52 protein-coding genes, 1 tRNA gene and 1 pseudogene (1 of these 54 running past the window's edge) are annotated in these 55,886 nt (G+C 72.3%); 37 read left to right on the top strand and 17 right to left on the bottom strand.

Annotation, left to right across the window (positions count from 1 at the left end; genetic code table 11):
* A protein-coding gene (locus ACFO0B_RS09485; protein WP_378611978.1) for an FAD-dependent oxidoreductase crosses the window boundary here: on the bottom strand, positions 1–164 show its 5' portion. The gene continues 1,792 nt to the left of window position 1, outside the view; only the first 164 of its 1,956 coding nucleotides appear in the window; its start codon is at positions 162–164; its stop codon lies beyond the left edge, outside the window.
* 119 nt (positions 165–283) lie between these two features.
* Entirely contained in the window at positions 284–1,015 is a 732-nt protein-coding gene (locus ACFO0B_RS09480; RefSeq protein ID WP_378611977.1) for a hypothetical protein, read from the bottom strand.
* A gap of 116 nt (positions 1,016–1,131) precedes the next feature.
* On the opposite strand from ACFO0B_RS09480, the gene ACFO0B_RS09475 reads away from it, so the two are divergent.
* Together ACFO0B_RS09475 and ACFO0B_RS09470 are read left to right on the top strand one after the other, a co-directional pair.
* On the top strand, positions 1,132–1,848 hold the full coding sequence (locus tag ACFO0B_RS09475) for a FadR/GntR family transcriptional regulator (RefSeq protein ID WP_378611976.1): 717 nt from the start codon (positions 1,132–1,134) through the stop codon (positions 1,846–1,848).
* A gap of 2 nt (positions 1,849–1,850) precedes the next feature.
* Positions 1,851–2,684, top strand: coding sequence for a sterol desaturase family protein (locus ACFO0B_RS09470; RefSeq protein WP_378611975.1), 834 nt, complete (start codon positions 1,851–1,853; stop codon positions 2,682–2,684).
* On the opposite strand, the gene pip is transcribed toward ACFO0B_RS09470, so the two are convergent.
* Together pip and ACFO0B_RS09460 are read right to left on the bottom strand one after the other, a co-directional pair.
* Positions 2,678–3,640, bottom strand: a complete 963-nt coding sequence (pip, locus tag ACFO0B_RS09465; protein WP_378611974.1) for a prolyl aminopeptidase — start codon at positions 3,638–3,640, stop codon at positions 2,678–2,680. The two genes, ACFO0B_RS09470 and pip, sit on opposite strands and share 7 nt — an antisense overlap.
* Before the next feature lie 43 nt (positions 3,641–3,683).
* Positions 3,684–5,303: a S8 family serine peptidase gene (locus ACFO0B_RS09460; RefSeq protein WP_378611973.1), complete on the bottom strand. Its 1,620-nt coding sequence runs from the start codon at positions 5,301–5,303 to the stop codon at positions 3,684–3,686.
* 162 nt (positions 5,304–5,465) lie between these two features.
* On the opposite strand from ACFO0B_RS09460, the gene ACFO0B_RS09455 reads away from it, so the two are divergent.
* A complete protein-coding gene (locus ACFO0B_RS09455) occupies positions 5,466–6,623 on the top strand; it encodes a nucleotide disphospho-sugar-binding domain-containing protein (RefSeq protein ID WP_378611972.1) in 1,158 nt (385 codons plus the stop codon).
* Here the strand turns inward: ACFO0B_RS09455 and ACFO0B_RS09450 are convergent.
* The 3 genes from ACFO0B_RS09450 to ACFO0B_RS09440 all read right to left on the bottom strand — a co-directional run bounded on the left by ACFO0B_RS09450 (position 6,610) and on the right by ACFO0B_RS09440 (position 8,663).
* Positions 6,610–6,864 (bottom strand): hypothetical protein, encoded by a 255-nt coding sequence (locus ACFO0B_RS09450; protein WP_378611970.1) that lies wholly within the window; start codon positions 6,862–6,864, stop codon positions 6,610–6,612. The genes ACFO0B_RS09455 and ACFO0B_RS09450 overlap by 14 nt on opposite strands.
* 453 nt (positions 6,865–7,317) lie before the next feature.
* Complete coding sequence (locus ACFO0B_RS09445) at positions 7,318–8,220, bottom strand: pyridoxamine 5'-phosphate oxidase family protein (RefSeq protein ID WP_378611969.1); 903 nt, start codon at positions 8,218–8,220, stop codon at positions 7,318–7,320.
* On the bottom strand, positions 8,220–8,663 hold the full coding sequence (locus tag ACFO0B_RS09440; protein WP_378611968.1) for a VOC family protein: 444 nt from the start codon (positions 8,661–8,663) through the stop codon (positions 8,220–8,222). Before ACFO0B_RS09440 ends, ACFO0B_RS09445 begins: the two co-directional genes overlap by 1 nt.
* 110 nt (positions 8,664–8,773) lie before the next feature.
* Between ACFO0B_RS09440 and ACFO0B_RS09435 the strand changes: the two genes are divergently transcribed.
* The 9 genes from ACFO0B_RS09435 (at position 8,774) to ACFO0B_RS09395 (ending at position 16,172) form a co-directional block, all read left to right on the top strand.
* The gene (locus tag ACFO0B_RS09435) at positions 8,774–9,292 is read left to right on the top strand and encodes a CGNR zinc finger domain-containing protein (RefSeq protein ID WP_378611967.1); all 519 of its coding nucleotides are present in this window, start codon (positions 8,774–8,776) and stop codon (positions 9,290–9,292) included.
* A 50-nt stretch (positions 9,293–9,342) separates the two neighbouring features.
* Positions 9,343–9,927, top strand: a complete 585-nt coding sequence (locus ACFO0B_RS09430; RefSeq protein WP_378611966.1) for a biotin transporter BioY — start codon at positions 9,343–9,345, stop codon at positions 9,925–9,927.
* A 145-nt stretch (positions 9,928–10,072) separates the two neighbouring features.
* Positions 10,073–11,287, top strand: a complete 1,215-nt coding sequence (locus ACFO0B_RS09425) for a class I adenylate-forming enzyme family protein (protein WP_378611965.1) — start codon at positions 10,073–10,075, stop codon at positions 11,285–11,287.
* Positions 11,284–12,396, top strand: a complete 1,113-nt coding sequence (locus ACFO0B_RS09420) for a thiolase family protein (RefSeq protein ID WP_378611964.1) — start codon at positions 11,284–11,286, stop codon at positions 12,394–12,396. The genes ACFO0B_RS09425 and ACFO0B_RS09420 overlap by 4 nt, the downstream gene beginning before the upstream one ends.
* Before the next feature lie 223 nt (positions 12,397–12,619).
* On the top strand, positions 12,620–13,300 hold the full coding sequence (locus tag ACFO0B_RS09415) for an energy-coupling factor ABC transporter ATP-binding protein (RefSeq protein ID WP_378611963.1): 681 nt from the start codon (positions 12,620–12,622) through the stop codon (positions 13,298–13,300).
* A complete protein-coding gene (locus ACFO0B_RS09410; protein WP_378611962.1) occupies positions 13,297–13,899 on the top strand; it encodes an energy-coupling factor transporter transmembrane component T family protein in 603 nt (200 codons plus the stop codon). The genes ACFO0B_RS09415 and ACFO0B_RS09410 overlap by 4 nt, the downstream gene beginning before the upstream one ends.
* Complete coding sequence (locus ACFO0B_RS09405) at positions 13,892–15,343, top strand: AMP-binding protein (protein ID WP_378611961.1); 1,452 nt, start codon at positions 13,892–13,894, stop codon at positions 15,341–15,343. Before ACFO0B_RS09410 ends, ACFO0B_RS09405 begins: the two co-directional genes overlap by 8 nt.
* A 53-nt stretch (positions 15,344–15,396) precedes the next feature.
* Positions 15,397–15,543 (top strand): DUF1059 domain-containing protein, encoded by a 147-nt coding sequence (locus tag ACFO0B_RS09400; protein WP_233017430.1) that lies wholly within the window; start codon positions 15,397–15,399, stop codon positions 15,541–15,543.
* 122 nt (positions 15,544–15,665) lie between these two features.
* Positions 15,666–16,172: a hypothetical protein gene (locus ACFO0B_RS09395; RefSeq protein ID WP_378611959.1), complete on the top strand. Its 507-nt coding sequence runs from the start codon at positions 15,666–15,668 to the stop codon at positions 16,170–16,172.
* Positions 16,173–16,178: 6 nt separating this feature from the next.
* On the opposite strand, the gene ACFO0B_RS09390 is transcribed toward ACFO0B_RS09395, so the two are convergent.
* The 4 genes from ACFO0B_RS09390 to ACFO0B_RS09375 all read right to left on the bottom strand — a co-directional run bounded on the left by ACFO0B_RS09390 (position 16,179) and on the right by ACFO0B_RS09375 (position 20,151).
* Positions 16,179–17,768, bottom strand: a complete 1,590-nt coding sequence (locus ACFO0B_RS09390; protein ID WP_378611958.1) for a GMC oxidoreductase — start codon at positions 17,766–17,768, stop codon at positions 16,179–16,181.
* 242 nt (positions 17,769–18,010) lie between these two features.
* Positions 18,011–19,198, bottom strand: coding sequence for a phospholipase D-like domain-containing protein (locus tag ACFO0B_RS09385; protein ID WP_378611957.1), 1,188 nt, complete (start codon positions 19,196–19,198; stop codon positions 18,011–18,013).
* A gap of 91 nt (positions 19,199–19,289) precedes the next feature.
* A complete protein-coding gene (locus ACFO0B_RS09380; protein ID WP_378611956.1) occupies positions 19,290–19,709 on the bottom strand; it encodes a roadblock/LC7 domain-containing protein in 420 nt (139 codons plus the stop codon).
* Between the two features lie 73 nt (positions 19,710–19,782).
* Positions 19,783–20,151 (bottom strand): hypothetical protein, encoded by a 369-nt coding sequence (locus tag ACFO0B_RS09375; protein WP_378611955.1) that lies wholly within the window; start codon positions 20,149–20,151, stop codon positions 19,783–19,785.
* Positions 20,152–20,687: 536 nt separating this feature from the next.
* Here ACFO0B_RS09375 and ACFO0B_RS09370 point away from each other — a divergent pair.
* A complete protein-coding gene (locus ACFO0B_RS09370) occupies positions 20,688–21,788 on the top strand; it encodes a hypothetical protein (RefSeq protein ID WP_378611954.1) in 1,101 nt (366 codons plus the stop codon).
* Here the strand turns inward: ACFO0B_RS09370 and ACFO0B_RS09365 are convergent.
* A complete protein-coding gene (locus ACFO0B_RS09365; protein WP_378611953.1) occupies positions 21,748–22,758 on the bottom strand; it encodes an alpha/beta hydrolase family esterase in 1,011 nt (336 codons plus the stop codon). The genes ACFO0B_RS09370 and ACFO0B_RS09365 overlap by 41 nt on opposite strands.
* A 95-nt stretch (positions 22,759–22,853) precedes the next feature.
* On the opposite strand from ACFO0B_RS09365, the gene ACFO0B_RS09360 reads away from it, so the two are divergent.
* The 8 genes from ACFO0B_RS09360 to ACFO0B_RS09325 all read left to right on the top strand — a co-directional run bounded on the left by ACFO0B_RS09360 (position 22,854) and on the right by ACFO0B_RS09325 (position 32,438).
* Positions 22,854–23,624, top strand: coding sequence for a PaaI family thioesterase (locus ACFO0B_RS09360; RefSeq protein ID WP_378611952.1), 771 nt, complete (start codon positions 22,854–22,856; stop codon positions 23,622–23,624).
* Positions 23,625–23,740: 116 nt separating this feature from the next.
* Entirely contained in the window at positions 23,741–24,079 is a 339-nt protein-coding gene (locus ACFO0B_RS09355; RefSeq protein WP_378611950.1) for an L-rhamnose mutarotase, read from the top strand.
* Between the two features lie 52 nt (positions 24,080–24,131).
* The gene (locus ACFO0B_RS09350) at positions 24,132–25,448 is read left to right on the top strand and encodes an MFS transporter (RefSeq protein WP_378611949.1); all 1,317 of its coding nucleotides are present in this window, start codon (positions 24,132–24,134) and stop codon (positions 25,446–25,448) included.
* A gap of 19 nt (positions 25,449–25,467) precedes the next feature.
* Positions 25,468–26,619, top strand: coding sequence for an L-rhamnose isomerase (gene rhaI, locus ACFO0B_RS09345; protein ID WP_378611948.1), 1,152 nt, complete (start codon positions 25,468–25,470; stop codon positions 26,617–26,619).
* Positions 26,620–26,652: 33 nt separating this feature from the next.
* Positions 26,653–28,689, top strand: coding sequence for a bifunctional aldolase/short-chain dehydrogenase (locus tag ACFO0B_RS09340; protein ID WP_378611947.1), 2,037 nt, complete (start codon positions 26,653–26,655; stop codon positions 28,687–28,689).
* Positions 28,686–30,131, top strand: a complete 1,446-nt coding sequence (locus ACFO0B_RS09335; RefSeq protein WP_378611946.1) for a rhamnulokinase — start codon at positions 28,686–28,688, stop codon at positions 30,129–30,131. The genes ACFO0B_RS09340 and ACFO0B_RS09335 overlap by 4 nt, the downstream gene beginning before the upstream one ends.
* The gene (locus tag ACFO0B_RS09330; protein WP_378611945.1) at positions 30,131–31,378 is read left to right on the top strand and encodes an alpha-hydroxy acid oxidase; all 1,248 of its coding nucleotides are present in this window, start codon (positions 30,131–30,133) and stop codon (positions 31,376–31,378) included. Before ACFO0B_RS09335 ends, ACFO0B_RS09330 begins: the two co-directional genes overlap by 1 nt.
* A 58-nt stretch (positions 31,379–31,436) precedes the next feature.
* The gene (locus ACFO0B_RS09325) at positions 31,437–32,438 is read left to right on the top strand and encodes a LacI family DNA-binding transcriptional regulator (protein WP_378612272.1); all 1,002 of its coding nucleotides are present in this window, start codon (positions 31,437–31,439) and stop codon (positions 32,436–32,438) included.
* 120 nt (positions 32,439–32,558) lie between these two features.
* Here the strand turns inward: ACFO0B_RS09325 and ACFO0B_RS09320 are convergent, their stop codons facing one another.
* Positions 32,559–33,326 carry an alpha/beta fold hydrolase gene (locus tag ACFO0B_RS09320; RefSeq protein WP_378611944.1) on the bottom strand — a complete coding sequence of 256 codons (768 nt, stop codon included), beginning with the start codon at positions 33,324–33,326 and terminating at the stop codon, positions 32,559–32,561.
* 136 nt (positions 33,327–33,462) lie between these two features.
* Here ACFO0B_RS09320 and ACFO0B_RS09315 point away from each other — a divergent pair, with 136 nt between their 5' ends.
* Positions 33,463–37,485 carry an outer membrane protein assembly factor BamB family protein gene (locus ACFO0B_RS09315; RefSeq protein WP_378611943.1) on the top strand — a complete coding sequence of 1,341 codons (4,023 nt, stop codon included), beginning with the start codon at positions 33,463–33,465 and terminating at the stop codon, positions 37,483–37,485.
* A gap of 10 nt (positions 37,486–37,495) precedes the next feature.
* Here ACFO0B_RS09315 and ACFO0B_RS09310 read toward each other — a convergent pair whose 3' ends face one another.
* Complete coding sequence (locus tag ACFO0B_RS09310) at positions 37,496–38,716, bottom strand: oxygenase MpaB family protein (RefSeq protein WP_378611941.1); 1,221 nt, start codon at positions 38,714–38,716, stop codon at positions 37,496–37,498.
* Positions 38,667–39,329 carry a TetR/AcrR family transcriptional regulator gene (locus tag ACFO0B_RS09305; RefSeq protein ID WP_378611939.1) on the bottom strand — a complete coding sequence of 221 codons (663 nt, stop codon included), beginning with the start codon at positions 39,327–39,329 and terminating at the stop codon, positions 38,667–38,669. Before ACFO0B_RS09305 ends, ACFO0B_RS09310 begins: the two co-directional genes overlap by 50 nt.
* Before the next feature lie 297 nt (positions 39,330–39,626).
* Between ACFO0B_RS09305 and ACFO0B_RS09300 the strand changes: the two genes are divergently transcribed.
* The 7 genes from ACFO0B_RS09300 to ACFO0B_RS09270 all read left to right on the top strand — a co-directional run bounded on the left by ACFO0B_RS09300 (position 39,627) and on the right by ACFO0B_RS09270 (position 46,312).
* Positions 39,627–40,868, top strand: coding sequence for an oxygenase MpaB family protein (locus ACFO0B_RS09300; RefSeq protein WP_378611938.1), 1,242 nt, complete (start codon positions 39,627–39,629; stop codon positions 40,866–40,868).
* Between the two features lie 53 nt (positions 40,869–40,921).
* Positions 40,922–41,833, top strand: coding sequence for a cutinase family protein (locus tag ACFO0B_RS09295; protein ID WP_378611937.1), 912 nt, complete (start codon positions 40,922–40,924; stop codon positions 41,831–41,833).
* 200 nt (positions 41,834–42,033) lie between these two features.
* On the top strand, positions 42,034–42,642 hold the full coding sequence (locus ACFO0B_RS09290) for a hypothetical protein (protein WP_378611936.1): 609 nt from the start codon (positions 42,034–42,036) through the stop codon (positions 42,640–42,642).
* Between the two features lie 206 nt (positions 42,643–42,848).
* Positions 42,849–44,318 (top strand): MDR family MFS transporter, encoded by a 1,470-nt coding sequence (locus ACFO0B_RS09285; protein ID WP_378611935.1) that lies wholly within the window; start codon positions 42,849–42,851, stop codon positions 44,316–44,318.
* 149 nt (positions 44,319–44,467) lie between these two features.
* On the top strand, positions 44,468–45,199 hold the full coding sequence (locus ACFO0B_RS09280; RefSeq protein WP_378611934.1) for a polysaccharide deacetylase family protein: 732 nt from the start codon (positions 44,468–44,470) through the stop codon (positions 45,197–45,199).
* Positions 45,200–45,227: 28 nt separating this feature from the next.
* Positions 45,228–45,659 carry a cupin domain-containing protein gene (locus ACFO0B_RS09275; protein ID WP_378611933.1) on the top strand — a complete coding sequence of 144 codons (432 nt, stop codon included), beginning with the start codon at positions 45,228–45,230 and terminating at the stop codon, positions 45,657–45,659.
* A 107-nt stretch (positions 45,660–45,766) separates the two neighbouring features.
* Positions 45,767–46,312, top strand: a complete 546-nt coding sequence (locus ACFO0B_RS09270) for a DUF4232 domain-containing protein (RefSeq protein ID WP_378611932.1) — start codon at positions 45,767–45,769, stop codon at positions 46,310–46,312.
* 234 nt (positions 46,313–46,546) lie between these two features.
* Here the strand turns inward: ACFO0B_RS09270 and ACFO0B_RS09265 are convergent.
* Positions 46,547–46,620: transfer RNA gene (locus ACFO0B_RS09265), tRNA-Pro, on the bottom strand.
* A gap of 249 nt (positions 46,621–46,869) precedes the next feature.
* Between ACFO0B_RS09265 and ACFO0B_RS09260 the strand changes: the two genes are divergently transcribed.
* The 4 genes from ACFO0B_RS09260 (at position 46,870) to ACFO0B_RS09245 (ending at position 52,302) form a co-directional block, all read left to right on the top strand.
* On the top strand, positions 46,870–47,694 hold the full coding sequence (locus ACFO0B_RS09260; RefSeq protein ID WP_378611930.1) for a DUF1206 domain-containing protein: 825 nt from the start codon (positions 46,870–46,872) through the stop codon (positions 47,692–47,694).
* Between the two features lie 40 nt (positions 47,695–47,734).
* Positions 47,735–48,796 (top strand): ADP-ribosylglycohydrolase family protein, encoded by a 1,062-nt coding sequence (locus ACFO0B_RS09255; protein WP_378611929.1) that lies wholly within the window; start codon positions 47,735–47,737, stop codon positions 48,794–48,796.
* A gap of 50 nt (positions 48,797–48,846) precedes the next feature.
* Positions 48,847–50,637: an exonuclease domain-containing protein gene (locus ACFO0B_RS09250; RefSeq protein ID WP_378611927.1), complete on the top strand. Its 1,791-nt coding sequence runs from the start codon at positions 48,847–48,849 to the stop codon at positions 50,635–50,637.
* 129 nt (positions 50,638–50,766) lie between these two features.
* Entirely contained in the window at positions 50,767–52,302 is a 1,536-nt protein-coding gene (locus ACFO0B_RS09245; protein ID WP_378611926.1) for a DHA2 family efflux MFS transporter permease subunit, read from the top strand.
* A 50-nt stretch (positions 52,303–52,352) separates the two neighbouring features.
* On the opposite strand, the gene ACFO0B_RS09240 is transcribed toward ACFO0B_RS09245, so the two are convergent.
* The gene (locus ACFO0B_RS09240; RefSeq protein WP_378611925.1) at positions 52,353–52,784 is read right to left on the bottom strand and encodes a type II toxin-antitoxin system Rv0910 family toxin; all 432 of its coding nucleotides are present in this window, start codon (positions 52,782–52,784) and stop codon (positions 52,353–52,355) included.
* A gap of 88 nt (positions 52,785–52,872) precedes the next feature.
* Between ACFO0B_RS09240 and ACFO0B_RS09235 the strand changes: the two genes are divergently transcribed.
* The 4 genes and pseudogenes from ACFO0B_RS09235 to ACFO0B_RS09220 form a co-directional block, all read left to right on the top strand.
* Positions 52,873–53,247 (top strand): VOC family protein, encoded by a 375-nt coding sequence (locus ACFO0B_RS09235; protein ID WP_378611924.1) that lies wholly within the window; start codon positions 52,873–52,875, stop codon positions 53,245–53,247.
* Between the two features lie 84 nt (positions 53,248–53,331).
* Positions 53,332–54,435 carry an LLM class flavin-dependent oxidoreductase gene (locus tag ACFO0B_RS09230; protein WP_378611923.1) on the top strand — a complete coding sequence of 368 codons (1,104 nt, stop codon included), beginning with the start codon at positions 53,332–53,334 and terminating at the stop codon, positions 54,433–54,435.
* 31 nt (positions 54,436–54,466) lie between these two features.
* Positions 54,467–55,018, top strand: a complete 552-nt coding sequence (locus ACFO0B_RS09225; RefSeq protein ID WP_378611922.1) for a YceI family protein — start codon at positions 54,467–54,469, stop codon at positions 55,016–55,018.
* A 428-nt stretch (positions 55,019–55,446) separates the two neighbouring features.
* A pseudogene (locus tag ACFO0B_RS09220) lies at positions 55,447–55,886 on the top strand (sensor histidine kinase); the annotation flags it as partial.

Genomic DNA, 55,886 nt, shown 5'->3' with positions numbered 1-55,886 from the left:
GCGAGCTGCCTGCCCTCCGCGGCGCGCGGATTGCGGGCCAGCAGCCGCAGCACGACGTCGGGAACGCCGAGCTCGGCGGCGGAGGGCAGGGCGTTGCCGTCACCCGGTGCGAACGTGTCGCAGATCAGCGTGAGGGCTGCGCGCTGACGTGCGGTGAGATCCATGCGAACTCCCGGCGGTATGTGAATCGTGACTCACATGAATGGGCTGTCGCGGAACCATAGCCTGCGCGGCAGCCGGGAGTAAAGCGACGTCGACCAGGATGTTCGTCCGGAATCGTGGATTACTTCGGTGCGTCGCCCTGGGTCGCGCGGTCGCGCCAGACGTCCAGGATCTCGGTGGCGAAGGTGCTGGTCGGCAGCGGCGGGCGCTGGCCGGTGGAGACGTGCGCGGCGAGCGCGGCCAGCCGGGTCGCCGCGCGCGCGGGCCAGCCGTTGGCCAGGGTCCAGGCGTAGACGTCGTCGCCGGTGAAGGAGTGGCCGTTCTCGTGCGCGATGCTCAGCACCGCGGCGGCGTCCCTGCGGTCCTGTGCGGCAGTGAGATTCGAGGCCGGGTCGACCAGCCCGGAGAGCGTCGTCAGCGCCTCGGCCACCACCGGGTCCAGCCGGGCCGCACCCGGCGGCGGCACCGCGGGGCCGAGCAGCCGGGGCTGCGCGGCCTGCGCCCAGGCGGCGACCTCGTCCAGGCTGTTCGGCACCACGCAGAGCGCGGTGGTGCGGCGGTCGTCGGCGATCCGGGTGAGCTCCTCCGGGGTGGGCCAGGCCGCGAGCACCGGGCCGCCGCGCCAGGTCGTGGCCGGCCTGCGCCAGGTCGCCACCAGTGCCCTGGCCTCGTCGACGAACTCGCGCAGCCACGGGTTGTCGTCGACATTCGACCTACCGGGTGCGTAGACCAGCGGCGTCCCGCCGAAACGGCGGGATCTGCGGGCGACCCAGGCGATTCCGTCGGACAGCCCGGGGTCGTCACCGACAGCCGTCAGTGCAGTCGGGTAACGCCATCGGCCCGCGGCAGACATGGGGACCATCCTCGCATTACTGCGAGCGTCGGGTGGCGAGTGTCCGGTTCGAATGTCTCGGCGGCTAACTGGTCCAACCAGTTGACCAGAGCCTCGGCCTGCGGGATGGTGGAGGAGTGGACATCACCCCGGTCACCCGCGCCTCGGTCTCCGACGAGGTCTTCGGGCAGCTCGTCACCGAGATCCTCGCCGGACGGCTGGCGCCCGGCGACGCGCTGCCCGGCGAGCGGGAGCTGGCCGAGCGCTTCGGGGTGAACCGGCACGCGGTGCGCGAGGCGCTCAAGGGCGTCAGGCAGGCCGGGCTGGTGCGGATCGCGCAGGGCGGCAAGACCAGGGTGCTGGACTGGCGGGTCAGCGCCGGGCTGGACGCGCTCTCCGCGCTGGCCGAGACCGGTGCGGTGCCGCCGGTGCGGATGCTGCGCGACATCGCGGAGATGCGCCGCAGCGTCGCCGCGGACGCCGCCCGGCTCTGCGCCGAGCGCGCCACCCCCGAGCAGCGGGCCGCCGTGACGGCGGCCGCCGAGCGCTACCCGGCCGCCACCGACCGGCCGGTCGACGCCACCGCGGCCGACCTGGACTTCTGGACCGCCGTGATCGACGGCTCCGGCAACATCGCCTACCGGCTCGGGCTGAACACCCTGGTCGCCGGGTTCGGCGCGATCGGCTGGCCGGTGATCGCCGACCTCGGGCTCTTCATCGAGTACGTGGACCGCGATTCGCACGCCGAGCTGGCCCGCCGGATCGCCGCCGCCGACCCGGACGGCGCGCACGCGCTCGCCACCGAGCTGCTCGGCCGGATGGTGGCGCTGCTCGCGGGCGGGGTCGAGGAGTAGCGATGTTCGACCTGATCCTGCACGCCATCCCGGTCTTCGTGCTCTGCCTCGCCCTGGAGGCCGCCTCGTTCCGCCTCCTGCCGGACGAGGACGAACTCGGCTACGAATTCCGCGACGCCAGAACCAGTATCGGCATGGGTCTCGGCAGCGTGGTGGTGAACGCGGGCTGGAAGCTGGCGCTGGTCGCTGTCCTCGCCGCCGCGTACGCGGTGTCGCCGCTGCACCTGCCCGCCGACACCTGGTGGTTCTGGGCGCTGCTCTTCCTCGCCGACGACCTCGCCTTCTACTGGTACCACCGCACGCACCACACCGTCCGGGTGCTCTGGGCCAGCCACGTGGTGCACCACTCCAGCCGGTTCTTCAACCTGTCGACCGCGCTGCGCCAGCCGTGGACGCCGTTCACCGCCCTGCCGTTCTGGCTGCCGCTCGCGCTGCTCGGATTCCCGCCATCGGCCATCCTGCTGCAGCAGTCGGTGAGCCTGCTCTACCAGTTCTTCCTGCACACCGAGCGGGTCGGGAAGCTGTGGGCGCCGGTCGAGTTCGTCTGCAACACTCCCTCGCACCACCGGGTGCACCACGGTGCGAACCCGGAGTACCTGGATCGCAACTACGGCGGCATCCTCATCGTCTGGGACCGGATCTTCGGCACCTTCGAGCCGGAGCTGGCCCGGGTGCGGTACGGGCTCACCACGAATATCGCCACCTTCAACCCGGTGCGGGTCGCCACCCACGAGTTCGCCGCCATCTGGCGGGATGTGCGCGGGGCGGCTCGCCGGCGGGATCGGTGGGGATTCGTGGTGCGCGGGCCGGGGTGGCGGCCCGAGATCGGTCAGTAGCCGGGTTCGGCGAAGCGGGCGACGGCGCGCAGCAGCGCCGCGCCCATGGCGGGGCTGCCGGTGTGGCCGGAGTCGTCGATGATGCGCAGGCGGGCCTCGGGCCAGGCTTTCGCGAGGTCCCAGGCGGTCTCCAGCGGGGTGGAGATATCGAGGCGGCCGTGGATCAGTTCGCCGGGGATGCCCGCGAGCCGGTGCGCGTCGCGCAGCAGCGCGCCCTCCTCGAGCCAGGCGGCGTGCGCGAAGTAGTGCGTGCAGATGCGGACGAAGGCGAGCAGGGCGGTCTCCGCCTTCGCGCTGTACTGGCCGGGGCTGCCGAGGGATTCGTGGGCGATGGCGGCGTCCTCCCAGCGGCACCACTCGACGGCGGCGTCGCGGCGGACCTCCGGGTCCGGGTGCTCCAGCAGGAGCCGGTAGCCGTCGACGAGATCGTCCGTTTCGGGGACGACGGCGCGGAAGCGTTCCCACTCGGCGGGGAGCAGGCGGCCCAGGCCGCGGTACAGCCACTCGGTCTCGCGGCGGCTGGTGGTGGTGACGCCGACCAGCACGATGCCGGTAACCCGCTCCGGGTGGCGCTCGGCATAGGCGAGGACGAGGGTGCAGCCCCAGGAGCCGCCGAACAGCAGCCAGCGCTCGATGCCGAGGTGCTCGCGGAGCCGCTCCATGTCGGCGATCAGGTGCTCGGTGGTGTTCACCGACATGTCGGTGGCCGGGTCGGCCGCGCTCGGTGTGCTGCGGCCGCAGCCGCGCTGGTCGAACTGGACGATGCGGAAGATGCCCGGGTCGAACGTCTTTCGCGGTCCGGGGCTGCTGCCGCTGCCGGGGCCGCCGTGTACGACCAGTGCCGCGCGGCCGTCCGGGTTGCCGCTGGCGCACCAGTAGACGTGGTTGCCGTCGCCGACCTCGAGCAGGCCGTCGGCGTAGGGGTCGATCGGGGGAAAGGGGGCGGTGGCCGTCACGGTGCTCGACGGTAGTCACCGGCCGGATGGATGGTGCCCGGCTTCAGCCGCGCGCGGCGTCCACGGCGGCGCGGGCGTTCACCCGGCCGTGGCCGTACCAGGGGCTGTGGCCGGAGGCGTCGTAGTTCCCGTTCGCCTCGTCTATGCGGTCGGCGGTGCGCTGCAGGATCTCGCGCACCCGGGCGCGGGTGAGGCCGGGGTTCGCGGCCAGGACGAGGGCGGCGGTGCCCGCGACGCCGGGGGCGGCGCTGGAGGTGCCGCCGAACTCGGCGGTGTAGTCGCCCGCGGCGTCGCCGAGCGCCGGATCGCCCGGGTTGTAGCCGCGGCGGCCGCGGCGGTCGACGGTCCAGATGCCGGGGGTGAGCGGCGCCGGGTGCCGGAACGGGGCGTGCTCGAAGTCGTTGCTGGGGAAGGCGACGGCCACCGCGGCGCCGGTGTCGCTGTACACGCTGCGGGTGCCGGTGTCGTTGCAGGCGGCCACCGCGAGCACCGCGGGATGGCCGGCGTAGCCGTCGTTGTCGGCGGGCTCGTTGCCGTTGCCCGCGGCGAACACGATCACGCAGCCCCTGCCGCCGCGGCCGCTGTTCGCCGCGTACTCCAGGGCCAGCCCGGTGCTCGCCGGGATCGGGACGACCCGCTGGTGCGCCGGGTCGCTGGGGCGGTACCAGGCCCCGTCCGCCGGACCCCAGCTGCACGAGATCACGTCGGCGCCGTGGTCGGCGGCCCACTGGAAGGCGCGGGCCTCCGCCTGCGAACCGAGCCCGGAGGCGAGCCGGATCGGCAGCAGCGCGGCCTCCGGCGCCACCCCCGACGCGCCCGCGCTGCCCGCCGCGACGGCGACCCCGGCGCAGGCGGTGCCGTGGTTGTCGCCGTAGTCGGGGCCGGTGCCGCCCTGGTCCTTCGGGCGCGGATCATCGGTGTCCGCGGTGACATCGCGCGGGGCGACCACCCGGCCCGCGAACTCCGGGTGATCGATGTCGATGCCGTCGTCGATCACCGCGACGGTGATCCCCGCGCCGCGCGTGACCGCGTGCGCCGCCTCGACATTCGCGTGCGCGTTCACCGGCGTCCCGTCGACCGTCGTGGCGCGCAGGTGCCACTGCTGCGGGGCGATGGTCTTGCGGGCGCGGCGCCGGATCAGCTCCGGGTGGCTGTACTCGACGTCGGGGCGGGCGAGGAGTTCGGCGGCGATCGTGAAGACGCGCTGGCCGGTGCGCTCCGGTGCGGCGGTGAAGTAGGCGTTGGCGGCGTAGCCGACCTGCTCGCGAATGCGCAGCCCGGCCCCGGCGAGCACCGCGCGGCAGTGCGCGGGGTCGGCGTCGTCGGTGAACTTGACGAAGAGGTTCTCGGTGTAGAGGACCGGTTCGCCGGTGGCCGGATCGGCCAGCACCCGTCCGGCGAAACGGATCTCGGGCGCGGCGTCCAGCGCCCGGATCCGCTCGGCGATCGGTTGCCCGGGTGGTAGCCGGTACACCTCGACGCCCACCTCGGGATGGGCCTGCACGAGGACGGCGCCGGCGAGCAGGTCGCGCAGCGGCAGCGGGACCGAACCGCGCTGCCGTGGCACCGCCGGCCCGGTGGCCGCGCGCACTACGAGCAGGTCGTCACTCGGCTCGAATGTGCTGCCCGGCTCGTCGGCCCGGCCGAAATACGCAGTGGGCACCGTCTTCTCCTCCGTTCGGGGAACAGGATCTCGACGGTAGTGCCCGCGTTCGTTTTCCCCCACTGGAATGTATAGCGGGAGGTGGGGCTTGCGGCAAGGCCCCGGTGCGGGGTCAGAATCGCTCTCCCGGCCGCCGGACGGCGGCCGGGAGAGGAGGGCACGATGCGGGTTCTGATCTCGACGATCGGGTCGCGGGGCGAGGTGCAGCCGGTGGTGGCGCTGGCGCGGGAGCTGGCGGCGGGCGGGCACGAGGCGGTGCTGGTCGGGCCGCCCGATTTCCGCGGGTGGGCCGAGGGGCTCGGGGTCGGCTACCGGCCGGTCGGGCCGGAGTTGCGCGGGACCGCGCGGCAGGGCGCGGGGCCGCCGCCGAGCGAGGAGCAGCGGCGGGCCATGATCGCGGGCACCGTCGACGCGCAGTTCGAGGCGCTGCTGCCGGTGGCGGCGGGGTGCGGGGCCGTCGTCGGTGGCGGGGCGCTGGCCATCGCGGCGGGGTCGGTGGCGGAGTTCGTGGGGGCTCGCTACTCGTACGCGGCGTTCGCCCCGGTGACCCTGCCGTCCGCCCGGCATGCGCCGCCGGCGTTCCGCGGGGTGGCGGCGGGGACCTGGGAGCAGGATGCCGCGCGCTGGAACCTGCTCTGGGCCGCGCCGCTGAACGCGCGGCGGGCAGCGCTCGGACTCGCCCCGGTCGCGGATGTCCGCGAGCATCTGTTCACCGCGAGGCCGCTGCTCGCCGCCGACCCGGTGCTGGCGCCGTGGCCGGAGCCGGGCGGTGCGGTGCGGCAGACCGGGGCCTGGCTGCTCGCGGATCCGCGGCCCCTGCCCGCCGAGGTGCTCGCCTTCCTCGATGCCGGGGAGCCGCCGGTCTTCGCGGGGTTCGGCAGCATGCCCGAGCCGGGCGGTGCCGCCGCGGCCCTGCTCGGCGCCGCCCGCGCCATCGGCAGGCGGCTGATCGTCTCGTCCGGCTGGTCCGGCTTCATCGTCGACGCACCGGACTGCCTGGTCGTCGGCGAACTCGACCTCCGGCAGTTGTTCCCCCGCGTGGCCGCCGTCGTGCACCACGGTGGCGCGGGCACCACGACCACCGCCGCCGCGGCCGGGGTTCCGCAGGTGGTGCTCCCACAGATGTTCGACCAGTTCTACTTCGCCGACCGCGTCGCGGCGCTCGGGCTCGGGTCGTCGTATCGCGAACCGCCACAGCGTGACTCGCTCACCGCCGCCCTGGCCGCCGCCCTCGACGCCACCACCCGCGCAGGGGACGTCGCCCGCGAGATCCGCCCCGACGGCACCCGGCTCGCGGCCGAACTGATCACCGCGAGCTGAACCGGCCCAACTGCCCGTAGGGCACCAGGTATTCCCGATCGACCCGGCTCCGCCACCGGGCGTCGGTCGGCTCCAGCGCTCCACCCGCGGGATCCTTCGGCCACGGCTCCCGCAGGTGGATCTGGATGTCTTGCTGCAGAATCCGCACCAGCTCCATCGCGAACTCCGCGGCCGTGTCGCTGCCCGGCTCGGTCGGGTCGAGCGCCGCGCTCGTACCCACCTCCCGCACGGTGATGCTCACCCAGCCCTCGGGCTCCGGCCGCCCCGTCTGCTCCCCGAAACTGCGCCACTCCGCGTCGTACGCAGAGCCGACCTCGGTCGGAAACCCCGTCGGGTGCCCGACATCGGCGGCAACCAGCCGCGCCCCGCGAACGGCTTCGTCTAGATCGTGCCGTCCGGTGCCGTGTGCAAGGCGGTAGTCGATGCATGGTGGCGGTGCCGCGGTCGCTGGTGCTGCTACGGCAAAATGTCCCATTGTGCCGAGTGCCGTGACGGCTATCGTCGAAGATCATGCGCTTGCCGTACGTGAGTGACCTCTGATACGTGGTCATACCGTTTCCCTCCCCTGGGATCACCCGATCGATGCAACTCCCCCCGGTGCCACTGAGCATCCCGGTCATTGCCGATCATTTGGTTGGACGCACTCATCCGAGGTTCGGTTCCCGTCATCGAGCGGTGTACGAACGGCGCTGCTTCACTGTGTGTTTGCGGTGGCGGTCGGCGGGTTGGCGGGGGAGGGTTCGGGGGGACCCCACCGGAGGGGGCCTTCGGGGCGGGTGACGACCTCGGTGACGGTGAAGTCCAGGGAGGACTGGGCGCCGGGGGCGAAGGTGGCGGGGTCGGTGTTGATGGTGGCGGTGCCGGTGAGCTGGAGGGTGCCTCCGGTGGTCCAGTCGGGGATGAGGAGGCCGCAGCGGGGCTGGGTGACCAGGTTGCCGAGGGTCATGAACATGGAGTTGCCGCTGTAGTCGGGCCAGCGCAGCAGGGTGGGGGAGATGGCCTGCAGGAAGCCGGGGTTGCCGCCGCGGTGGGAGGCGTCGGCGCGGCCGGCGGGGTCGGTGCTGGCGATGAAGAAGGTGTCGGCGGCGGTGATGGTGGCGAGCATGGCGGAGTCGAGGTCCGGGCGGCGGTGGGCCGGAGGCGGCGGGGTGGCGTGGTGGGCGACCGGGTCGCGGCGGGCGATGTATTTGGGGCAGTTGCTGTAGACCTGCTCGGTCGTGATCCGCAGGCCGGGGCCGTGCGGCTCGGCGATGCCGTTGACGCGCATGCGCCTACGGCGCTGCGGTTGCAGGGCGATCAGCCCGATCGGGGCCGCGGTGGTGAGCGCGGCCCCGATCGGGTCGTCCGGGTCCGGGCGGGTGTCGATCAGGAGGGTGCGCTCGTCGGCGGCGTGCGCGAAGCCGGGCGGGCCGGTGAGCATGCTCGCCCACACGGCGCCGTCCGGGGCGGTGGCGGCGAGGACGAGGAAGCGCTGCGCCGCCAGGAAATCGGCGGCTACGGCAGGGAGGTCGGGGCGGATGGAGCGGCCGACGTGCTCGGCCGTCTCCGCCTGACCCATGGCCCGCTGGACGGCCAGCTCGCCGGGGTGGAAGGGCATCAGAAGAAGCCGCAGGTGGGGGCGGAACCGGAGGGCGCGGGGGCGTTTTCGGCGCCGGTGGGCGCGTACACCTCCAACCGGATGCCGTCGGGGTCGGTGAAGAACAGCCCGCCCGAGGCGGCGCCCTCCCCGTGCGCGACGACCCCGTCGTGCACCCAGCGGACCCCGAGCTCGCGCAGCGCCGACTCCACCGAGCGCACCTCGTCGATATCGGCGACCTGGAAGGAGAGGTGGTGCAGCCCCGGTGTCGCCGTGGAGAACTCGCCGTCCGACTGCTGCCACAGGGTCAGCACCAGTTTTCCGTCGGCGCCGAGGAAGGCCCAGCGCTCGGCGCCGTCGGTCTCGGCCGAGAGCTGCTCGAAACCGAGTGCGCGCCGGTAGAAGTCGAGCGAGCGGGGCAGGTCCGAGACGTTCAGGCCGATGTGGCCGGTGGCGAGCTGCATGAGTCCTCCTGCGGTGTGTAACCGTCTATTGCGATGACAACGGTAGACCGGGCGGCGTCCGTCAGTCAACCGTTGAAACTGGTTTAGAAGGTTAGGAGATACCATCGGGTGTGCCCGATCCGCGCCCGCACCTCGGCGAACCCCTCGCGCTCGACCTGCTGAACACCAGGTGGAACGGTGCGGGCGGCCCGCAGGACCTGCTCGCCGACGTCGACGGGCTGGCCATCTGGCTCGGCACCGCCGGGCTGGCCGAGCGGGTCGCCGCCGACCCGGCGACGCTCGCCGCGCTGCGCCGCGCTCGGGACGCCGTCCACGACACCGTCGCCGCCGGTGGCCGGGACGCGCTCAATGCCGTGCTCGCGCACGGGCGGATCCGGCGTTCGCTCACCGCCGCGGGGCCGGTGGCCGAACCCGACGTCGCCGACCCGGCCGAACTCCCCGGCTGGCTCGCCGCCGCCGACCTGCTCGACCTGCTCGACCGCGACGCCGACCGCATCCGGCAGTGCGCGCACCCGGACTGCGTCCTGTTCTTCTACGACACCTCGCGCAACGGCACCAGGCGCTGGCACTCCATGGCCGCCTGCGGCAACCGCACCAAGGCGGCCCGGCACTACGCCCGCCGCAGCTGAACTGCTACCTTGAACGTCGTTCAAGTCGGGGTGTGAAGGGTGTGTGCGCCGTGGAGGGTGTCGAGGAATCCCGCAGGCCGAGGTCTCGGGTGCCCGCGCGGGACATGGCGCGGATCGCGGTGTTCGCGGCGCTGATCGCCGCGCTCGGGCTGCCCGGCGCCATCACGGTCGGCTTCAGCGGGGTGCCGATCACGCTGCAGACGCTCGGCGTGATCCTGGCGGGCGCGGTGCTCGGGTGGCGCAACGGCACCGCGGCGGTGCTGGTGTTCCTCGCGCTGACGATGATCGGGTTGCCGCTGCTCTCCGGCGGGCGCACCGGGCTCACCGCGCTGGCCGGGCCGAGCGCGGGGTACTTGATCGGGTGGGTGCCGGGGGTGTTCGTGATCGGGCTGCTCACCGCGCGGATCCTGCCCAGGTACCCGATCGCGCTCGGGTTGCTGATCAACGCGCTCGGCGGGATCGGGGTCATCTACCTGTTCGGCACGCTCGGGCTGCTGGTGCGGACCGATCTCGGCGTGTGGGCGGCGATCACCAGCAACGGGCCGTTCCTGCCGGGTGACACCGCCAAGGTCGTGGTGGCGGCGGTGGTGGCGAAGGGTGTGCATCGGGCTTATCCCGGGTTGATCCGTGAGTGAGGTCGTCGCGGGTGTGGGCCGAGGTGCCCTTCGCGGTCCTGCCGGTGCGGTCGCCGAGCGTCTCGAGCGCGTACCGCCTACCGCGGGTTCCGGTGATGCGACGGCGCCGGACAGCACGCGGTCGGGCGCCACGGGCACGCGGGGTGTGCTCGGCGGGGCTCCGGACGACCCGGCTGTGCGGGTCGGCGGGCAGCGCTGGAGTTACCGCGATCTGGAGCGCGCGATCGGCGAGTGGAACGCGCGGCATCGCGATCCGGACTGCTACGACGCTTCGGAGCTCGGCCTGGCGGAAGCGCTGATCGCGGTCTGCGCGGCGGCGCGGCGCGGGATTCCGGTGCGGGTGGAGAATCCGGAGGCCCGTCCCGAGCGTGCGGAGATCCCGCCGGGTGCCTTCCTGCTGGTCGCCACCTCCGGCTCGACCGGACGCCCGCGTCCGCTGGCCCGGACCGCCGCCTCCTGGTACGACAGCTTCCCCGACTTCTCGGCGCGCACCGGGATCACCGCGGCCGACCGGGTGCTGGTCACCGGGCCGCCGCACGCAACCATGCACCTCTTCGGCGCGTTGCACGCGCTGTGGACGGGAGCCTGTGTCACCGACGAGCCGGGCGAGGCGACCGTGGTGCACGCGGTGCCCGCGGTGCTGCGCGAGGTCGTGCGCGCGGCGCCGATGCTTCGCACGGCGGTGATCGCCGGGATCGCGCCCGACTCCGGTGCGCTGGCGGTGGCCGCGCATCTCACCGTCGTCGAGTACTACGGCTCCGCCGAGGTCTCGCTCGTCGCGGCGCGGCGAATCGACGCCGGTGCCGCCGAGGCGCCGCCGACCATCGGGTGCCGTGCCGGGGCGGCGCCGGACCGAGCGGGGCGACGTGACGACGCGGCCGGGGGGCCAGCGGGGCGAGTCGAACCCCTGCGGTTGTTCCCCGGGGTGGAGGCGGAGATCAGGGACGGGCTGCTGTTCGTCCGGACCCCGTACGCGGTGCTCGGGGCGCCGGAGTGGTCCGGCGTCGGCGACCTGGCCGAGCTGGGCGAGGAGGGTCACCTGCGGGTGCGCGGGCGCGGGGACTGCGCGATCAATGTGGGCGGAACGCTCGTGGTGGCCGAAGACGTGGAGCAGGCGCTCGCCGCGGTGCCGGGGGTGCGGGCGGTGGCGGTCGTCGGCGCGCCGCATTCGGTGTTCGGCTCCATCGTGACCGCGGCGGTCGAGCTGCACCCGGACACCGAGCTGGCCGCGGTGCGGGCGCGCGCCCGCCTGGTGCTGAGCCGGGAGGCGGTCCCGCGCCGCTGGGTGCCGATGCCGCGGCTGCCGCGCACGGCCGCGGGCAAGGTGGCACGGGGTGCGCTGAGAGACTTGCTGGTATGAGCGCTGTCCTGGTCGCGCCGCGGCGCACCCCGATCGGCAATGCCGGTCACGGGTTCGCCGGGCACACCGTCACCGAGCTGGCCGCGCCGGTGCTGCGCGAGGTCGCGGCGGCGGTGCGCGGGGCGGGGATCACCGCCGAGATCGACGACGTGGTGCTCGGCAACTGCCTCGGCCCCGGCGGCGACCCGGCGCGGATCGCCGCACTCGCGGCCGGGCTCGGCACCGCGATCCCCGGCGTCACCGTCGACCGGCAGTGCGGCTCCGGGCTGGACGCCGTCATGCAGGCCGCGCTGCGCGTCGAGTCCGGTGCGGACACGCTGATCCTGGCGGGTGGCGTCGAGTCCGCGAGCACCGCGCCGATGCGGTTCTGGCCGGGGGCCGAGCCGGTCCGCTACACCCGCGCCCCGTTCGCCCCGCCCGGCTTCCCCGACCCCGACATGGGCCCGGCCGCCGACGCGCTCGCCGCGGCCCGCGGCATCTCCCGCGACCGGCAGGACGCCTACGCCCTGCGCTCGCACACCCGCGCCGCCGCCACCGACTTCACCGCCGAGATCGTGCCGGTGCACGGCGTCGAGCGGGACGAGCGCATACGCGCCGGGCTCACCGCGGCCAGGCTGGCCCGGCTCCGGCCCAGTTTCGGCGCCGACGGCACCGCGACGGCGGGCAACTCCTGCGGCATCTCCGACGGCGCCGCCGCGCTCGCCGTGCTGGACGAGGCGCACGCCGCGGGGCTGCCCGCGCTCCGGGTGCGCGGCGCCGCGGTCGCCGGCTCGGACCCGGCGCTGCCCGGGCTCGGCCCGGTCCCGGCGATCAGGAAACTGCTGCGCCGCACCGGCGTCGGGGTCGGAGAGATCGGCATCGTGGAGATCACCGAGGCATTCGCGTCGGTGGTGCTCGCGGTCGCCGACGAACTCGGGCTGGACGAGGAGCGGATCTGTCCGGAGGGCGGCGCCATCGCCATGGGTCACCCGTGGGGCGCCTCCGGCGCGGTGCTGCTGGTCCGGCTGGCGAGCCAGATGCTGCGGCCGGGCGGCCCCGCGCTCGGCCTCGCCGCCTGCGCCATCGGCGGCGGGCAGGGGATCGCGCTGCTGGTGGAGCGGGTGGCATGAGCGAGTCAGGCCCGGAGGCGGTAGCGGAGCGTCACCACGGAGGGCTCTCGCTCGTGCCGGGAGGACACAGCATGAGCGAGTCAGGCCCGGAGGCGGTAGCGGAGCGTCACCACGGAGGGCTCTCGCTCGTGCCGGGAGGACACAGCATGAGCGAGTCGGGCCCGGTGGCGGTAGCGGAGCGTCACCACGGAGGGCTCTCGCTCGTGCCGGGGGCGGGCACCGCATGAGCGAGATCGTCTTCACCGGGGTGCGGCACGGTTACGGCGAGCGCACCGTGCTGCGCGGCATCGACCTGCGGCTCACCGAGCGCCGGATCGGTGTGATCGGCGCGAACGGGTCGGGCAAGTCGACGCTGGCCAGGATGATCAACGGGCTGCTCACCCCGGACGCGGGCACGGTCACCGTCGACGGGCTGGACGTGGCGCGCAAGGGCGGGCAGGTGCGGCGCCGGGTCGGCTTCGTCTTCACCGACCCGGACACCCAGATCGTCATGCCGACGGTCGCCGAGGACCTCGCTTTCTCGCTGCGCCGCAGCGGGCTCGGCAAGGCGGAGATCGCCGAGCGGGTGCGCGAGATCCTGGTCCGCTTCGGGCTGCACGAGCACGGCGACCACCCCTCGCACCTGCTCTCCGGCGGGCAGAAGCAGCTGCTCGCGCTCGGCGCGGTGCTCATCCGCCGCCCGGAGGTGATCGTCGCCGACGAGCCGACCACCCTGCTCGACCTGCGCAACACCGGGATCGTCGCCGCCGCGCTGGACTCGGTGGACCAGCAGGTCATCGTGGTGACCCACCAGCTCTCGCTGCTCACCGGCTTCGACCGGGTGGTGGTGATCGACGAGGGCGCGGTGGCGTTCGACGGCTCGCCGGAGAACGCGATCCCGGCCTATCGGGCGCTGATCGGATGATCGGGCTCTACCGGCCGGGCACCTCGCCGCTGCACCGGCTGCCCGCCGGGGTGAAGCTGGTGCTGCTGCTGGTGAGCATCGTCGCGGCCACCGTTCTCGTGCGGACGCCGGTGCAGGTCGCCGTGGCCGGTGCGGTGGTGGCGGCGCTGTACGCGGTGGCCGGGATCCCGGTGCGGGTGGCGCTGGCGCAGCTGCGGCCGGTGCTCTGGGTGCTGCTGCTGATCGCGGTGTTCCAGGTGCTCATCACCTCGCCGGCGCGGGCCGCCGTGGTCTGCGGGGTGCTGCTGGTCTCGGTGGCGCTGGCCGCGCTGGTCACGCTGACCACGCGGGTGACAGCCGTGCTGGACGCGGTGACCCGCGGGCTCGCCCCGCTGCACCGGGTCGGGGTGGACACCGAGCGGCTGGGGCTGCTGCTCGCGCTCGCCATCCGGTGCGTGCCGCTGCTCGCCGGGATCGTGCACGACGTCGCCGAGGCGCGGCGGGCGCGCGGGCTGCAGTGGTCGATGACCGCGCTGGTGACGCCGGTGCTGGTGCGCGCGCTGCGCACCGCCGACGCCATGGGGGAGGCGCTGGTCGCGCGCGGGGTCGACGATGACTGAGCTGCTCGCCGCGCGGATCTTCCTGGCGGGGGCGGTGCGGCCGGGCGCGGTGGCGGTGCGGGGCGCGGGGGAGGAGGTGGTGTTCGGCGAATTCCTGCACCGGGTGCGAAGGTTCTCGACAGCGGTCGCCGGGATGCGGCGGGTGGCGGTGCTGCCCACCTCGGATGTGGACTCGCTGGTCGCCGTCGTCGGCGCGATGCACGCGGGCGTGAGCGTCGTCCTGCTGCACCGCCACCTCCCTCCGGCCCACCTCACCCACGCCCTCGCCCTCACTCGGCCCGGCGCCCTCGTCGCCGCGACCTCCCAGCACCGCCGCCTCCGGCGCATGGGCTACGAGGGAGAAATCCACACCGCAACCTCCCTGGCGGAACAGACCCCGCTACTCGACGGCGCCGAGACGGCCGGGGCACTCGGCACGGCCACCTCGCCGCGCCACCCAGCACCCCTCGGCAGCCGGGTCACCCCGGAGACCGAACTCCTCGTCGGCCTCACCTCCGGCACCACCGGCACCCCCAAACTCTTCGTCCGCGACCAGCGCTCCTGGTCCACCACCCTCGACCGCTCCGACAGCACCTTCCCCATCGCCCCCGGCGACACCGTCGCCACCCCGGGCACCCTCGACCACACCCACTTCCTCTACGGGGCCCTGCACGCGCTCACCCGCGGCGCCACCGCCGACCTGCGCCAGGCGCTCACCGCGCTGGAAGCGGGCGCGACCCACCTGTACACCGTCCCCGCCATCGCCGTGGACATCGTGCGCTCGGGCAGCGGCCCCTTCCCTGCCGTCCGCCAGGTCCTCTCCTCGGCCGCCCGCTGGCCCCGCACCGCCCGCGCGGCCCTGCGCGGGGTCCTCCCGAACGCCGAGATCACGCACTTCTACGGCGCCTCCGAACTCAGCTTCGTCGCCGCCGACCACGGCCTCGGCGCCCCGGACGACACCGCCGCGGGCGAACTCTTCGACGGCGTCGACGCCGAGATCCGCGACGGCCTCGTGCACATCCGCAGCGACATGCTCTTCACCGGCTACCTCACCGAGCACGGCATCACCGGCGGCCCGGACAACGGCTGGTGCACCGTCGGCGACCGCGGCGTTCTGCACGGCCGCCACCTGCACCTGCACGGCCGCGCGAGCGAGATGCTGATCCGCGGCGGCCTCAATGTCGAACCGGCCGAGGTGGAGTCGGCGCTCACCGCGCTGCCCGGCGTCCTCGAGGCCGCCTGCGTCGCCCTGCCCGATCCGCGCATGGGCGAGGTCCCCGCCGCCGCCATCGTGGTCACCGCGGAGGCCCCCGCCGCGGCCGAACTCCGCGCCCGCCTCCGCGAAACCCTCCCCGCCCCCGCCGTACCGGTCCGCGTCCTGCGCCTGCCCGCCCTCCCGCGCACCCCGCGCGGCAAGGTCGACCGCGCCGCCATCGGGGTCCTGCTGGCCGCCGCGCTCGAATGAACGCGGCACGCGGTAGTTTCGTTCTCGGGAACCGTCACGAGAAGGAGACGACAGTGAAAACCAGACTCAACTGCCCCTGCGGCGAGACCATCGCGGGAACCGACGAGGACGAGCTGGTGACCAAGACCCAGGTGCACCTGAAGGAGAACCACCCCGGCCACGAGTACTCGAGGGAAGAGATCCTCTTCATCGCGTACTGACCGGGGCCGCCGCGTGCCCCGCTCCGCCGCGCATTCCGCCGCACCGAAAGGTGGTACCGCCGTACTATGACGCGGCACCCGGCCGTGGTCCGGCGGGGTGCGCGGCGGAGAGGGGTAAGTGCGTGAGGTCGAGACTGTTGGCGATCGCGGCGGGCGCGGCCGTTCTGCTGACCGGCTGCGGCAGCCCCGCATCCGACCCGGCGCTGGTGAGTTCGCCGACCCCCGCGCTCGGCGGCGGCTTCGGCGGGATCCCGGCCGCGGGCACGCACGACCCCCGCGACGTGGTCACCGACCCGGCGTCCGGGATGCGCATCGCCATCACCAGGGTGGAGGCGGTGTCGAGCATCTCCGGCACCGTCACCGTGCTGCACTTCCGCTTCGAGAATCCGGGGCGCGACCCGCTGCCCGCGCGCGGCTGGACCGCCCCGGTGCTCACCTACGGCCCGTCGGACATGCCCGCCGCGCACGTGGTCTCGGTCTCCGAGGGGTACGGCGCCGAGGTGCCCGGCGCGCTTGCGCCGGGCACCGGTCAGGAACTGAAACACGCCTACCGGGTGAACCGAGGCGACCTGACCTCGGCGCGGGTGAGCGCGGGCGCCGTGATCTGGGACGGCGACTTCACCCGCTGACGGCGGTCAGATGACGCTGCCGACGTCCTGCGCGACCAGGTTGTCCAGCGCCCGCTCGGCGACGGCCGCGATGGTCATCGACGGGTTGCAGGCGGCGGTGTTGCCCGGCATGAGCGCGCCGTCGAGCACGTAGAGCCCGCGCTGGCCGAGCACCCGGCCGTCCAGGTCGCAGACCGACCCCATGCTCGCGCCGCCGAGCGGGTGCCAGGTGGACGGGAAGACCAGGTTGGTATCGATCAGCAGGCCGTCCGGCCCGGCGATCTTCTGCGCGGCCGGGCCGATGTGGCCGGTCTGCACGACGCTGTCGCCCTCGTGCGGCCAGCGCAGCACCGCGTCGTCCTTGGCGCTGTCGTAGACGAACCGGCCGCGCCCGGCGCTCGCGCCGTAGCCGACCATCACGGTGCTCTGCGCGTTCAGCGAGAGCGGCGGGATGGAGGCCTGGATGAGGGTGTGCGCGTGCTGCGGGTCGGCCCAGTTCTTGCTGCCGAAGACCACCGGGCCGCCCTGCGGCGCACCGAATTCCGCGGAGGGGTCGGTCCACAGGTAGATGCGGTCGGCATTGCTGCCCCAGTTGCCGCCGAGCTCGTCCGGCAGATCCGGGATCAGCCCCTTGGCGCCCGCCCGCATGAGCAGCCGGGTGGTGTTCATGGTGCCCGCCGCCATGATCAGCGTGGTGGTGGTGAGGATCTTGTGCTCCTGCACCGCGCCGGTGCTGTCCAGGCGCTGCACGTGCACGGTCCAGCGGCCGTCGCTCGCCCGCTCGACCTCGGTGACCTCGTGCAGCGTCCGCACGTCCACCAGGCCGGTGGCCTCGGCCTGGGCGATGTAGGTGACGTCGACGGTGTGCTTGCCGCCGTTGTTCACGCCCATCGCGCCGTCGCCGTTGGTGTAGGAGGGCTTCATCTCGCCGCGGTGCTCGGCCATCGCGAAGTCCCAGTCGATCGGCATCGGGATCTTCGACACCGGCAGCCCGGCGCGCGCGGCCCGCTCGGCGAAGACCCGGGCGGCGCGGTAGTTCTCGGTGGCGACGAGTTCGTCCGGAGCCACGGCGAGCCCGAGCATCTTCGCGACCCGCGGGTAGTGCACCCGGTCCATCCGCGCCCAGTCCAGCTCCTGTGGGAACCAGGTGTTGAAGACCGCCTCGTCCGGCTGCAGCGACATGCCCTGGTAGACCAGCGAGCCGCCGCCGAGCCCGGCCGCGCAGAGCGCCGTCATGTTCTCGCCGACCACCGCCTCCACCAGGCCGGTGTACGGCTCGAAGATCAGCGGGGTGCCGAAGAGATTCGGGCTGGAGCGGTACCAGAGCACCCGCTTGTCCAGGTTCGACGCGCGCGGGAAGGTCTCCGCGTTCGGGCCGGTCGGCCAGCGCAGGCCGCGCTCGAGCACGGTGACCGGCACCCCGGCCTGCGCGAGCCGCAGGGCGCTCACCCCGCCACCGAACCCGGAGCCGACCACGACCACCCGGTGCTCTTCACGCGTGAGCGGTACACCGTTGACCCGGGCGGCGATCGGGGCGGCGATCGACCCGGCACCGGCGAGCACGGCGCCCGCGGCGACGGCCCCGGTCAACAGCGACCGGCGCGAGATTGCTGACATGTCCCACCTTCGGGATGTGGAGTTGAACCGGACAGTATTGTCCGGTAGCCGAAGTCTGGGCGAGCGCCCCTACCGCGTCAATCGGACCGGCCGGACGCCGATCGGCGGAGCCGCGCGGCACCCGCGCGCCCGGCGATCACCGGCGGTGCTTCTGCGCAGGGCGGAACCCTCCGGAAAGCGTGCACGCGGGAATGATAACCCGGTTATCGAGAGGTTGACCGAAAAGGTGCAGAAACGTCTCGCTACAGAAAGCGGCGGATCGGCTGCACCGCGAACTCCCTGGCCCGCTGCGCCGCGGAGCGCCGCTTCCAGCGCCCCTCGCGGATCCGCGCGGACTTCGCGACGTCCTCGTCGAAGTGTCCGTCCAGGGTGGCGCAGAACTCCGGGTCGAGCACCGCGAGCATGACCTCTTCGTCGTGGTCCAGCGAGCGCCGGTTGAAGTTGGTCGAGCCGACCAGGCTCGCGATCCCGTCCACCGTGATGATCTTGGCGTGCATCATGGTCGGCTGGTACTGGTGGATGACGACGCCGCACTCCAGCAGGTCCTCGTAGAAGTGCTGGCCGGCCAGCTGGCAGACGCGCTTGTCGGTGTGCGGGCCGGGCAGCAGGATCTCCACCTCGACCCCGCGCCGCGCCGCCGCGCAGAGCAGCTCGATGAAGTAGGCGTCCGGCGCGAAGTAGGCCGTCGCGAGCCGGAACCGGATCTCGGCGGATTCGATCATCACCCGGAGCAGCGTCTGCATGTCCTGCCAGCCGACGCTGGCCGAGCCGCGCACCACCTGGACGACGGCGTCGCCCCGCGGCTCCAGCTCGACGAAGCGGTCGTGCTCGTCGAAGAGCTCGTCGTGGCACTCGGCCCAGCCCTGCGCGAAGGCGGCCGCCATGCCGTCCACCGCCGGGCCGCGCACCTCGACGTGGGTGTCCCGCCACTCGTGCTCGGTGCGGGCGTCGCCGCACCACTCCTCGGCGATCCCGACGCCGCCGGTGAAGCCGATCTCCTCGTCCACCACCAGCACCTTCCGGTGGCAGCGGTGGTTCTGCTTGAAGGGCGAGATGTAGACCGGCTTGCGGAACCAGGCGATCCGCACCCCGGCGTCGGTCATCAGGTCGAGCAGGTCCTTCTCGATCAGCCTGCTGCCGAAGCCGTCCAGCAGCAGCCGCACCCGCACGCCCGCGCGCGCCCGCTCGGCCAGCGCGTGTGCGAACTGGCTCGCGATGTCGCCCTTCCAGTACACGAAGGTCATCATGTCGACGGTGTGCTCGGCGGCGCCGATGCGCTCCAGCATGGCCGGGAAGATCTCGTCGCCGTTGCGTAGCGCGGTCAGCGCGTTGCCCTCGGAGGCGGCGATGCCGATCAGCCGCTCCAGCCTCCGCCGCAGCGCGACGGTGCGCTCGGTGGTGCCTGCGGGGTTCTTGGTGGCCTCGGACATGTTCGCTCCTTCGCCGGCACGCGCACGACCGGTACCCGCCCTGTCCGGCTCGGGCGGGTACCGATCGGTAACTGTAGTATCCCCGTGCCGGTCAGGCGTCGGGAGCCTGCAGAAGTGCCAGCACCCGCTTGGCCGCGGCGTTGAACCGGCCCATCGTCACCGCGGGCCCGCCCGCCACGACCAGCAGCAGCGTGGCGGAGATCGGGAACACCCCGACGCAGCCCCGCTCGCCCTCGAAGACCGAGGCGTGCAGCCTGCCCTGCCGCACCAGCGTGGTGAAGTGGTCGCCGATCCCGGAGGCGGCGGCCGCCATGGCCGAGCCGCGCGCGGCCAGGGTGTCGGTGCCCGGCGGGCCGTCCGCGTCCCGGTTCGCCGCGATCACCAGGCCGTCCCGCGTCGTCATGATCGCGTGCGCGACGTCGTCGATCTCCTCGACCGCGCGCTGCAGCAGCTCGCCCGCCACCGCCGGGTCGCGGAGCGCGACCTCCACCCGTTCGCCGGGTCGGCTCATACCGAGTCCTCCGCGGGTATGAGCGAGGGCCCTCCGTGGCTACCCTTCGCTACCGCCTCCGGGCCCGACTCGCTCATACCCGGACCGCTTGCTCGATGCGCCGCAGCTGATGCCTGGCCAGCGCCAGGTTCGCGCGGCCGCGGTCCAGCGCCAGGTAGAGGAAGAGCTCCTCGCCGTCGGCATCGCGCAGCGGCATGATGATGTGGAACTGCTGGCCCAGCGTGACCAGGATGTCCTGCACCTCGTCGCCGAGCTGCAGCGCCTCGACCGCCCGCAGCTTGGCCCGCAGCACCTCGGTGTTCAGCGCGCCGGCCATGTCCAGGTCGAACATGTTGTGCCCGCCCTGCTTGGCCAGCAGCATGCCGCTCCGGAGATCGACGAGCGCGATGCCGATCGCGCCGTCCACGCTCATTCCGTCGCGCAGCGCTTCTTCCAGCTTCATGTCGCACTTTCCCGCCCCGCGGCAACCCCGCCCCGACGGAGGGTGCGCACCCGCACTCGCGGAACTACCTGTCTCGAATCGAATATTCAACCGTGCCAACAGAACAGCCGGTCCGCCCGCCGTTCGGCAGCGACAGTCTAGCAACGCCTTTCGGCGGCAACCACCGGGCGGGAACCGCCCGTGCGCGAGGTTGCGAAGCCGCCCGTGAAAGCCGCGCGGGCCTGGCCGGGGGCGCGCGATTCTGTCAGCGCGGTGCGGGAGGCACGAGTCCCAATTCCGGGTTTCCGGCGGGTTGGCGCGGAGGCTGGCGAATTCGGGCAACATTGGGCCGGGTCGCGCGCACAATTGCGAATGCGAATTCGAGATCGCATCGTCGGGAAGTATTCGCTCCGGTGCGAACCGCAGCGAATCGATAGCCCGGGATGTTCCGTCCGGAATTCCGGGCAGCGGTGGGCGCCCCGGGCGGTGTGTCCGCCCGGATTCCGGCGGCGGCTGCGGGAGGCTGGGAGCGGCCGGGGCAGGTGGAAGGAGTGCCGATGGCGACGAGCTCCCGGGTGTTGCGCAGCGCGTGGGGCAACTCCAGCGCCGAGGCGTTCCTCATCGTGGCGATCGCGACCATCCTGATCACCAGGCTCTACCTGGAGCTGACCGGATATCCGCAGGTCGGCGGCAAGAGCCTGCACATCGCGCACGCGCTCTACGGCGGCGCGGCGATGGCGGTGGCGCTGCTGCTCGGCTGGCTCTTCCTCGGCTCCGGCGTGCGCGGCTTCTCGGTGCTGCTCGGCGGCATCGGTTTCGGGCTCTTCCTCGACGAGGTCGGCAAGTTCGTCACCAAGGACAACGACTACTTCTACGGCCCCGCGGCGGAGATCATGTACGTCTCGGTGGTCGTACTGCTGGTGGCGAGCAGGCTGACCAGGGAGGTGCGCACCCCGACCCGCGACGAGTACCTCGGCAACGCCGCCGCGGTCGCCGCCGACGGCCTGGTCCGCGGGCTGCCCCCGCACCGCCGCACCGCCGCGCTGCTCGCGCTGGACAGCGCCGCCGAGCTCGGCGCCGACCCGGCCGACGTCACCGGGGTCCGCGCGCTGCTGGAGCGCGCCGCGCACCGCGACGACCGGCTGCGCGCGCTGCGGTTGCGCGCCGCCGCATTCATCCCCGGCTGGGCGGGCGGGCCGTGGCCGGTGTGGATCCTCGGCTGGCTGCTGGTCTTCTCCGCCTTCGTCACCGTCGGCTTCGGCATCGTCCAGCTCGCCACCGGCGGGCTGGAGCTCCAGGACCGCTCCTACGAGCTCGAGCTGGACCGGATGACCGTCTCCGGCGGCATCCTCTTCGTCAGCGCGCTGGTCACGCTGGCGCTGGCGCTGCCCGCCATGCTGCGCGCCCGCCGCGACGGCCCGCTCTGGCCGCTGCGGCTGCTGCGGATCGCGGCCCTGGTCTACACCATGCTGAACGCGCTCGTCGACTTCGCCACCGAGGGGTTCGGCGCGCTCACCAATGTCGCGCTCGGGCTGCTCACCATGGCGTTCATCTCACGCCGGATCGCGGTGCGGTACGCCGAGATCGTCCGAGCGGCGGACGATCTCGGCGAGCCGGTCAGGCGGGCAGTGGATGCGCCTGGAAGAAATCCCAGATGATCGGGGTCGCCGCGATCGACGGCGTGTCCTTCCCGACGAACGGCTCGGGGAACGGCACCTTGCTGCCCGGCCAGACGTGCCCGCCACCGGTGATCGACCAGAACTCCACCGAGCCGTCGGCCGGGCAGCTGTACCGGTAGCGCACCACGTCCGGCGCGACCTGCTCGACGGCGGGCCCGGCGGCGCAGCCGTTGCGCGCGGCCCAGGCCGCGGCATTGTCCGGGATGCTCCGCGGCGCCGGGCCGTTCGGCCCCCGGTCCAGGTTCTGCTGATTCGCCGAGCCGGTGCCGTCGGTGCGCGGGAGCAGCCTGGCGTTCGGGCCCGCGCCGCCGCCGTAGGCCACGATCGGGTCGTCGGTGCCGTGGAAGGCGATCACCGGCACCGGCCGCGTGGTGTCGCACCACTCGAAGTCCTGCAGGCCGGCCACCGGCGCCACCGCGGCGATCCGGCCGGAGAGCCTGCAGGCCAGCGCGGAGCTGGTGAAAGCGCCCATGGAGAGCCCGGTGACGTAGACCCGCCTCGTGTCGACGCAGAGCGCAGCCTCGGCGTCGTCGAGCACGCCGGTGAGCCAGTCGATGTCGGCGCCGCCCGGCTGGAAGTTCCAGCGCGGCGGCCCCGGCTCGTCGATCTGCGGGGTGACGGTGGCGTACCCGCGCTGCAGCCCGTACTCGCCGACCCCGCTGCTCCTGGTCTGGATCTCGGCCGGCTCCAGGTAGCCGTGCAGGTCGACGACGAGCGGGTACGGCCCCGGCGCGGCGGGGACGTCACGGAGGTAGAAGCCGGTGCGGCCGGCCCCGGCGTAGGTCTGCGTGGTGTGGCCCGCCGCGGCGGCGGGAATCGCGCACCCGGCGGACGGCACCGCGCCGGGGTCGGCCCCGGCGGCGGCGGGAACGGCGGCCGGCGCGGCGAGCAGCGCCGCCGTGGCGGCGACGGCGCCGAGCACCCGGCCCGGAATCACTCTCTGGAACACCCGGCCATGCTCTCACCCGGAGTGCCGCCGCCCCCCTCGAAACAGCTATTCTCTACCATGAGAATGGCATTATCGGACACGCGGCGGGAGACGCAATGACGGTGGACAGCAGGCTGGAGGAGCGCGGCCACATCCTGCGCGAACTGGGCTTTGCCACGCACCGGGCCGGCGACGAGCTGCACGGCGCCGCGGAGATCACCCCGGAGATGCACGTGCCGGGCACCGAGCACCTGCGCACCTCGGTGCTCGTCACCTGGGCCGACACTCTGGCCGGGCTGCTCGCCTCGCTGGTCATGGGCCCGCGGGTGCCGGTCACCCTGGAGCTCGACATCCACCTGCACGGGCCTGCGCCCGCGGCGGGGCGGGTGCGGGCGGTCGGCCGGACGGTGAAGGTGGGGCGCTCGGTCTTCGTCGCCGAGCTCGACTTCAGCGTCGGCGGCGAGCCGATCGCCGTGGCGGGCGCCTCCTTCATGGTGGCGCCGGACCCGGGCGTCACGCTCCCGGACCGGCTGAGCGTCGAGATGCCGGCGGGCGCCGACCGGTTGCGCGTCCCGCTGGCGGAGCGTGCGCAGTGCGTCCGCACGGGTCCCGGCGTCGCGGTGCTGCCGCGGACGCCGGAGGGGCTCAATGCCTCCGACACCGTGAACGGCGGGCTGCTCGCGCTGGTCGCCGAGGAGGCGGTGCTCTCGCTCGCGCCCGGCGCCACGCTCAGCTTCCTCGGGCTGCGCTACCTGCTCGGCGCCAGGGTCGGGCCGGTCACCGCGACCGCGCGCAAACACGGCGAGCTGGCCCGGGTGCAGGTCAGGGACACCGGCAACGACGACCGGATCACCACGCTCGCCACCGCCCGGACCTTCGGCGGCTGAGCCGAGCCTTTTCCGCACCCTGTTGACCGAACCACAACATCGGGCGTACGGTGACTGCACTCACAGATTGAAACGTTTCAATCGTGCCGGTTCAACGACGAGGCGGATCCACCCCGATGCCCGACACCACCGAACGCGTCTGCTTCCTGCTGGCCCTGCGCCCGGAGCGGATCGACGACTACCTCGCGGCGCATGAGACCGTGTGGCCGGAGATGCTCGACGCGCTGCGCGCCGCCGGCTGGCGCAACTACTCGCTGTTCCTGCGACCCGAGGACGGCATGGTGGTCGGTTACCTGGAGTCGCCCGACTTCGAGCGGGCGCGGTCGGCCATGGCCGCGACCGCGGTGAACACCCGCTGGCAGTCCGTCATGGCCGAGTACTTCCGGCCGGTGTCCAGCGCCTCCCGCCCGGACGAGGCGCTGCACCGGCTCACCGAGTACTTCCACCTCGACTGAGCCCCCGAACCCCCCGACGAGCAACCCCCACTCCACACCCCCGAGGAACACCATGAAGGTAGGCGCTCGCTCCACCACCGGGTGGAAGGCGACCATCTCCGTCGCGATGTCCAACTACATCGAGGCCGGCTCCATCATCGCCATCGCCACCAGCCTCGCCTTCTGGCAGGAGGCCTTCGGCATCAGCAACTTCGCCGTCGGCCTGCTGGCCGCGCTCTCCGCGAACGCCTTCGGCGCGGCGATCGGCGCAGGCATCGGCGGGCCGCTCTGCGACCGCTACGGCCGCAAGGCCATCTACACCTACGACCTGCTGGTCTACATGGCGGGCGTGCTGCTCGCGGCCTTCGCGGTGAACTTCGGCATGCTGCTGGCGGCCTTCGTGATCACCGGCATCGCGGTCGGCGCGGGCGTCCCCGCCTCCTGGACCTACATCGCCGAGCAGGCGCCGAGCACCGCGCGCGCCAGGCACGTCGGCACCGCCCAGCTGGCCTGGTCGGTCGGCCCGCTGATCGGCTTCGCGCTGGCCGCGGCGCTGGCTCCGCTGGAGCTGCTCGGCTCGCGGCTGATCTTCCTGCACCTGTTCGTGGTCGCCGCCGTGGTCTGGTGGATCCGGCAGGGGCTCGCCGAATCGCAGATCTGGAAGGACGAGACCGGCTCCGGCAGCGGCGCGGCGACCGAGGCCACCACCGGCGGCCAGGGCATGCGCGGGCTCTTCTCCCGGCGGATCAACATCACCGCGCTGCTCGTGCTGATCGGCATCTACGGCTTCTGGAACACCGTCGCCGGCCAGGCGGGGATCTTCATGCCCCGGGTCTACGACAGCGCGGGCGTGCACAGCGCGGTCCAGCAGAACCTGCTGCAGGTGCTGGTCTGGGGCTGCACCGTGGCCGCCACCTACTTCGGCTTCATGGCCTACGCGGACCGGGTCTCGCAGCGCAGGCTCTACGTCGTCGGCGCCGCGCTCGGCATCCTGGCCTGGTGCGTGCTGGTGTTCTTCACCGACGCGGGCATGCCGACGCTGCTGATCTTCGCGGTGCTCTGGGGCATCTCCAGCGGCATCGGCGCGCAGGCCTTCTACAGCCTGTGGACCAGCGAGCTCTTCGCCACCCCGTACCGGGCCAGCGCGCAGGGCTTCATGTTCTTCGTGGTCCGCTCGGCCACCGGCCTGCTCAGCTACTTCTTCCCGACCCTGCTCGCGGCCACCGGGCTCACCGCCGTCGGGTTGCTGCTGGTCGGGCTGCTCACCGTCGCGCTGGTGATCGGCGCGGCCTTCGCCCCGAAGACGCAGGGCAAGACGCTGCGCGAGATCGAGATCGAGCGCTACGGCGCCCCGGTCGCCGCGGCCGAGCCGCGCACCCCGGTGGCCTGAGCCCGAGAAAGGAAGCACCATGTCCGTCGACACCGCTCTGCGGAATCTCGCGATCGAGCTGCCCTCCTGGGCGTTCGGCAACTCCGGCACCCGGTTCAAGGTGTTCGGTACGCCGGGTACCGCGCGCACTGTGCGAGAGAAGATCGCCGACGCCGCCATCGTGCACCGGCTCACCGGCCTCGCGCCCGCCGTCGCGCTGCACATCCCGTGGGACGCCGTCGACGACTACGCCGAGCTCGGCCGGTACGCCGGCGATCTCGGGGTCCGGCTCGGCACCGTGAACGCCAACACCTTCCAGGACGACGACTACAAGCTCGGCAGCCTGACCCACACCGACAAGCGGATCCGGCAGAAGGCGATCGACCACCACCTCGACTGCCTGGAGATCATGGAGCGCACCGGCTCCCGCGATCTCAAGATCTGGCTCGCCGACGGCACCAACTACCCCGGCCAGGGCGACATCAGGGCCAGGCAGGACCGGCTCGCCGAGTCGCTGGCCGCCATCTACCAGCACGTCGGCGCCGGCAGGCGGATGGTGCTGGAGTACAAGTTCTTCGAACCGGCCATGTACATGACCGACGTGCCGGACTGGGGGACCGCCTACACCCAGGTGAGCGCGCTGGGAGAGCGGGCGGTGGTCTGCCTGGACACCGGCCACCACGCGCCGGGCACCAATATCGAGTTCATCGTGGCGCAGCTGCTCCGGCTGGGGAAGCTCGGCTCGTTCGACTTCAACTCGCGCTTCTACGCCGACGACGACCTGATCGTCGGCGCGGCCGACCCGTTCCAGCTGTTCCGCATCCTCTTCGAGGTGCTGCGCGGCGGCGCGCTGGAGCCGGACTCCGGGGTCGCGCTGATGCTCGACCAGTGCCACAACATCGAGGACAAGATCCCCGGGCAGCTCCGCTCGGTGCTCAACGTCCAGGAGATGACGGCGCGGGCGGCGCTGGTCGACCTCGACGCGCTCGCCGCCGCGCAGGAGTCCGGCGACGTGCTCGGCGCCAACGCCGTCTTCATGGACGCCTTCTACACCGACGTCCGGCCGCTGCTGGCGGCCTGGCGGGCCGAGCGCGGCCTGCCCGAGGACCCGATGGCCGCCTACGCCCGCTCCGGGCAGCGGCAGCGGCTCGCCGCCGAGCGCACCGGGGCCGCCGCCTCCTGGGGCGCCTGACCACATCCACACCGAAACGAGGAACCACCTGCCATGACCCACCCCACGGTCGCGGAACTGATCGCCAGGTCGAACCGGCTCGGCGCCGACCCGAAGAACACCAACTACGCGGGCGGCAACACCTCCGCCAAGGGCACCGGCACCGACCCGGTCACCGGGGAGCCCGTCGAGCTGCTGTGGGTCAAGGGCTCCGGCGGCGACCTCGGCACGCTCACCGAGCCGGGGCTCGCGGTGCTCCGGCTGGATCGGCTGCGCGCCCTGACCGGCGTCTACCCGGGCGTCGAGCGCGAGGACGAGATGGTCGCCGCCTTCGATTACACCCTGCACGGCAAGGGCGGCGCCGCCCCCTCCATCGACACCGCCATGCACGGGTTGGTCGAGGCGGCGCACGTCGACCACCTGCACCCGGACTCCGGCATCGCGCTCGCCACCGCGGTGGACGGCCCGGAGCTGACCGAGAAGATCTTCGGCGACCGGGTGGTCTGGGTGCCGTGGCGGCGCCCCGGCTTCCAGCTCGGGCTGGACATCGCCGAGCTGCGCAGGGCGAACCCGCAGGCCATCGGCACCATCCTCGGTGGCCACGGGATCACCGCGTGGGGCGAGACCTCGGACGAGGCCGAGGCGCACTCGCTGGAGATCATCCGGACCATCGAGGAGTTCCTCGCCGCCAACGCCGAGGCCGAGCCGTTCGGCCCCGCGCTGCCCGGCTACGCGGCGCTGCCGGAGCCCGAGCGCCGGGCCAGGGCGGCCGCGCTGGCGCCCTTCCTGCGCGGCCTCGCCTCCACCGACCGCCGCCAGGTCGGGCACTTCACCGACACCGACCCGGTGCTCGACTTCCTCGCACGCGCCGAGCACCCCCGGCTCGCCGCGCTCGGCACCAGCTGCCCGGACCACTTCCTGCGCACCAAGATCGCGCCGCTCGTGCTCGACATGCCCGCCGACGCCCCGCTCGAGCGGGTCCGGGAGCGGCTCACCGAGCTGCACGAAACGTACCGGGCCGAGTACCGCGCCTACTACGAGCGGCACGCCACCCCGGACTCGCCCGCGCTGCGCGGCGCCGACCCGGCCATCGTGCTGATCCCCGGCGTCGGCATGTTCAGCTACGGCGCGGACAAGCAGACCGCGCGGGTGGCGGGCGAGTTCTACCTGAACGCGATCAATGTCATGCGCGGCGCCGAGTCGGTCTCCCGGTACCAGCCGATCGACGAGGCGGAGAAGTTCCGCATCGAGTACTGGGCGCTGGAGGAGGCCAAGCTGGCGCGGCGGCCTGCGCCGAAGCCGCTGGCGGGCCGGATCGCGCTGGTCACCGGCGCGGCGTCGGGGATCGGCAGGGCCATCGCGCGGCGGCTGGCCGCCGAGGGCGCCTGCGTGGTGGTCGCGGATCGGGACGCGGCGAAGGCCGCCGCGGTCGCGGCCGAGCTGGGCTCGGCCGACGTGGCGATCGGCTTCGGCGCCGACGTCACCGACGAGGGGCAGGTCCAGGCCGCGGTGGACGCCGCGGTGCTCGCCTTCGGCGGCCTGGACCTGGTCGTCAACAATGCCGGGCTCTCGCTCTCGAAGTCGCTGCTGGAGACCAGCGCCGCCGACTGGGACCTGCAGCACGACGTCATGGCCAAGGGCTCGTTCCTGGTGTCCAAGGCGGCCGCGCGGGCGCTCATCGACCAGAGGCTGGGCGGCGACATCCTCTACATCTCGTCCAAGAACTCGGTCTTCGCCGGGCCGAACAACATCGCCTACTCCGCGGCGAAGGCCGATCAGGCGCACCAGGTCCGGCTGCTCGCGGCCGAGCTGGGCGAGCACGGGGTCAAGGTGAACGGCATCAACCCGGACGGGGTGGTGCGCGGCTCCGGCATCTTCGCAGGCGGCTGGGGCGCGCAGCGCGCCGCCGTCTACGGGGTCGAGGAGTCCGAGCTCGGCGCCTTCTACGCGCAGCGCACCCTGCTCAAGCGCGAGGTGCTGCCCGAGCACATCGCCAATGCCGCGTTCGCGCTCTGCGGCGCCGACTTCTCGCACACCACCGGGCTGCACGTGCCGGTCGACGCCGGGGTCGCCGCGGCGTTCCTGCGATGAGCGGCGCGGTCGCCGCCGTCGATCTCGGCGCCACCAGCGGGCGGGTCATGCTGGCCAGGGTCGGGCCCGGCCGGATCGAGATGCGGCAGGTCGCCCGGTTCGGCAACGACCCGCTGCCGCTCTGGCACGGGGAGCGGGCGGCGCTGCACTGGGACCTGCCCGGGTTGTACCGGGAGGTCGGGCGCGGGCTGGCCGCGGCCGCGCGGCTGGAGCCGGGGCTGCTCGGCGCCGGAATCGATTCCTGGGCGGTGGATTACGGCCTGCTGCACCGCGGTGCGCTGATGAACCTGCCGTACCACTACCGCGACACCCGCACCGCCGCGGGCGTCGAAGCCGTGCACGCCGTCGTGGACCGGGGCGAGCTGTACCGCCGCAACGGCCTGCAGTTCCTGCCGTTCACCACGGTGTACCAGCTCGCGGCCGACAAGCTCGCGGGCACACTGGATGCCGCCGACGCGGCACTGCTCGTCCCCGACCTGCTCGGCTACTGGCTCACCGGAACGCGGGTCACCGAGCGGACCAATGCCTCCACCACCGGCCTGCTCGGGCTGGACGGCGCCTGGGACATCGAGCTGCGCACCCGGCTCGGGCTGCCCGCGCTCTTTCCGGACGTGGTCGACCCGGGCACCCCGCTCGGCCCGGTCCTGCCGACCGTGGCGGCCGCGTTCGGGCTCGACCCCGGCTGCACCCTGAGCACCGTGGCCTCGCACGACACCGCCTCCGCGGTCGCCGCGGTGCCCATGGCCCCGGAGGCCGCCGCCTACGTCTCCTGCGGCACCTGGGGGCTGGTCGGCGTCGAGCTGGCCGCGCCGCTGGTCGGGGCGGCGGGCCGGGCCGCCAACTTCACCAACGAGCGCGGGCTGGACGGCCGCACCCGCTACCTGCGCAATGTCATGGGGCTGTGGCTGCTCAGCGAGTCGATCCGGCACTGGCAGCGCACCGGCACCGGCGCCGACCTGGCCCGCCTGCTCACCGCCGCCGCCCAGGCGCCCGCACCCGCCGCCACCTTCGACGTCGACGACCCGGTCTTCGGCACCCCCGGCGACATGCCCGGCCGGATCGCCGAGTGGTACGCCGCGCGCGGCATCGAGGTCCCCGTCGGCCCGGTCGCGATGGTGCGCGCCATCGTGGAGAGCCTCGCCGCCGCCTTCGCCACCGGCGTCCGCACCGCCGCCGAGCTCACCGGCACCCCGGTGCGCACCATCCACCTGGTCGGCGGGGGCGCGCGGAACACGCTGCTCTGCGCCCTGCTCGCCGAGCACGCCGGGGTGCCGGTGCTCGCCGGACCCGTCGAGGCGACCTCGCTCGGCAACATACTGGTGCAGGCCCGCACGCACGGGCTGCTGCACGGCGATGTGGACGCGCTGCGGGCCGAGGTGGCCGCCGCGTTCCCGCCGCGCCGCCACCCGCCGCGCACCGAATCCGTCAGGAAGGCAGGCTGATGAAACGACAGCTCCCCAGGCCGCGCGACCTCGCGCCGCTCATGCGGTTCAAGAAGCCGCAGCTCGGTGCGGAGCGGCGCCTGGCGGCCGCGCTCACCATCGAGGACCTGCGCCGGATCGCCAAGCGCCGCACGCCGCGCGCCGCCTTCGACTACACCGACGGCGCCGCCGAGGCCGAGATCTCGCTGGACCGCGCCCGGCAGGCCTTCCGGGACATCGAGTTCCACCCGGCGATCCTGCGCGACGTCGCCGAGGTCAGCACCGGCTGGGACGTGCTCGGCGCCCCGGTCGCGCTGCCCTTCGGCATCGCGCCGACCGGCTTCACCCGGATGATGCAGACCGAGGGCGAGTACGCCGGGGCCAGGGTGGCGGGCCGCTCCGGCATCCCGTTCTCCCTCTCCACCATGGGCACCGCAGCCATCGAGGACGTCGCCGCGGCGAATCCGCACGGCCGCAACTGGTTCCAGCTCTACATGTGGAAGGACCGGGAGCGCTCGACGGCCCTGGTCGAGCGGGCCGCCGCCGCCGGGTACGACACCCTGCTGGTCACCGTCGACGTCCCGGTGGCGGGCGCCCGGCTGCGCGACACCCGCAACGGCATGTCCATCCCGCCCGCGCTCACCCCCGCCACCGTGCTCGACGCGCTGCCCCGGCCGCGCTGGTGGATCGACTTGCTCACCACCGAGCCGCTGGCCTTCGCCTCGCTGGACCGCTGGTCGGGCACGGTCGCCGAGTTGCTCGACTCCATGTTCGACCCCACCGTGACCTTCGAGGACCTGGCCTGGATCAGGGAACAGTGGCCGGGCAAGGTCGTGGTGAAGGGCATCCAGACGCTCGCCGACGCCCGCGCGGTCGTCGACGTCGGGGTGGACGGGCTCGTCCTCTCCAATCACGGTGGGCGGCAGCTCGACCGCGCGCCGATCCCCTTCCACCTGCTGCCCGAGGTCTCCCGGGAGCTGGGCCGCGACACCGAGATCATCCTGGACACCGGCATCATGTCCGGCGCCGACATCGTCGCCTCCATCGCGCTCGGCGCCCGCTTCACCCTGATCGGCCGGGCCTACCTGTACGGCCTCATGGCGGGTGGCGAGGCCGGGGTGGAGCGCGCGGTGCGGATCCTGGCCGGGCAGGTGGAGCGCACCATGCGGCTGCTCGGGGTGCGCGGCCTGGAGGAGCTGACACCGCGACACGTCACGCAGCTGACCAGACTTGCCCCGCGCCCGGTGGCCGATCAAGATCGGGGGTGAGCAGTTCGGGCGCGGTGCCCGCACCGGAACGGAGGAGGCGCGAGCCCCGGTGGTGAGCATGAAGGAGGTGGCCGCCGCCGCGGCGGTCTCGGTCGGCACCGTCTCCAATGTGCTCAATGCCCCGGAGAAGGTCGCACCCGCCACCGTCGCGCGGGTGCAGCAGGCCATCGACCGGCTCGGCTTCGTCCGCAACGACGCCGCCAGGCAGCTCAAGGCCGGGCGCTCGCGCTGCGTCGGGCTGGTGGTGCTCGACATCGGCAACCCGTTCTTCTCCGACATCGCCCGCGCCGCCCAGGAGCGCGCCGCCGCGCACGACCTGGTCGTCCTGCTCGGCTCCAGCGACGACGACCCCGAGCGCGAGCGGCAGTACCTCGAAACCTTCGACGAGCAGCGCGTTTTCGGGCTCATGATCTCGCCGTCCGGTGCCGGTGACGAGCGGATCGCCGCGCTGCGCAGCCGCGGCGTCCCGGTGGTGCTCGTCGACCGGGACGGCACCGGCACCCCGTTCTCCTCGGTCGCCGTGGACGACATCGCAGGCGGCGACCTCGCCGTCCGGCACCTGTGCGCGACCGGACGCCGCCGGATCGCCGTCGTCGGCGGCCCGGCCACCCTCTCCCAGATCGCCGACCGCCGCACCGGGGCCCGCCGCGCCGCCGCCGAGCACGGCGTCCAGCTCGCGATCTGGGACACCGCCGCGCCCACCGTGCTCGCGGGCAGGCAGGTGGGCGAGCGCCTCGCGGAGCTGCCTCCCGCCGAGCGCCCGGACGCCGTCTTCTGCGTCAACGACCTGCTCGCCATCGGGGTCCTGCAGGCGCTCACCCTGCGCGGCGTCGCCGTCCCGGCCGAGATCGCCCTCGTCGGCTACGACGACATCGACTTCGCGCAGTCCGCCATCGTGCCGCTGACCTCGATCCGGCAGCCGCGCGCCGCGATCGGCTCCTCCGCCGTCGAGCTGCTGATCGCCGCGGCGGAGCGCGGCGGTGAGCCGGAGCACGTCTGCTTCCGCCCCACCCTGGTCGAACGCGCCTCCACCGAACCGATTGCCCGTCAACCCGTTTGAGTGCCCCGATCCGAGCAAGTCCGAGGGTGACGCCTGGGCAACCCTGTCCGCTCGCGCGGGCCCCGGCGTCGTAACCGGCCCCGGGCGGGCGCCCCGCGACCAGGTCTCCGCCCGGGGCTCCTACCCTCCGGCGCGCCGGATGGGCTGGCGGGTCGGCACCGGGTCGGTGCCGAGGAACCCGGCGACCAGCCCGTACACCAGCTCCGGCTTCTCCACCACCAGCAGGTGCGAGGTGCCGGGCACGATGGCGAGCTCGGCATCCGGGATCGCGCGGTACAGCGCGAGCGTGTGCTCCGCCGCGATGACGTCGTCGTCACCCGCCATCACCAGGGTGCGGGCGGTGACGGCCTTCAGGTCCTCGGCGGTGTACTCCGGCTCGGCGCGGCCCAGCTCGATCACCTTGCGGGCCAGCTCAGGGAAGTGCTCCTCGCCGTCCGGCGAGACCTCGCCGTGCTTGGTCGCCAGGTATGCCATGGCCGACTCGTCCTCGAAGCCGTCCAGCACGCCGGGCAGAATGCCATCGGCGTGGTAGTTGCCGCTGATCAGCACCAGTTTCCGCACCAGGTCCGGCCGGTCCAGCGCGACCCGGAGCGCGAGGTTCGCCCCGTCGCTGTGCCCCACCAGGTGCGCGGGCCCGCCCACCACCCGCTCCAGGAAGGCGATCAGATCCGCCGCCAGCGCGGCGTAGCTCAGCGGGCCCGGCACGTCCGGGGTGTGCCCGTGCCCCCGCCGGTCCATCCGGTGCACCTGGAACCGGCTGATCAGCAGCGGGAGCGCGGGCGCGAAGGTGCGCGAATCGACGAAGCCGCCGTGCAGCAGCACCGCCGGTTCGCCGTCCCCGTGCACGTCGAACCAGGTGGGCACGGTACCGAGCTCGATGTTCACCATGCGCCCATCATCCGGCATCCGCTCGGTGCCCCCGCACCCCGTGTACCTCGAACAACGGATACCGGCGTGCGATACCGCTCCGTACCGTTCCGGCATCGGGGGAGTCGGGTGCCGGGGGCGAGGGACGGGGCGTGTCATGTCGAGCGAGCAGCAGCCGATCCACGAGCTGAAGCCGTGGGAGGCGGCGCGGGTGGCCGGTGTGCTCACCGCGCTGCCCGCGCTCTACATCTTCGGGATCGAAGGGGTCACCACCGAGACCGAGATCGACCTGACGACCGGGGAATCGACCTCGACGAGCGATCTCGGAACCCAATTCGGCCGTGCCGCGGTGTGGCTCGTGCTGACCCTGGTCGCCGCCGGGGTCGAGCGGTACACGCGGTCGCACGCGACGCCGTGGCCGCCGCGCGTGCGGGCGCTGCTCGCCGTTCTGCGGCTCGCCCCTGCGCCCGCCGTTTCGGAGCCGGCCTCCGTGGGGCGGTTCGAGCTGCGGCCGTACCACGTGGCGCGGGCCGCGGCGGTGGTCGCGGTGCTGCTCGCGGTCTTCGGGTCGGCGGGGGTCTTCTGGCTGCTGGTCGCGGGCTGCTGCCTCGGCGCGGAGTGGTTCACGCGGACGAGGGGGACCGGCTGGCCCGGCCCGGTTCGGGAGGCACTGGCCGAGTCCGGCCCGGCGCCGCCGCGCGAGCCGGGGGCCGGGGCGCCGGGGCAGCGCTGGGCCCGCACGATCGGCGCGGCGCTGGTGAGCGATGCGGCGGAGCCTCTGCTTCCGGCTCGGGCGTTGCGGCTCGGCGAGATCTTCCGGACGGCGACCGTGGTGACGCGGCGGAGCTGGCGGGTGTCGGTCGTGTTCACGGTGGTGACGGTGATCGTCGCGTTCATGCTGTTCTTCGTCGTCACGACCCAGGTCGCGCAGATCGGGTCGAGCGGCGCCGAGTTCGCCGGTGACGATCCGGCGGCGGGGCTCGCCTTCCTGATCGGTTCGTTCCTGCTCGGCTACCTCCTCACCATCGTGGTGGTCGGGGTGCCCGCCGATGCGGCGATCAACGGCGTCACGGTGTTCGCCGCCGACGCGGCGCTGCGCGGGGTTCCGGTTCGGCTCGACGGGGTGCTCGCGCGGGTCCGGCCGCGCCTCCTCGCGCTGTGCGGGCTGCAGGCGGTGTGCTATGCCCTCGCGCTAACGATCTCCACCGCGCTGCCGATCCTCGCGCTGCTCGTCGGCGGATTCCCGGCGCTGGTGCTGGCCTGGGTTCTGACGATTCCGCTGTCGTTCGCCGTCGGCATCGTCATCGGCCTGGCGCCGGTGGTGCTCACCCTGGAGGACATCGGGGTCGGTGCCGCGCTCCGGCGCTCGGTGGAGCTGGTGCGGAGCGCGCTCGGGCAGGTCGTCGCGATCCACCTGGTGTGGTTGGGGATCGTGGTGGTCGCGCTGGTGACACTGCTTCTCCCGCTCGGCATCGGCCTGCTGCTTCCCGGCGTGCAGGTGTTGGTCTTCCCGGTCGCCGTGCTCGTCCTCGCCGCCGGGTTCCCCTACTTCCGGACCCTGCAGACGGTCGTCTACGCCGACCTCACGCGCGGTACGCGAGCCGACGTCCGGGACCTGCCCGGGGTCTCCCCGCAGGAATCCGCCTCGCCCGCTCCGCCGGTGCTGTCCGCCTCGCCTGCGCCGCCCGCCTTGCCCGCGCAGGCAGCAACGCCCACCCTGCCGGTATCGGCCGACGCGCTCACCTCACCCACACGGCCGCCTGTGCCGACGGTGTCGTTGCGCAAGGAAGCGCTCGCTCCGGCCGCATCACCCATAGCGCCACAGGCGCCGACGGTGTCACTGCGCAAGGACGCACCCGCGCTCCCCGCCTCGCCTGTGCGGTCGGCGTCGGCCGGACTGCCCGCGCCGTCCCCACTGCCTGCCGCGCCGCCGCCCCCGCCGACCGGGGCATCGCGCACGGAGGAGCCCGCGGCATCGCCGCGCCCCCGACGCGGCCTCGCCGCTGTCTGCGCGGTGGCGGTGCTCGCCCTGCTCATCGCCGCGGGCACCGCGTGGTGGCAGGCGGACCGCCCCGCCCAGGACACCCCACCGCAGCCGGAAGGGCTGCTCCGCGGCATCTTCCCGGCCGCACCGCAGGCCGGCTGGCGATTCCCGGCGTCGGAGGTGTTCGCGCGCGCCCAATTCTGGTCCCCGCGCCCGGACCCGATGGGATCATCGACGCCGGAATTCCTCGACCTGGGCGACACCCTGGTCACCCTGGCCGTCCTGCCGAACACCGACCGGGAACCGGTGCTCGTCGCGGTCGACACCGAATCCGGGACGGCGCGCTGGACCGCCACCGGCTGGTACGACATGTGCGCTACCAGGACCACCGGTGGACTCCTCCCGTGCTACCGCAGCGGCGGTTTCGAGCCGGAGCACCGATCGGAGATCGTCTTCCTCCGCCTGTCGGACGGATCGATCGAGCACACGGCCCCGGCCGCCGACGACCTCGCCTGGCTCGAGGTCGTCGGCGACGACATCATCACCGCCTCCTACTCGAGGATCACCAGCGGCACGGTGCACGACCTCACCGCGCACTGGGCGACCGAGTGGGAGCCGGACCCGGTGTGCCCCGGCTCCGGCGACAGCTACCTATACGGCGCCACCGACGATTTCGTCTACTTCGGCAGCGACGCGGGCGCGATCGTCCTGCGCCGTACCGACGGTTCCCGGGTCATCGCCGCGGACGTGCAGAACGTCGCGGTCTACCCGGGCCACGGTCTGGTCGCCCAGACCTGCACCGCGAAGTCCGCGGGCCCGGCCACCGCGGTCGTGCTGGACCGCACCGGCAAGCAGCTGCGCACCCACCCCGGCGGCGGCGTCCCGGTCCCGGCCGGCTCCGGAGCCGACGGGACATACCTGGCCGCGGACGGCGCCTGGGACTTCACGACCGGCACCAGGCTGTGGTCGTCGGGCACCCTGGATTCGCGGAGCAAGATCGTCGACGGCATCGTCGTCACCGTGGGCAGCTCGGGCCTCGGCGCGCTCGAACTCGGCACCGGCTCCCGCCTCTGGTCGGCCGATATCGAGTCCGGGACCTGGATGTCGGACCGGCAGCGAATCCTCGTGCAGGACTACGACAGCCGAGTACACGCCGTCGACCTGCGGACCGGCGCAGTGGACTGGACCATGCGCACCCGCGGCGGCCGAGTCGCCCCCGCCGGAGCCGGCTTCGCCGAGATCGACGGCGACGCGCTCACCTACTACGGCCCCACCGGACCCCCGGCAACCGAGCTCGAAACACCAGCCGACGAGGACGGGTCGAACCAGGTCGTCACCCGCTGTGGCCGCCTCCCGGAGCTGACCCCCGTCGAGTACCGCACCACCGGCGACACCCTGACGGTCCGAATGGAACTGCGCGCCCGCTGCGCCACCGGAGACATCCTCGCCTCCGATGCCCTGCGCATCACTATCACCGACCGAGGCCAACCGATCGCAGCGGGCGTATTCGACCTGTCCACCACCCCACTCCACCTCCCGGCGACCTCGTCCACGAGCAACGGAACCACCTCGGTACAACAGGATTTCGAGTTCCCGGTCGGCACCTTCTGGCGCCTCCCCAACTCCATCGGCGACCGCCCCGACCCCAGCGCCGTTCGTGCCCGAGGCGGCTCGACCCAGCTCGTCGAGTGCGTCGACCAGGGCACGAACCAGGGACCGGCGAGCACACGCCCACCGGCGACCGCCGCGGCGGGTTCGTACACGGCCGCACACTCCGGCACTTCACCCGCCGACGCCGACCGAGCCGCACTGGACGCCCTCCGCGCCCAGGCCGACGCCGACCGCCCCTCGGTCACCCGCGACCTCGCCGACCGCTGGGTCCCGCAGCTCTCCGCCAAGCAGGAGGGCCTGGTCGCACCGGACGTGGACGGCCGGGTCGTCACCTGGACCCCCTCCGCGATCCTGGAGCAGCACCTGCGGCTCCGGCTGCGCTACCCCGAGGTCCGCCTGGTCTACAGCGACGACTGGCGCACCTTCGACCTGCGCGGCTGGTGGGTCACGCTCGCCGGAGTCACGCACCGCGACCCCGGCGGTGCCAAGCGCTGGTGCGACGACAAGGGAATCGCCGTCGACGAGTGCTTCGCGAAACTGGTCAGCAACACCAGGGATTCGCGCGGCACCACCCAGTACCGCTGACGCCGGACCCTCAGCCGATCCGCGCGTGCGGCGGCGCGGCACCGCCGATGGTCGCCTCGGTCTCGCCGGTGAGCAGCCGCAGGAAGTCCTCCTGCTCGCTCCGCCCCTGCACCGCGGCGCGCTCGGCACCGCCGGGGAGCACCCGCCCCAGTGCGCTGCGCGCCAGATTCACCGGGATGCGCAGCGCCGGGTACCACGGCAGGTGGGCGGGCAGGCCGAGCGTCCGCATGGCCTTCGGTCCGAGGAAGGCGCTGGTGACCGAGAGGTGCTGCGAGCGCGCGATCCGGCCGCGGAGCGCGGGCAGGTTCGGGTAGTGCCAGTTCAGCGGGTCGTCGGCCATGGGGAGGGCGAGCTGCCTGCTGGTGTCGTCGGGGTTCGTGATGGCGCTCAGGCAGTGGTAGAGGATGCCGACACCGTCGCGGAAATCGGTCGGCAGCCACTCGTCCCTGACGCCGATGAGCCAGCCGACGTAGCGGGTGAGGTGCGCCGCCGCCGCGGTGTCGGCCCGGCTCGGGATGATGCCGAGCACCATGCCGCCGACGAACGGCGCGAGCAGCGCGCCGACCAGGGTCGCCGCCATATCGGTCTGGTTGATCGGCAGCCCCCACTCGTCGCCGCGCCAGTCCGGCATGGCGGCCACGTGCCTGCGCACCAGCCCGTGGATCAGCCGGACCTGCAGCGTGGAGCGGTACCCCTGCCCGTACAGCTCCATGCCGTTCTCGGTGGAGACGTCCATCGCCCACTGCAGCGTCTCGGCGAAGCGCTGCGCCGGCCCCTTCTCCAGCGCGCCGGTGCGCAGCAGCGTCTTGTTGAAGCCGGAGGCCAGGTAGCCGCCGAGGAAGGAGACGTCGCGGGCGAAGTAGAGCCCGTCGGTGCCGCCGGAGCGGAACACCCGCTCGCCGCGCCGGAGCAGGTCGGGGTCGACCCAGTCCGGGGTCGCCTCGACCGCGCCGAAGAAGACGCGCAGTGGCTCAGGGGCGTTCGGCACGCTGTCGATCCCGGTGCGCAGCGCCTGCTCGTAGAGCGGGCGGGTGCCGCGCATCCCCTCGGCGTACATCCAGTCGACCAGCCGATCCATCGGCTCGTCGCCGACGAGCAGCGACTCGCCGAGCTGCCGCCAGCGCTCGGCGTCGGGTTTCCCGATGCCGAGCAACAGGGCGAACGGGCCGAGACCTGGGGCCTTACGTGGCCTTTCCGGATGCCTGGTGGGGATGGGCGCGGTCGTCGTCATCGGTGACTTCCTCGGTGGTGGTGGCGATGCCGTGCTTCATGAGCGGCACGATGGAATGCCGGACGAAGGCGCGGGCCAGCTCCGGATCGGTGAAGTCGACGCTGCCGCCGCCCGGCGTCAGCATGAGTGAATGGGCCAGGCGCGCAACCAATTCCGCGACCGGTCGCGGATCGTAGCGATCCACCAGCCCGGCCGCCTGGGCATGCGTGAGCATCCCGACGATGTAGTCGATGCCGATCGCGACCAGCCGCTCGCCCTGCACGGTGTAGAAGCCGAGCGCCTCCTCCGGCGCGACCCGGAGCAACTGGGTGACCAGCCGGTGGATCCTGGTCTGCAGCAGGACGTGCAGGATCGTCTCCTCGAGCTGCGCCTCCACCCCGGACGCGGTGGTGGCGATCGCGGTGACCTCGGTGAGCATGCGGCGGGTCTCGCGCTCCAGTACCGCCTCGACCAGATTGTCCTTGCCGGCGAAGCGGCGGTGGATGGTGATCCGGTTGATGCCTGCGCGGCGCGCGATGTCCTCCAGGCTGGCCCGGCGGATCCCGACCTGCAGGATCCGGTCCAGCGCGGCGTCCATGATCGACTCGTCCACGCTGTCGTATCGCTCCGGCATGTAACGAGTATCCAAAAGCTGTTTCATTGTGTCAATCGCGTTGGGTACGTTACCGCCTATTCGCGAGGTTTCGAGGCGCTTCGCGCTACCGGCCGAGCACCATGGACTACAACATGTTCGTTACCGAATCGACTGTTCAGGGGCGTTAATCGGACAACTGGAGGTGCGCCCTACCCAAAATCCGGGAAAGGTCTGTCGCCCACAACCGAACCCTGCTAAGTTACTGCGTATTCCGGTTCATGAGGCATGGGATTCCCGGCGGTCGGGGCGTGCTGGAACTCAACGAGGAGTAGCGACATGGATGGATTCAGCAGGCGTAACGCGCTGAAGGTCGGTGGGGCGCTCGGCGCGGTCGGCGCGCTGGCGACGGTGGCCCCGGCCCGCGCCGTGCCGTGGACGTGGTCACCGGACGGCTCGGTGGCGGGCGGCGGCGAGGGCGCCGACCCGATGACGGTCTGGGACCCGGAGTCCGATCAGCTGGTCGCCTCGCTGATCGACCGCGGCGAGGTCCCGGCGATCAACGCGCTGCTGCGCACCTGGACGCGCAACAGCCAGCCGCTGCCCGATGGCCTCCCGGCCGACCTGCGCGATTTCATCGAGTACAACCGTCAGCTGCCCGCCTGGGCGGACCAGGGCAAGCTCACCACCGCGATCGAATTCAACAAGAAGCGCGGGCTCTACCTCGGCGTCCTCTACGGCCTGGCCAGTGGCATGATGTCGACGGTCATCCCGAAGGAGGCCAAGGCGGTCTACTACTCCAAGGGCGGCCAGGACCTCAAGGACCGCATCTCCAAGACCGCCAAGCTCGGCTACGACATCGGCTCGAACAATGCCTACGCCCCCGACGGCGAGATGATCGTGACCTGCGTCAAGACCCGGCTGGCGCACTCGGGTGTGCGGCACCTGCTGCCGCAGTCGCCGCACTGGGTGAGCTCGGCCGACGAGCAGATCCCGATCAGCCAGCAGGACATGATGGTCACCTGGCACAGCCTGCCGACCACCGTCATGCGGCACCTGACGGCCTGGCGGGTGCCGATCCCGGTGCACGAGTCGGAGGCATTCCTGCACTCCTGGCAGGTCTGCGCGCACATGCTGGGCATCCGCGACGAGTACATCCCGAACTCCTGGGACCAGGCGAACGCGCAGGCCGCGCAGACGCTGGACCCGGTAGTGGCGGCCACCCCCGAGGGCATCAAGCTCGCCGACCGGCTGCTGCACCTCGGCAACAACCTGGATCTGGCCGTACTCAGCAAGGGCGTGCTCGGCGCGTTCACCCGCTTCATCCTCGGCGACCGGCTCGCCGACGATCTGCAGATCGCGCGCGAGCCGGTCTGGGAGACGCTGCTCGACGTCTCCTGGGGCCCGTTCGTCGCCGTCCGGGAGGGGCTCCTGCCGATCGTGCCGCTCGCGCCGGACGCCTACTGGCTCTTCGACGAGTTCCTCCGCCAGTTCGCGCTCGTCTACCTCTCCGAACTCAGGATGCCGTTGAACATCGAAATCCCTACGATGAACCGTGACATGAACGTGCCGCCGAAGTAGTCGGGGACTCGGGGCACTCGAGGGATGCTTCTTGTGACGACATGGAGACCATGATGCTTGCACGGTGGAAATCGGTGGCCGCCCTCTGCGCGGCCACCGCGGTGTCGAGTGCACTGCTCGCGCAGGGCCCCGTCGCCTCGGCGGCGCCCGGCGGCTGCCCCGACCTGTACGTGGTGGCGGTGCCGGGCACCTGGGAGACGTCGAAGGAGGATCCCGGCCGCGGGATTCTCGCCCAGGCGGCCGAGGGGCTGCCCGGCGACGTCCGGGTGGATTACATCCACTACGCCGCGACCGCCTTCCCCTGGGAGGGCGAGGTCTACGGCCGGTCCAAGGCCGAGGCGGTGGACGGCGCCCGCGGCGCGGTCCAGGCCATGGCGCTGGCCTGCGGCGACACCAAGATCGCGCTGCTCGGCTACAGCCAGGGCGCCGACGCGGCCGGTGACGTGGCCGCCGAGATCGGCACCGGGCTCACCGTCGTCCCGGCCAACCGGGTGGCGCTGGTCGGGCTGGTCTCCGACCCGCGTCGCTCACCGACCGACGCGCTGATCGGCGCGCCGGTCTCCGGCGCGGGCGCGACCGGGGCCCGGGTGAACGGCTTCGGCTGGGTCAGCCCGGTGACCTACACCTTCTGCATCGAGGGCGATCTCTACTGCGCCATGCCGGACGGTGACTTCGCCGGTCGGCTGGCCGGGTTCGCGGTGCAGCTCTCCAACCCCGATCCGTCCAAGGTCGGCAGCTACCAGTACCAGGCCGGCGAGCTGCTCAGCGACGCCTTCGCGGCCGGCGGCTGGGGCCTGCTCGCCGACCAGCTCAACTCCAACGCCTACGACGAGCGCAAGCAGCAGGTGGACGACTTCCTCAAGTCCGGCATCCACCAGTCCTACGCCGGCTACAGCGTGGCCCCCGGCGGGGTGACCGCGCTCGGCTGGCTGCGGCAGCGGCTCGTCCAGGTGCTGCGCGGCTGATCCCGTCGGATGCCGTCCGTGTACGCCGGTTCGCCGAGCCGGTGTATGCGGACGGCATCGACGCTGTGATCCCCTACCCGGGCAGGGCCCTTCGGATCCGGTGAATCGGGCGCCGGCCCCGGCGCTTCCCCCTAGAATCGGGGCGTTGTTCAGAGTCTGCGCCGATCGGGCCGGACCAGCCGACCACCTGGGGGGACCTGGTGTCGATCGTTGGATCGATCAGTGTTTCATTGTCGACCGTCCTGGCGACCCTGATCGGTGGGTGGCTGGTGACGACCCGCGTCGCCGACTACTGGGATCGGGTCAAGAAGAGCAGGGACTCGAACCTGGCGGCGGCCGAGAATTTCCAGCGGCTGTACGGCGAGTTCGTCGCGGTGTGGAAGATCTGGAACAACCTGGCGGCTGTCGAACGCGGCGGGACGGATCTGCCGCAGAACGCACGGTGGGACTGCCTCGTGCGGGCGACGGCCGCCGAGGGCGCCATCGAAGCGCTGCTGGCAAAGATAGCCGCTGAGCGCACACTGAGCACACACGACATCGATGTGCTCGGCGGCCTTCGCCAAGCGTTCAAGGTATTCCGGAGGGCGATCGTCGCAGGTCGTCCCCTCCCGTGGATGTCGTCCGATGCCGAGCCCTACATCGCCATGAAGCGGCTTGCCGCGGCGACGTCGGTGCTCCTCGTGACGCCGCCGGACACACGGAATCGCCCGAGCGCCGTGGAAGCGGCTGCCGCCTTCGAGCAGATCACCGACAATCGGCACGGAACGGCATGGACCGCTTCGGGCCTGCGGGTGAGCCTCGTTTCCTGAACCGACCGCAGCGGCCGCACCGCCGTGCGAACTCTTCCACGCGGAAAATCGGGTGCGGTCTGTCGGGGGTGCGCGGAATACTGACCGCCACCCGATGAGTTCGACCGGTGCATACCGTCTGAACCACCGAGGCACCGGCGGGGAGTTCGGTGCCGTGGTCACGGGTCAGCCCAGACCTTGCCGACGTTCCAGCCCCGGAGGTGCCCATGCCCGTCGAAACCGCAGTGCCCATACCGAAGGGGCGGACACCGCTGGTCATCCGGGTCCTGGTGCTCGCCACCTTCGTGGTGATCCTGAACGAGACCATCATGATCAACGCGATCCCGCGGCTGATGGCCGACCTGCACGTCGACGACCGCGCCGCGCAGTGGGTCTCCACCGCCTTCATGCTCACCATGGCCGCGGTCATCCCGGCCACCGGCTGGTTCCTGCAGCGCGTCACCACCAGGCAGGCGTACGCGACGGCGATGGCCGTGTTCCTGGTCGGCACCGCGCTCTCCGCGCTCGCCCCGACCTTCGCGGTGCTGCTGGTCGGCCGGGTCATCCAGGCAGGCGGCACCGCCGTCATGATGCCGCTGCTGATGACCACGCTGATGACCGTGGTCCCGGAGCAGGACCGCGGCCGCGTGATGGGCAACGTCACGCTCGCCATCTCGGTGGCGCCCGCGATGGGCCCGGTGCTCTCCGGGCTGGTGCTGCAGGTCGGCTCCTGGCGCTGGCTCTTCGTGCTGGTGCTGCCGATCGCCGGGGTGGTGACCTGGCTCGGGCTGCGGCAGCTGAAGAACGTCGGCGAGCCGGAGGCCGGTTCGATCGACGTGCTCAGCGTGGTGCTCGCGGCGCTCGGCTTCGGCGGCCTCGTCTTCGGGCTGAGCCGGTTCGAGAGCAGCGACTACACCACTCCCGCGCTCTTCGTGGCGGGCGGCATCGCCCTGATCGCGATCTTCGCCCTGCGCCAGATCCGCCTGCAGCGCACCGGTACCCCGCTGCTCGACCTGCGGGTCCTGCTGGCGGGCACCTACACCAAGGCGCTGGTCCTGATGTCGGTGGCGTTCCTGGCCATGATGGGCTCGATGATCCTGCTCCCGCTCTATCTGCAGAACCTGCGCGGCCTGAGCCCGCTCGCCACCGGCCTGCTCGTCATGCCGGGCGGCCTGGCCATGGGCGTGCTCGGCCCCACCATCGGCAGGCTGTTCGACCGCTTCGGCGGCCGCTGGCTGGTGATTCCCGGCGCGATCGGCATCGCCGTCGCGCTGGCCGGCTTCAGCCGGATCACCCTGACCATGCCGTACTGGCAGCTGCTCGCGCTGCACATCCTGCTGATGTTCTCGCTGGCGGCCACCTTCACCCCGGTCTTCACGCTCGGGCTCGGCGCGCTCCCGCACCACCTGTACTCGCACGGCAGCTCCATGCTCGGCACCCTGCAGCAGGTCGCGGCGGCCTTCGGCACCGCCCTGGTGGTGACCGTCATGTCCGCGCGGAGCAGCGCGCTGGTCGAGGACGGGGTCGACGCGGTCACCGCGCACCTGGACGGCACCCGCCTCGCCTTCCTGGTCTCGGCCGCGCTCGCGCTGATCGTGGTGGTGGCGGCGATCCTGCTGCCCAACCGGGCCGCGGTCGAGGAGGACATCGAGGGCGAGCTCGCGGCGCCGACCCCGCCCGAGCTGGTCAAGGGCTGACCACGCGGAGCCCCCGGCTGCGTCCGGCAGCCGGGGGCTCCGCCGTCGGCCCGATGCCGACGGGTGCGGAATGTCGGGCGCGCAATCCGGCGCCGCACCCGATCCATCCCCTACATTGCCACCCTGTGGAACGCAGACACTTTCTGGCAATGCTGGCCGCAGGCGCCGCCGCGGCGAGCGGCTGCACCCGGCTGCCGCCCGCCGAGGCGGAACAATCGGCCACCCCGTCCGCCGCGGCCGTTCCCGCCGCCGCACCCCGGGTGCCGGTGCCGGGGGGTGCGCTGACCGCCATTCCCGGCCCCGGCACCCATCTCGCCCTGACCGTGGACGACGGCGCCTCCGCCGAGGTGGTCGGCGCCTACATCCGGTTCGCCCGCGACACCGGCGCCCGCTTCACCTTCTTCGTCACCGCCGCCTTCGAGAGCTGGAGCACGCACCGCGCCGCACTCCGCCCGCTGGTGGACTCCGGCCAGATCCAGCTCGCCAACCACACCTGGGACCACCCCGGCCTCACCACCATCTCGCACACCGCCATGGCCGAACAGTTCACCCGCAGCAAACAGTTCCTGCTGAATACCTACGGCGTCGACGGCACGCCCTTCTACCGCCCGCCCTTCGGCTACCACAACGCCGTCGTCGACGCGGTCGCCGCCGATCACGGCTACACCGTCCCCACCCTCTGGTACGGCTCGCTCTCGGACTCCGGCCTGATCACCGAGGAGTACCTGCTGCAGTGCGCCCGCACCTGGTTCAACGCCCAGGCCATCGTCATCGGCCACGCCAACCACCCGCCGGTGACGCAGGTCTACGGGCAACTCCTCGACATCATCCGCGAGCGCGGGCTATCCCTGGTCACCCTGAACGACGTATTTCGCACGTAGTCGCGTTTGCGCTGGTTAGACTGCCGGAATGAGACCCTTGATCAGCGCTCTCGTCGCCGGATCGGTCGTTCTCCTCGGCGCGGGCAATGCATCCGCAACCCCCGGCGTCGACATCACCGCCGTCACGCTGGGCCAGGTCACCGTCCCTGCCGGGATCTTCCCCGTCGCCACCGACCTCGTCGCCCGCCGGATCACCATCGGCCCCGGCGGCTCGACCGGCTGGCACTTCCACGACGGCCCGGTCTTCGGGGTGATCGCCGCGGGCGAGCTCACCCACCCCGGACCGGACTGCGTGGCGCCGATCTACCGCGCGGGCTCGTTCATCAACGAGCCGGCGGGGGAGTGGAACACCCACGTCGGGCAGAACCTCGGCTCCGAGCCGGTGGTGCTGTACGTGGTGTACGCCCCGCCCGCAGGCGATCCGCTGTTCCGGGACGCGCCCGCGCCGGAGTGTGCCTGACTCGTTAACACCCGCGGCGGTCGCCGGCGATTCGGTGTGCGACGGGCTCGTCCCTACGGGGGGATGGATGCGTCGACAGATTCCGACTCTGCCACGAGGTGTTGTCCATGAAACGTCTTCTCACCGCCGCCGCGCTCCTCTCGGCGGGCGCCGCCGTACTCACCGGCTGCACGAATTCCGCTGCCACCGAGGAGGTGCCGGTCCAGGGTGCGCCGTCGGCGCCCGTTCCCGCCTGTGCCGACGGGCAGCTGAACTTCAACGCCGAGCCGGTCGTGAACTCCGCGGGGACGACCGTCGGGTTCAAGATCAACTACTGGGTGGTCGGTGCGAGCGGTGCGTGCAGCCTGACCGGGTACCCCGGGGTCACCGCCGCGGGCGGGGGCCCGCAGGTCGACGCTGTGCGGCAGTTGCGCGGTGGGCTCTTCGGCGGGCTGCCGGAGGGGGAGGACACTCCGCCGACCGTTGTGCTCGATCGGGAGCACGGGGCGCAGGCGGTGGTCGAGACGACCGTGCTCGCGCACCAGAGTTCGGCGTGCCCGACGTACACGGAGTTCCTGACGACGCCGCCCGACACGACCGACACCCGGCCGGTGTCGGTGACCGTGCCCGGCTGTGAGTTCGCCGTCTACCCGGTGTACGCCTGGTCGCGGTGAGTGCGAGCCGGACAGGTGCGCCCGCATCCATCCACGGGGTCGGGTGATTCGCCGACGGCAATGTTTTCCGAACACAGACAGCTGGTGACCTTCGGCGGGGATCTGTCGCCTCTCCATCCGCTGGGGGCCGTTGTTGACGACAGGCCGTTCGAGCGGGCTGCCGCATCAACGGTGCGGATGACTGGCCAACGACAAAACCCCTTCCCTCTCAGTTGGGAAGGGGTTTTGCGTATGTCGGGCTGACAGGATTTGAACCTGCGACCACTTGACCCCCAGTCAAGTGCGCTACCAAGCTGCGCCACAGCCCGTTGCACCTGCGTCCAGGTGCCCGATGAGATTACCGCAGGTCGCACTCCGGACACTAATCCGCAGGTCAGAGCAGTGACGGTTCCGGTTTGTCGCGGTGTCGGCGTCGACGAACCACCTCGGCACCCGGTATCTGCGACTATTGGTGGCACAGCTGCCCTGCGACCGCGCTCTGGCCCGCGACAACCGCTGCGAAGCGTGCGTCGAGCGTTATGTGACCCGCGCGGTTACGGTCTTTCGGTGGTGTGGTTATGAGGAAGTCGAATCAGGTCCATCGTGAGGTGGCGCGGAGTGCGCCGTTTCAGATGGCGGCGCGGGCGGGGTTGGTGGCCTACGGCCTGGTCCATCTCCTCGTGGCCTGGGTCTGCGTTCAGCTCGCGCTCGGCGATTTCGACGGCGACGGCGTCGGGAAGGCGGACAAGACCGGGGCGCTGCAGAATCTCGCGGAGCATCGGGAGGGCGAGCTGGTGCTCTGGCTGATCGCGGGCGGGCTCGGGTTCGCCGTGCTGTGGCAGTTGCTGGAGGCCGCCACCGGTGCGCGGAACAGTCGCAGGGACAAGTTGCTGCGCGCCATGAACTTCGGTGAAGCGGTGTTGTTCGGCTACCTCGCCTACAGCGCTGTCAAGCTCGCGAAGGGGGTACCGGCTTCCTCGACCGACCAGGCGCAGCTCGCTCTCGTCGGCAATCTGTTGAGCAGGGAGTGGGGGAAGCCGGCGGTGGTCGGGATCGGGCTCGCCATCGTCGTCGCGGGGTTCTTCGTGGCCCATCACGGCTGGTCGAAGCGGTTCCGGGAGGAGCAGGACTTCCGGGGTGCGGGCCGGTCGACGGAGCGGGTCGTGATCCGGCTCGGGCAGGTCGGGTATGCGGCGCTCGGTGCGGTGTATGCCGGCGGTGGGGTGCTCGTGATCGTCGCCGCCGTGCAGAGCCAGCCGCACAAGGCGACCGGGCTGGACGTGGCGCTCAAGACGCTGGCGGCTCAGCCGTACGGCACCGTGTTGCTGCTCGTCGTCGCGGTCGGCCTGGCCGCGTTCGCGATCTTCACCTTCCTCGACGCCAAGTTCCGCAAGGCTCACTAGCGTGATGACCGTCGGCTGAGACAATTCGACGGTGCTGGAGATGGAGATCCTTCGAGACCGCGTGCGCGGGTCGCTGCTGGGCGGGGCAGCGGGCGATGCGCTCGGCGCGCCGATCGAATTCTGGGATCTGCGGACGATCCGCGGGCGGCTCGGGGTGGCGGGAGCGAGCGGGTTCCTGACGCCGTCCGCGCTGCCGCAGGAGGTCACCGACGACACGCAGATGACGTTGTTCTCCGCCGAGGGGTTGCTGCGGTGGCGGCCGGGGACGGATCCGGCGCCGTCGCTGCGGCGTGCGTATCTGCGCTGGTTGCAGACGCAGCGGCGGTCGGCTCCCGGACCGGAGACCGACGGCTGGTTGGCGGCGCAGCAGTTCCTGTACGCGGTCCGGGCGCCGGGGAACGCGTGTCTGAGCGGGCTGGATCGGCAGCGGCGGGAGTTGTTGCCGCCGCACCGGGTGGGAAGGAACGGGCCGGTGAATCCCGATTCCAAGGGGTGCGGCACGGTGATGCGGTCGGCGCCGTTCGGGCTCGCCGGGTTCGGGCCGGAGATGGCGTTCGCGTTCGCCGCGGTCGGCGCGCAGCTGACGCACGGGCATCCGAGCGGGTACTTCGCGGCGGGTGCGCTGGCCGCCCTGCTGGACCGGGTGCTCGGCGGGGCGGGACTCGAAGCGGCGTTGGACGATACGCTCGCGCAGCTGTCCGGGCAGGCGGGTGCGCAGGAGACCGTGGACGCGTTGCGGCTGGCGGTCGAGTGCGCCGATGCGGGGGCGGCGAGTCCGGAGCGGGTGGAAGAGGTCGGGGCGGGCTGGGTGGCGGAGGAGTGTCTCGCCATCGCCGTGTACTGCGCGCTGCACGCGGCGCGGACCGGTGATGTCCGCGGGGCACTGCTGCTGTCGGTCAACCACTCCGGCGATTCCGACTCCACCGGCTCGGTGGCGGGCAACCTGCTCGGTGCCGTGCACGGGTGCGCCGCGCTGCCCGCGGAGTGGGTGACCGCGGTGGAGGGATACGACACGATCGTCCGGGTCGCCGACGATCTCGTGGCGAACTTCTTCCGGCACGACCGGGGCGCGCTCGGCGATCGGTACCCGTTCGACGATTGAGCGCCGGAGCCGGGTGCGGGCGCGATTTCGGTCTCGTGCATGGTGTCTCGGTGGAGTTGGGGTCATACGCGCTGGTGGATGTGGAGACGACGGGGTTGCGGCCGGGGCAGCACCGGGTGCTGTCGGTGGCGGCGCTGCTGCTGGACGATGCGGGGGCGGTGGTGCGGGAGTTCCACACGCTGGTCGATCCGGGCGGGGATCCCGGGCCGGTGCACATCCACGGGTTGACCCGCGAGATTCTCTGCGGTGCACCGGAATTCGGGCGGGTGGCGGGTGAGCTGGCCGGGGTGCTGAACGGGCGGGTGCTGGTGGCGCACAATGCGCGGTTCGATCACGGGTTCCTGGCGGCGGAGTTCCGGCGGGCCGGGGTGCGGATGCCGGTTCGGAGCCGGATGTGCACGCTGGCGCTGGCGCGGCGGATCGCCCTTCCCACGGTGGATTTCAAGCTGGCGACGTTGGCGGCGCACTACGGGGTGGTGCAGCGGCGGGCGCACGACGCGCTGGACGACACCCGGGTGCTGGCGGGGGTGTTGCGCGGGCTGGCGGGTGATGCGGCGCGGCTTGGGATCGCGGCGCCGGTGCTGGACTGCGTCGATGAACCGGCGCGGTGGCCGCGCAGCCGGGTGGGGGCGAAGCCGGTGTGCGAGTACCGGTACCCGGGGAAGTTGCTCGCGGGGGAGCCGCTGGTGCAGGGGATGAAGGTGGCGATCACCGGCGACACCGCGCTGGAGCGGGAGGTGCTGGTGGCGCGGGCGGAGGCGGCCGGGCTCGACGTCACCGGGGCGGTGAGCGGGCGGACGAGTGTGCTGGTCTGCAACGATCCGGGTTCGGGTTCCGCCAAGGCGCGGCGGGCACGGGAGCTGGGGACAGTCGTGGTGCGGGAGGGGGAGTTCCTGCGGTTGCTGGGTGACGTGCGGGCCGGGAAGGCGCTCGGGGCGGTGCCCGCGGGCGCGTCCCAGGACCAGGACGCGGGGGCCGGGGGTCCCCTCGACGGTGTTCGCGCCGGCCGGGCCGTCGGCGTCGGCCACGGCGCGGTCGGTGTCCAGGAAAAGCCTGCCGGAGCTCCGCAGGGAGACCGAGGGGCACGCGACACCGTCACGGAAACCCGCGGTCCGCTCACCGGCCGCCGCATCCTCGTCCTCGGCGGCACCCACGCGGAAGCCGCCCGAATCCGCGCTGCCATAACGACCCTCGGCGGCTCGGCCGCGGCAAACCTCTCCGCCCGCGTCACCGACGTCGTCGCGCTCACCGGCGGCCGCGCCGACCAGCGACTGGCCCGCGCGCAGAAGCTCGGCCTCCCCATCCACGGCCCAGAACTCGTGCAGCACAGCACCCCTACCGCGGTCGGGGGTACGACGACCCTCGCCCGCGGTCAGGCAGTAGACCTCCCGGATCAGTCCAGATGGACCATCCGCGCCGCCTGGCACACCCACACCGTCGACCTCGTCGCCTTCCTCCTCGACGACACCGAAATGGTGACAGCGGACGCCGACTTCGTCTTCTACAACCAGCCCGAAACCCAGGGCGCCACCCTGACCCGCGACGGCCCGGCAGAACAGGCCGTCGAACTCGACCTGACCGCCCTCCGCCCCGGCCGCACCCGCATCGTGATCGCCGCCGCACTGGAACAACCGGGAATCACCTTCGGCGACGTCGGCCCCGTCGAACTCGACATCGACGGCTTCGCCCAGGCCACCCTGGACGCCGCGACCGAGGAGCGCACCCTGCTGCTGGCCGAGGTCTACCGGCGGGGCGAGCGATGGCGGCTGCGGGCGATCGGCCAGGGGTATCCGACGGGGCTGGCGGAGCTCGCCGCCGGGTACGGGGTGGAGCTCGGCTAGCGATCTTCGGCAGATGTCACAGCAGCTGAGCTCGGCTACTCCGGCAGGCCGACGGCGCGGCCCGCGGTGGCGCCACCGACCGGTATTTCCCGTTTGGTGTCAACCGGGTCCCGATGGCACGCTCAACCGGTGACGCAACCTCCGGATATCCAGGCGACCGGGTCCGACCCGGCCTCCGACAAGTTGGACGGCGCGGTCTTCCGCGTCGCGGGCGTGGTGGTGCTCGGCGCCATCATGTCCATCCTCGACATCACCGTCGTGACGGTGGCCCTGCCGACCTTCCAGCTCGAGTTCGGCACCAGCTACGCCGTCGCGGCCTGGACCATGACCGGCTACACGCTGGCCCTGGCGACGGTGATCCCGCTGACCGGCTGGGCGGCGGACCGCTTCGGCACCAAGCGGCTCTACCTGGCCGCGCTGACCTTCTTCGTGCTCGGTTCGGCGCTCTGCAGCCTGGCCTGGAACATCGAGACGCTCATCGCGTTCCGGGTGATCCAGGGTATCGGCGGCGGCATGCTGATGCCGCTCGGCATGACGATCATGACCCACGCCGCGGGCCCGCAGCGGGTCGGGCGGCTGATGGCGGTGCTCGGCGTGCCGATGCTGCTCGGCCCGATCGGCGGCCCGATCCTCGGCGGCTGGCTGATCGAGAGCCTGAGCTGGCACTGGATCTTCCTGATCAACGTGCCGATCGGCGCGGTCGCGCTGATCGCTGCCTTCGTGATTCTGCCCGCCGACGATCCGCAGCCGTCGGAGTCCTTCGACTTCCTCGGCATGCTGCTCGCCTCGCCCGGCCTCGCGCTGTTCCTCTACGGCGTCTCGACCATTCCGGAGGCGGGTACCGCGCTCACCCCGAAGGTGCTGGTCCCGGCGCTGATCGGGGTCGTGCTGCTCGGGCTCTTCGTCCGGCACGCGCTGCGCACCGAGCACCCGCTGATCGACCTGCACCTGTTCCGCAACCGCGCGCTGACCTTCGCGGTGCTGACCATGGTGCTCTTCGCCATCGCCTTCTTCGGCGCCGGGCTGCTGCTGCCCTCGTACCTGCAGCAGGTGCGTGGCGAGTCGGCGCTCTGGGCGGGGCTGCTGATCGCCCCGCAGGGGCTCGGCGCCATGCTGAGCATGCCGATCGCGGGCCGGATCGTCGACCGCTCCGGACCGGGCAGGGTGGTGCTCGTGGGGCTGGTGCTGATCACCCTCGGCACGGTCTACTTCACGCAGCTGGAGGCGGATTCGTCGTACCCGATCCTGCTCGGCTCGCTCTTCGTCATGGGGCTCGGCATGGGCTGCACCATGATGCCGGTGATGACCGCCGCCCTGCAGACGCTGAACCACCAGCAGGTGGCGCGCGGCTCGACGCTGATGAACATCGTGAATCAGACCGCGGGCTCCATCGGCACCGCGCTCATGTCGGTGGTGCTGACCGGGCTGATCAAGAACGAGCCGCTGGCCGGGCCCGCGATCGCCGCGCAGTTCGACCCGCGGGTGGCGGCCGAGCTGCCGCCCGCCGCGGTGCGGGAGGGGCTCGACCAGGCGGCGCAGGCGTTCGGCCACACCTATGTGGTGGCGCTGGTGCTGATCGTGCTGACCTTCGTCCCGGCGTTCTTCCTGCCCCGCACCAAGCCGAAGGCGCTGGAGGGCGCCGAGGCGCAGGTCCTCGTGCACTGAGTTCCCGGTCGACGGGCCCGGTCGCGGCAGCGGCCGGGCCCGTCGGCGGCTCAGGAGTACTTGGCGACGAAGGACTCGAGCGAGCGCTCGAAATCACCCTTGACCGCGCGCGCCACCCCGGACCCGATCGGCCCGAAGAGCGGCGCCCCGCCGAGCTCCACATCGATGCTGACCGACGAGCCGTCGCCCTTCGGCGCGACGGTGAAGCGCAGCCCCACCTTGGTGCCGCCCTTGCCCGCGCCCTTCAGCGCCAGCGTGCGCGGCGGCGCGGCCTCGGTGACCGTCCAGGTGACCCGGTTGCGCATGCCCTTCACGCTGACCACCCCCACCAGCGTCGTGCCCGCGGCGAGCTGCTCGGGCACCGGCCCGCGCCAGGCCTCGTGCATGGTGAGCCAGGTGCCGAGTTCGGCCAGGTCGGATGCGTGCGACCACGCCTGCTCGGGGGTGAGCGGCACATCGGCGGAGACCTTCAGCTTTGCCATGCGCGCATGGTATCCCCGGCGCCCCGGCTCGTTTCGCCGCCCGCGGGCCCGGGTACCTGGGGACGGACCGCGAAAGAGGGGAGCCCCGATGACCACCGACCCGGTGGCGACGCTGCGCACCGTCGTTCTGGATTGTCCGGAACCGGCCACCCTGGCCCGGTTCTACGCCGGCCTGCTCGGCGGCGAGGTCGTGGACGAGGACGACGACCCGACCTGGCAGGTGCTGATCGAGCCGGGCGGGCGGCGGATCGCCTTCCAGCACGCGCCGGAGTACACCCCGCCGGTCTTCCCCGACCCGAAGGCCTCGCAGCAGCTGCACCTCGACCTGTTGGTCGCCGATGTCGAGACGGCCGAGCAGGCGGCGCTCGAACTGGGCGCGGTGCTGCTGGAGCCGCACGACGACGACCGGTTCCGGGTCTACCGCGACCCGGTCGGGCACACCTTCTGTTTCGTCTGGGAGTGACCCCGGTCACTCCGGAATAGTCCGGGACCCTCCCCGTGTTCAAATGGTTGCCACATCAACCAATGGACATGCGAGGAGGGTCTCGTGCAGTTCGGAATCTTCACCGTCGGCGACGTGACCACCGACCCCACCACCGGTCGCACCCCGAGCGAGGCCGAGCGGATCAAGGCGATGGTCGCCATCGCGAAGAAGGCGGAGGAGGTCGGGCTCGACGTCTTCGCGACCGGTGAGCACCACAACCCGCCCTTCGTCCCGTCCTCGCCCACCACCCTGCTCGGCTACATCGCCGGGCAGACCGAGCGCATCCAGCTCTCCACCTCGACCACGCTGATCACCACCAACGACCCGGTGAAGATCGCCGAGGACTTCGCGATGCTGCAGCACCTGGCCGACGGCCGGGTGGATCTCATGCTCGGCCGCGGCAACACCGGCCCGGTCTACCCCTGGTTCGGGCAGGACATCCGAAACGGCATCCCGCTCGCCATCGAGAACTACGGGCTGCTGCACCGGCTCTGGCGCGAGGACGTGGTCGACTGGGAGGGCCGCTTCCGGACCCCGCTGCAGTCCTTCACCGCGACCCCGCGCCCGCTGGACGGTGTGCCGCCCTTCGTCTGGCACGGCTCCATCCGCAGCCCGGAGATCGCCGAGCAGGCCGCCTACTACGGCGACGGCTTCTTCGCCAACAACATCTTCTGGCCGCGCGGCCACTTCCAGCGGCTGATCGAGCTCTACCGGCAGCGCTACGAGCACTACGGCCACGGCACGGCCGACCAGGCGATCGTCGGGCTCGGCGGGCAGGTCTTCCTGCGGCACAACTCGCAGGACGCGGTGCGCGAGTTCCGGCCGTACTTCGACAACGCGCCGGTCTACGGGCACGGCCCGTCGCTGGAGGAGTTCACCGAGCAGACCCCGCTCACCGTCGGCAGCCCGCAGCAGGTGATCGAGAAGACGCTGAGCTTCCGCGAGTCCTTCGGCGACTACCAGCGCCAGCTCTTCCTCATGGACCACGCCGGGCTGCCGCTGAAGACCGTGCTCGAGCAGCTCGATCTGCTCGGCGCGGAGGTCGTCCCGGTGCTGCGCCGCGAGTTCGCCGCACTGAAACCCGCGCACGTGCCGGAGGCCCCCACCCACGCCGCGCTGCTCGCGGCCCGCACCGCGGTGACCGCCCGACCCGTCACGTCCGCTTGACCGATTCATTCATCACGCCAAGGAGTAACCCATGACCAAGTCACTCGCCGACCTCGGCCTCACCACCGGCACCTGGGCCATCGACCCGGTGCACTCCACCGTCGGCTTCGCCGTGCGCCACCTCATGGTCAGCAAGGTGCGCGGCCGCTTCACCGACTTCTCCGGCGCGCTGGAGATCGCCGAGGACGGCACCGCCACCGCGCACGCCGAGATCCGGGTGGACTCGGTGACCACCGACAACCCGCAGCGCGACGCGCACCTGCGCACCGCGGACTTCTTCTCCGCCGAGCAGTTCCCGCTCGCCACCTTCACCGCCACCGGATTCCGCCCGCAGGGCGACGATTTCGAGGTCGACGGAGAATTCTCGCTGCGGGGCGTCACCGCGCCGGTGACCCTGAAGGTGGAATTCCTCGGGGTGAATCCGGGCATGGGCAACGGCCCGGTAGCCGGGTTCGAGGCGCAGACCGTGGTCAGCCGTCGCGACTTCGGGCTCGACATCGATATGCCGCTGCCCGACGGCGGCGCCGTGATCGGCGACAAGATCACCCTGACGCTGGAGATCGAGGCCGGCCTGCAGGCCTGACCCCCGTCGCATCACGATCGGCCGGACCCCGTGCGCGGGTCCGGCCGATCGGTGTTTTCCAGGGGTTCGCGGGAACCGTACCGTAGATGCCGCAATTGTTCCGGGACGGACCGATCGAGACTTTTTCGTGATACTGCTACTGTGTGCCACATCGTCGGGTTCCGTGTGGCCGGACAGCCCCGTCCAGGCTGGTTGTCATGGGTGAAAAAGACCTGACGGCAAGGGCATTGCACGGTGTGCCCGCTGAGTGTGTCGAAGGCGTTGCTGGCTCGGTGGCGGAAGGCGGTGATCGTGAGACGAGGTAGTCCCTCTCGCGTCGGCCCCACCCCTGCCGAGCCGCCGCCCCCGCCACCCGCCTCCGGGTAGCTCGCCCGGAATCGTGTGCGTCCGATCCCTCGATCTTCGAGTCCCTCAACACGAGAGAACTGATGAATCCAGATTTCGCCCTGGTGCTTCCATGGATCGTCGCCGTCGTCCTGGTCGCGGCGGTGTCGATCTACGCGGTGCTGGTGGTGCGCCGCAGACAGGCCCGCATCGACGCGCTGATCGCCGAGCAGCGGCTGCACGAGGAGGCCCTGGAGCGGCTCGCCGCCACCACGCTGCCCACCGTCGCCGAGGCCGTGCGCCGCTTCGAGCAGAGCCAGCCGCCCACCGTCGAGGTGCCGCCCGCGCTGGAGGACACCCGCTTCGCGCAGTGCCTGCGCTGGACCGCCGAGCGCTACGCCGACGAACTGCGGCTGCTGCAGTCCGAGACCCGCGAGCAGGCCGCCCGCGACGGCGAGGAGAAGTCGCGGGTCGCGGTGCAGTCCGCCGAGGAGGCGGTGCGGGAGCGGTTGTCGAGTTCGGCGCGGGATGCCACGAGTGGTGC

Origin of the sequence: Nocardia jiangsuensis (assembly GCF_042650385.1) — a bacterium.
Classification (GTDB): domain Bacteria; phylum Actinomycetota; class Actinomycetes; order Mycobacteriales; family Mycobacteriaceae; genus Nocardia; species Nocardia jiangsuensis.
This window is presented reverse-complemented; position numbering and strand designations above follow the sequence as displayed.

Bases quoted from the DNA above. Each gene is read 5' to 3' on its own strand.
- ACFO0B_RS09480 (WP_378611977.1), bottom strand. From the start codon at position 1,015: ATGTCTGCCGCGGGCCGATGGCGTTACCCGACTGCACTGACGGCTGTC.
- ACFO0B_RS09470 (WP_378611975.1), top strand. From the start codon at position 1,851: ATGTTCGACCTGATCCTGCACGCCATCCCGGTCTTCGTGCTCTGCCTC.
- ACFO0B_RS09455 (WP_378611972.1), top strand. From the start codon at position 5,466: ATGCGGGTTCTGATCTCGACGATCGGGTCGCGGGGCGAGGTGCAGCCG.
- ACFO0B_RS09445 (WP_378611969.1), bottom strand. From the start codon at position 8,220: ATGCCCTTCCACCCCGGCGAGCTGGCCGTCCAGCGGGCCATGGGTCAG.
- ACFO0B_RS09440 (WP_378611968.1), bottom strand. From the start codon at position 8,663: ATGCAGCTCGCCACCGGCCACATCGGCCTGAACGTCTCGGACCTGCCC.
- ACFO0B_RS09420 (WP_378611964.1), top strand. From the start codon at position 11,284: ATGAGCGCTGTCCTGGTCGCGCCGCGGCGCACCCCGATCGGCAATGCC.
- ACFO0B_RS09415 (WP_378611963.1), top strand. From the start codon at position 12,620: ATGAGCGAGATCGTCTTCACCGGGGTGCGGCACGGTTACGGCGAGCGC.
- ACFO0B_RS09410 (WP_378611962.1), top strand. From the start codon at position 13,297: ATGATCGGGCTCTACCGGCCGGGCACCTCGCCGCTGCACCGGCTGCCC.
- ACFO0B_RS09405 (WP_378611961.1), top strand. From the start codon at position 13,892: ATGACTGAGCTGCTCGCCGCGCGGATCTTCCTGGCGGGGGCGGTGCGG.
- ACFO0B_RS09390 (WP_378611958.1), bottom strand. From the start codon at position 17,768: ATGTCAGCAATCTCGCGCCGGTCGCTGTTGACCGGGGCCGTCGCCGCG.
- ACFO0B_RS09385 (WP_378611957.1), bottom strand. From the start codon at position 19,198: ATGTCCGAGGCCACCAAGAACCCCGCAGGCACCACCGAGCGCACCGTC.
- ACFO0B_RS09380 (WP_378611956.1), bottom strand. From the start codon at position 19,709: ATGAGCCGACCCGGCGAACGGGTGGAGGTCGCGCTCCGCGACCCGGCG.
- ACFO0B_RS09375 (WP_378611955.1), bottom strand. From the start codon at position 20,151: ATGAAGCTGGAAGAAGCGCTGCGCGACGGAATGAGCGTGGACGGCGCG.
- ACFO0B_RS09370 (WP_378611954.1), top strand. From the start codon at position 20,688: ATGGCGACGAGCTCCCGGGTGTTGCGCAGCGCGTGGGGCAACTCCAGC.
- ACFO0B_RS09360 (WP_378611952.1), top strand. From the start codon at position 22,854: ATGACGGTGGACAGCAGGCTGGAGGAGCGCGGCCACATCCTGCGCGAA.
- ACFO0B_RS09355 (WP_378611950.1), top strand. From the start codon at position 23,741: ATGCCCGACACCACCGAACGCGTCTGCTTCCTGCTGGCCCTGCGCCCG.
- ACFO0B_RS09350 (WP_378611949.1), top strand. From the start codon at position 24,132: ATGAAGGTAGGCGCTCGCTCCACCACCGGGTGGAAGGCGACCATCTCC.
- rhaI (WP_378611948.1), top strand. From the start codon at position 25,468: ATGTCCGTCGACACCGCTCTGCGGAATCTCGCGATCGAGCTGCCCTCC.
- ACFO0B_RS09340 (WP_378611947.1), top strand. From the start codon at position 26,653: ATGACCCACCCCACGGTCGCGGAACTGATCGCCAGGTCGAACCGGCTC.
- ACFO0B_RS09335 (WP_378611946.1), top strand. From the start codon at position 28,686: ATGAGCGGCGCGGTCGCCGCCGTCGATCTCGGCGCCACCAGCGGGCGG.
- ACFO0B_RS09330 (WP_378611945.1), top strand. From the start codon at position 30,131: ATGAAACGACAGCTCCCCAGGCCGCGCGACCTCGCGCCGCTCATGCGG.
- ACFO0B_RS09325 (WP_378612272.1), top strand. From the start codon at position 31,437: ATGAAGGAGGTGGCCGCCGCCGCGGCGGTCTCGGTCGGCACCGTCTCC.
- ACFO0B_RS09320 (WP_378611944.1), bottom strand. From the start codon at position 33,326: ATGGTGAACATCGAGCTCGGTACCGTGCCCACCTGGTTCGACGTGCAC.
- ACFO0B_RS09315 (WP_378611943.1), top strand. From the start codon at position 33,463: ATGTCGAGCGAGCAGCAGCCGATCCACGAGCTGAAGCCGTGGGAGGCG.
- ACFO0B_RS09310 (WP_378611941.1), bottom strand. From the start codon at position 38,716: ATGACGACGACCGCGCCCATCCCCACCAGGCATCCGGAAAGGCCACGT.
- ACFO0B_RS09305 (WP_378611939.1), bottom strand. From the start codon at position 39,329: ATGCCGGAGCGATACGACAGCGTGGACGAGTCGATCATGGACGCCGCG.
- ACFO0B_RS09300 (WP_378611938.1), top strand. From the start codon at position 39,627: ATGGATGGATTCAGCAGGCGTAACGCGCTGAAGGTCGGTGGGGCGCTC.
- ACFO0B_RS09295 (WP_378611937.1), top strand. From the start codon at position 40,922: ATGCTTGCACGGTGGAAATCGGTGGCCGCCCTCTGCGCGGCCACCGCG.
- ACFO0B_RS09285 (WP_378611935.1), top strand. From the start codon at position 42,849: ATGCCCGTCGAAACCGCAGTGCCCATACCGAAGGGGCGGACACCGCTG.
- ACFO0B_RS09280 (WP_378611934.1), top strand. From the start codon at position 44,468: ATGCTGGCCGCAGGCGCCGCCGCGGCGAGCGGCTGCACCCGGCTGCCG.
- ACFO0B_RS09275 (WP_378611933.1), top strand. From the start codon at position 45,228: ATGAGACCCTTGATCAGCGCTCTCGTCGCCGGATCGGTCGTTCTCCTC.
- ACFO0B_RS09270 (WP_378611932.1), top strand. From the start codon at position 45,767: ATGAAACGTCTTCTCACCGCCGCCGCGCTCCTCTCGGCGGGCGCCGCC.
- ACFO0B_RS09260 (WP_378611930.1), top strand. From the start codon at position 46,870: ATGAGGAAGTCGAATCAGGTCCATCGTGAGGTGGCGCGGAGTGCGCCG.
- ACFO0B_RS09255 (WP_378611929.1), top strand. From the start codon at position 47,735: ATGGAGATCCTTCGAGACCGCGTGCGCGGGTCGCTGCTGGGCGGGGCA.
- ACFO0B_RS09240 (WP_378611925.1), bottom strand. From the start codon at position 52,784: ATGGCAAAGCTGAAGGTCTCCGCCGATGTGCCGCTCACCCCCGAGCAG.
- ACFO0B_RS09235 (WP_378611924.1), top strand. From the start codon at position 52,873: ATGACCACCGACCCGGTGGCGACGCTGCGCACCGTCGTTCTGGATTGT.
- ACFO0B_RS09225 (WP_378611922.1), top strand. From the start codon at position 54,467: ATGACCAAGTCACTCGCCGACCTCGGCCTCACCACCGGCACCTGGGCC.